At 66.6% G+C, this 57671-nt stretch carries 50 protein-coding genes (2 of these 50 only partly in view); 40 read left to right on the top strand and 10 right to left on the bottom strand.

The features are described 5' to 3' along the window. On the bottom strand, positions 1–46 hold the start of the coding sequence (locus AC1DRO_RS17825) for a gamma-glutamyl-gamma-aminobutyrate hydrolase family protein (protein WP_476951858.1). The gene continues 728 nt to the left of window position 1, outside the view; only the first 46 of its 774 coding nucleotides appear in the window; the start codon lies at positions 44–46; its stop codon lies off the left edge, out of view. 39 nt (positions 47–85) lie between these two features. Here AC1DRO_RS17825 and AC1DRO_RS17820 point away from each other — a divergent pair, with 39 nt between their 5' ends. From AC1DRO_RS17820 to AC1DRO_RS17800, 5 genes are all read left to right on the top strand, one after another. Further along, positions 86–580 (top strand): SRPBCC family protein, encoded by a 495-nt coding sequence (locus AC1DRO_RS17820; protein WP_028275618.1) that lies wholly within the window; start codon positions 86–88, stop codon positions 578–580. 14 nt (positions 581–594) lie between these two features. Next, positions 595–1302, top strand: a complete 708-nt coding sequence (locus AC1DRO_RS17815; RefSeq protein ID WP_079550394.1) for a FadR/GntR family transcriptional regulator — start codon at positions 595–597, stop codon at positions 1300–1302. Between the two features lie 193 nt (positions 1303–1495). Next, a complete protein-coding gene (locus AC1DRO_RS17810; protein WP_372702868.1) occupies positions 1496–2869 on the top strand; it encodes an MFS transporter in 1374 nt (457 codons plus the stop codon). 26 nt (positions 2870–2895) lie between these two features. Beyond that, positions 2896–3672: an SDR family NAD(P)-dependent oxidoreductase gene (locus AC1DRO_RS17805; RefSeq protein WP_018775918.1), complete on the top strand. Its 777-nt coding sequence runs from the start codon at positions 2896–2898 to the stop codon at positions 3670–3672. A gap of 108 nt (positions 3673–3780) precedes the next feature. After that, positions 3781–4914, top strand: coding sequence for an LOG family protein (locus tag AC1DRO_RS17800; protein ID WP_476951857.1), 1134 nt, complete (start codon positions 3781–3783; stop codon positions 4912–4914). 4 nt (positions 4915–4918) lie between these two features. Here the strand turns inward: AC1DRO_RS17800 and AC1DRO_RS17795 are convergent, their stop codons facing one another. Further along, a complete protein-coding gene (locus AC1DRO_RS17795; RefSeq protein WP_476951856.1) occupies positions 4919–5878 on the bottom strand; it encodes a matrixin family metalloprotease in 960 nt (319 codons plus the stop codon). Further along, positions 5878–7170: a VIT1/CCC1 transporter family protein gene (locus tag AC1DRO_RS17790; RefSeq protein ID WP_476951855.1), complete on the bottom strand. Its 1293-nt coding sequence runs from the start codon at positions 7168–7170 to the stop codon at positions 5878–5880. The genes AC1DRO_RS17795 and AC1DRO_RS17790 overlap by 1 nt, the downstream gene beginning before the upstream one ends. 234 nt (positions 7171–7404) lie before the next feature. On the opposite strand from AC1DRO_RS17790, the gene AC1DRO_RS17785 reads away from it, so the two are divergent. Beyond that, complete coding sequence (locus AC1DRO_RS17785; protein ID WP_476951854.1) at positions 7405–7641, top strand: hypothetical protein; 237 nt, start codon at positions 7405–7407, stop codon at positions 7639–7641. A 95-nt stretch (positions 7642–7736) separates the two neighbouring features. Here AC1DRO_RS17785 and AC1DRO_RS17780 read toward each other — a convergent pair whose 3' ends face one another. Further along, on the bottom strand, positions 7737–9260 hold the full coding sequence (locus AC1DRO_RS17780; protein WP_476951853.1) for a sodium:solute symporter family protein: 1524 nt from the start codon (positions 9258–9260) through the stop codon (positions 7737–7739). A gap of 278 nt (positions 9261–9538) precedes the next feature. Here AC1DRO_RS17780 and AC1DRO_RS17775 point away from each other — a divergent pair, with 278 nt between their 5' ends. The 13 genes from AC1DRO_RS17775 (at position 9539) to AC1DRO_RS17715 (ending at position 26581) form a co-directional block, all read left to right on the top strand. Continuing rightward, the gene (locus AC1DRO_RS17775) at positions 9539–10114 is read left to right on the top strand and encodes a helix-turn-helix domain-containing protein (RefSeq protein ID WP_028275626.1); all 576 of its coding nucleotides are present in this window, start codon (positions 9539–9541) and stop codon (positions 10112–10114) included. 384 nt (positions 10115–10498) lie between these two features. After that, positions 10499–11956, top strand: a complete 1458-nt coding sequence (locus AC1DRO_RS17770) for an ammonium transporter (RefSeq protein WP_476951852.1) — start codon at positions 10499–10501, stop codon at positions 11954–11956. Beyond that, positions 11953–12294 carry a P-II family nitrogen regulator gene (locus AC1DRO_RS17765; RefSeq protein ID WP_476951851.1) on the top strand — a complete coding sequence of 114 codons (342 nt, stop codon included), beginning with the start codon at positions 11953–11955 and terminating at the stop codon, positions 12292–12294. Before AC1DRO_RS17770 ends, AC1DRO_RS17765 begins: the two co-directional genes overlap by 4 nt. Positions 12295–12386: 92 nt before the next feature. Continuing rightward, complete coding sequence (gene speB, locus AC1DRO_RS17760; RefSeq protein ID WP_476943288.1) at positions 12387–13466, top strand: agmatinase; 1080 nt, start codon at positions 12387–12389, stop codon at positions 13464–13466. Beyond that, on the top strand, positions 13463–15139 hold the full coding sequence (locus AC1DRO_RS17755) for a thiamine pyrophosphate-binding protein (RefSeq protein ID WP_476951850.1): 1677 nt from the start codon (positions 13463–13465) through the stop codon (positions 15137–15139). Before speB ends, AC1DRO_RS17755 begins: the two co-directional genes overlap by 4 nt. 204 nt (positions 15140–15343) lie before the next feature. Next, positions 15344–15829, top strand: coding sequence for a MarR family winged helix-turn-helix transcriptional regulator (locus AC1DRO_RS17750; RefSeq protein WP_028275631.1), 486 nt, complete (start codon positions 15344–15346; stop codon positions 15827–15829). 103 nt (positions 15830–15932) lie between these two features. Next, positions 15933–17936: an MDR family MFS transporter gene (locus tag AC1DRO_RS17745; protein WP_476951865.1), complete on the top strand. Its 2004-nt coding sequence runs from the start codon at positions 15933–15935 to the stop codon at positions 17934–17936. Positions 17937–18229: 293 nt separating this feature from the next. Further along, a complete protein-coding gene (locus tag AC1DRO_RS17740) occupies positions 18230–19963 on the top strand; it encodes an ABC transporter ATP-binding protein (RefSeq protein ID WP_476951849.1) in 1734 nt (577 codons plus the stop codon). After that, positions 19960–22035 carry an ABC transporter ATP-binding protein gene (locus tag AC1DRO_RS17735; protein WP_476951848.1) on the top strand — a complete coding sequence of 692 codons (2076 nt, stop codon included), beginning with the start codon at positions 19960–19962 and terminating at the stop codon, positions 22033–22035. The genes AC1DRO_RS17740 and AC1DRO_RS17735 overlap by 4 nt, the downstream gene beginning before the upstream one ends. Positions 22036–22118: 83 nt before the next feature. Continuing rightward, entirely contained in the window at positions 22119–22550 is a 432-nt protein-coding gene (locus AC1DRO_RS17730) for an acyl-CoA thioesterase (protein ID WP_028275635.1), read from the top strand. A 59-nt stretch (positions 22551–22609) separates the two neighbouring features. Next, positions 22610–22906 (top strand): membrane protein, encoded by a 297-nt coding sequence (locus AC1DRO_RS17725; protein WP_028275636.1) that lies wholly within the window; start codon positions 22610–22612, stop codon positions 22904–22906. Between the two features lie 68 nt (positions 22907–22974). Then, a complete protein-coding gene (locus AC1DRO_RS17720; protein WP_026539091.1) occupies positions 22975–25206 on the top strand; it encodes an McrB family protein in 2232 nt (743 codons plus the stop codon). After that, positions 25199–26581 carry a 5-methylcytosine restriction system specificity protein McrC gene (locus tag AC1DRO_RS17715; RefSeq protein WP_476951847.1) on the top strand — a complete coding sequence of 461 codons (1383 nt, stop codon included), beginning with the start codon at positions 25199–25201 and terminating at the stop codon, positions 26579–26581. The genes AC1DRO_RS17720 and AC1DRO_RS17715 overlap by 8 nt, the downstream gene beginning before the upstream one ends. On the opposite strand, the gene AC1DRO_RS17710 is transcribed toward AC1DRO_RS17715, so the two are convergent. The 3 genes from AC1DRO_RS17710 to AC1DRO_RS17700 form a co-directional block, all read right to left on the bottom strand. Next, the gene (locus AC1DRO_RS17710; protein WP_476951846.1) at positions 26578–26919 is read right to left on the bottom strand and encodes a hypothetical protein; all 342 of its coding nucleotides are present in this window, start codon (positions 26917–26919) and stop codon (positions 26578–26580) included. The genes AC1DRO_RS17715 and AC1DRO_RS17710 overlap by 4 nt on opposite strands. A 170-nt stretch (positions 26920–27089) precedes the next feature. Next, entirely contained in the window at positions 27090–27554 is a 465-nt protein-coding gene (locus tag AC1DRO_RS17705) for a very short patch repair endonuclease (protein ID WP_476951845.1), read from the bottom strand. 131 nt (positions 27555–27685) lie between these two features. Continuing rightward, positions 27686–28120, bottom strand: a complete 435-nt coding sequence (locus tag AC1DRO_RS17700; RefSeq protein ID WP_476951844.1) for a pyridoxamine 5'-phosphate oxidase family protein — start codon at positions 28118–28120, stop codon at positions 27686–27688. A 201-nt stretch (positions 28121–28321) separates the two neighbouring features. On the opposite strand from AC1DRO_RS17700, the gene AC1DRO_RS17695 reads away from it, so the two are divergent. Beyond that, complete coding sequence (locus AC1DRO_RS17695; RefSeq protein WP_476951843.1) at positions 28322–28978, top strand: DUF6318 family protein; 657 nt, start codon at positions 28322–28324, stop codon at positions 28976–28978. Positions 28979–29014: 36 nt separating this feature from the next. Beyond that, a complete protein-coding gene (locus tag AC1DRO_RS17690) occupies positions 29015–29920 on the top strand; it encodes a hypothetical protein (protein WP_476951842.1) in 906 nt (301 codons plus the stop codon). Positions 29921–29927: 7 nt separating this feature from the next. Here AC1DRO_RS17690 and AC1DRO_RS17685 read toward each other — a convergent pair whose 3' ends face one another. Then, positions 29928–31265 (bottom strand): helix-turn-helix domain-containing protein, encoded by a 1338-nt coding sequence (locus tag AC1DRO_RS17685; protein ID WP_476951864.1) that lies wholly within the window; start codon positions 31263–31265, stop codon positions 29928–29930. 205 nt (positions 31266–31470) lie between these two features. Between AC1DRO_RS17685 and AC1DRO_RS17680 the strand changes: the two genes are divergently transcribed. The 14 genes from AC1DRO_RS17680 to AC1DRO_RS17615 all read left to right on the top strand — a co-directional run bounded on the left by AC1DRO_RS17680 (position 31471) and on the right by AC1DRO_RS17615 (position 47309). Then, complete coding sequence (locus AC1DRO_RS17680; protein WP_476951841.1) at positions 31471–33261, top strand: NAD(P)-binding domain-containing protein; 1791 nt, start codon at positions 31471–31473, stop codon at positions 33259–33261. 147 nt (positions 33262–33408) lie between these two features. After that, a complete protein-coding gene (locus tag AC1DRO_RS17675; protein WP_476951840.1) occupies positions 33409–34464 on the top strand; it encodes a 2,3-butanediol dehydrogenase in 1056 nt (351 codons plus the stop codon). An 82-nt stretch (positions 34465–34546) separates the two neighbouring features. After that, a complete protein-coding gene (locus AC1DRO_RS17670; protein ID WP_476951839.1) occupies positions 34547–35617 on the top strand; it encodes an alkene reductase in 1071 nt (356 codons plus the stop codon). Between the two features lie 582 nt (positions 35618–36199). Further along, complete coding sequence (locus AC1DRO_RS17665) at positions 36200–36910, top strand: GntR family transcriptional regulator (protein ID WP_243181557.1); 711 nt, start codon at positions 36200–36202, stop codon at positions 36908–36910. 170 nt (positions 36911–37080) lie between these two features. Beyond that, on the top strand, positions 37081–38421 hold the full coding sequence (locus AC1DRO_RS17660) for an MFS transporter (RefSeq protein ID WP_476951838.1): 1341 nt from the start codon (positions 37081–37083) through the stop codon (positions 38419–38421). After that, the gene (locus tag AC1DRO_RS17655) at positions 38418–39527 is read left to right on the top strand and encodes a 2-hydroxyacid dehydrogenase (RefSeq protein ID WP_476951837.1); all 1110 of its coding nucleotides are present in this window, start codon (positions 38418–38420) and stop codon (positions 39525–39527) included. Before AC1DRO_RS17660 ends, AC1DRO_RS17655 begins: the two co-directional genes overlap by 4 nt. 78 nt (positions 39528–39605) lie before the next feature. Next, positions 39606–40610, top strand: a complete 1005-nt coding sequence (locus AC1DRO_RS17650; RefSeq protein ID WP_476951836.1) for a sugar phosphate isomerase/epimerase family protein — start codon at positions 39606–39608, stop codon at positions 40608–40610. A 150-nt stretch (positions 40611–40760) separates the two neighbouring features. Then, positions 40761–42533, top strand: coding sequence for a dihydroxyacetone kinase subunit DhaL (dhaL, locus tag AC1DRO_RS17645; protein ID WP_476951835.1), 1773 nt, complete (start codon positions 40761–40763; stop codon positions 42531–42533). Further along, complete coding sequence (locus AC1DRO_RS17640) at positions 42530–43012, top strand: ribose-5-phosphate isomerase (RefSeq protein WP_018775886.1); 483 nt, start codon at positions 42530–42532, stop codon at positions 43010–43012. The genes dhaL and AC1DRO_RS17640 overlap by 4 nt, the downstream gene beginning before the upstream one ends. Positions 43013–43014: 2 nt before the next feature. Then, positions 43015–44001 carry a 3-hydroxyacyl-CoA dehydrogenase family protein gene (locus AC1DRO_RS17635; RefSeq protein WP_476951834.1) on the top strand — a complete coding sequence of 329 codons (987 nt, stop codon included), beginning with the start codon at positions 43015–43017 and terminating at the stop codon, positions 43999–44001. A 36-nt stretch (positions 44002–44037) separates the two neighbouring features. Then, complete coding sequence (locus tag AC1DRO_RS17630) at positions 44038–44805, top strand: SDR family NAD(P)-dependent oxidoreductase (RefSeq protein WP_476951833.1); 768 nt, start codon at positions 44038–44040, stop codon at positions 44803–44805. A gap of 12 nt (positions 44806–44817) precedes the next feature. Continuing rightward, entirely contained in the window at positions 44818–44943 is a 126-nt protein-coding gene (locus AC1DRO_RS17625; protein WP_476851398.1) for a hypothetical protein, read from the top strand. A gap of 112 nt (positions 44944–45055) precedes the next feature. Further along, on the top strand, positions 45056–46405 hold the full coding sequence (locus tag AC1DRO_RS17620) for an MFS transporter (protein WP_476951832.1): 1350 nt from the start codon (positions 45056–45058) through the stop codon (positions 46403–46405). Between the two features lie 70 nt (positions 46406–46475). After that, complete coding sequence (locus AC1DRO_RS17615) at positions 46476–47309, top strand: triose-phosphate isomerase family protein (protein WP_476951831.1); 834 nt, start codon at positions 46476–46478, stop codon at positions 47307–47309. A 295-nt stretch (positions 47310–47604) separates the two neighbouring features. Here the strand turns inward: AC1DRO_RS17615 and AC1DRO_RS17610 are convergent, their stop codons facing one another. Together AC1DRO_RS17610 and AC1DRO_RS17605 are read right to left on the bottom strand one after the other, a co-directional pair. Then, the gene (locus tag AC1DRO_RS17610; protein ID WP_476951830.1) at positions 47605–48045 is read right to left on the bottom strand and encodes a hypothetical protein; all 441 of its coding nucleotides are present in this window, start codon (positions 48043–48045) and stop codon (positions 47605–47607) included. Between the two features lie 306 nt (positions 48046–48351). Beyond that, positions 48352–51966, bottom strand: coding sequence for a TM0106 family RecB-like putative nuclease (locus AC1DRO_RS17605; protein WP_476951829.1), 3615 nt, complete (start codon positions 51964–51966; stop codon positions 48352–48354). A gap of 139 nt (positions 51967–52105) precedes the next feature. Between AC1DRO_RS17605 and AC1DRO_RS17600 the strand changes: the two genes are divergently transcribed. From AC1DRO_RS17600 to AC1DRO_RS17580, 5 genes are all read left to right on the top strand, one after another. Next, entirely contained in the window at positions 52106–52711 is a 606-nt protein-coding gene (locus tag AC1DRO_RS17600) for an SOUL family heme-binding protein (protein ID WP_476943270.1), read from the top strand. 107 nt (positions 52712–52818) lie between these two features. After that, positions 52819–55305 carry a Tex family protein gene (locus AC1DRO_RS17595; RefSeq protein ID WP_476951863.1) on the top strand — a complete coding sequence of 829 codons (2487 nt, stop codon included), beginning with the start codon at positions 52819–52821 and terminating at the stop codon, positions 55303–55305. 218 nt (positions 55306–55523) lie between these two features. After that, the gene (locus AC1DRO_RS17590; protein WP_476951828.1) at positions 55524–56918 is read left to right on the top strand and encodes an OFA family MFS transporter; all 1395 of its coding nucleotides are present in this window, start codon (positions 55524–55526) and stop codon (positions 56916–56918) included. A 1-nt stretch (position 56919) separates the two neighbouring features. Beyond that, positions 56920–57048: an MFS transporter small subunit gene (locus AC1DRO_RS17585; protein ID WP_275450873.1), complete on the top strand. Its 129-nt coding sequence runs from the start codon at positions 56920–56922 to the stop codon at positions 57046–57048. Positions 57049–57154: 106 nt separating this feature from the next. Next, positions 57155–57671: the 5' portion of a gamma-glutamyltransferase family protein gene (locus tag AC1DRO_RS17580; RefSeq protein WP_476951862.1), read on the top strand. 1238 nt of this gene lie beyond the right edge of the window; the window shows 517 of its 1755 coding nt (coding positions 1–517); it begins with the start codon at positions 57155–57157; its stop codon lies off the right edge, out of view.

Below are 57671 nucleotides of genomic sequence, written 5' to 3'. Positions count from 1 at the left end.
CGCCGATGCGCGGCCGGCCGCGAAGGGGGTTGCGGGAAGTCTGCATGCCTCATTCTGCAACACGATCGCGGACTAGGATTACTAGATGAATCCCCGCTATCTCGTGTCCCGCAGCCGGTACATCGCCGCCGCCCCCGAAGCCATCTTCGAGGTGCTCGCCACGCCTGCCCTGCACAGCGTGATCGACGGCTCGGATACGGTGAAGGGCACCCAGCCGCGCGGGCCACGGCGCCTGTACCTCCGCGCCAGGTTCGGCATGCAAATGAACATGCGGGTGAACTACAAGATCCTCAATACCGTCTGCGAATTCGAGGAAGGCCACCGGATTGCGTGGCGGCACTTTTACGGCCACGTGTGGCGCTACCTGCTGGAACCATCCACGGGCAAGGACGGCACCGCTGGCACCCTGGTCACCGAGCAATGGGACGCGCGGCAGGTCCGCGGCAAGAGCCTGCTCCGGATGGCCGGCTACCTGCGCCGCCATCCGGCCAACCTGGAGCAGACGCTGGCCAAGCTCGACGCCTACATGGCTGCGCACCCGGACATGGGTAATGTGGATGGCAGCACGAAACGAGACTGAAGGTGGGAACCGGGATGGGCCGCAGGACACTGGTCGACGATCTCGTCGACGGCCTGCTGACCGAAATCCTTGACGGAAAGCTCCTGCCCCACAACCCGATTCCGCCCGAGGCCGACATCGCCAAGGCCTACGGCGTCAGCCGGCTCACCGTGCGTGAGGCCCTCAAAGCCCTACGGGCGCAAAACATCCTCTATGTGAAGGCCGGCCGGGGAACCTTCGTCAATCCCACGGACAACTGGACCGGCCTGGACGCGATCTTCAAGGCAGCCTCCCATGGCAATGCGGCAGACCAGGTCTCGGTGGGATTGATTGAGATGCGACGGATGGTGGAGACCGGGGCCGCGGCGCTCGCCGCCAAACGCTATACCCCGGAGCAGGCCGAGCGCATGCGCGAGTGCATCGCGGATATGAAGCGCTTCCACGACTCCGGCGACCTGGACCGCTTCGTGGAGGCGGACATTGGTTTCCACGACGCCGTCCTGAAGGCGTCCGGCAACCCCTTTGTCCGGGCCCTGTTCGCCCAGTTGGGCCAGCTGCTGTACGTGACCCGGCGCGAAACGTCGGCCGTCGAGGTGATCCAGCAGCACGCCATCGATTACCACCAGCGGGTCCTGGACAGCATTCTGAGCGGCGACGCCGAGCGCTCGCGGCAGGCGATGGATGAGCACATGGACCAGACCAATGCGGACTACGAACGCTACGTCCGGGGCGCCAAGTCCTGACGTCCGCCGCCGGACTCTTGACGTAATCCGAATCACATCCTAAGATTTTGGCTAGTTCCTGAATCAGATGTCTGACATCTGACTCAACAAGAATCCTGCAGCACGCGCTTCCAGGCGGGCAGGATGACCACCCCAATCCACCGCTTTCCTCACCCGGCACAGCCGCAGGGCAGGAAAACACTTAAGAAGGTCGATGATGACTTCATTAGCCCCCAAGTCCTTCGGACTCGGCGAACTGGGCGACCGCACGCTCCGCAAGGTCCGCCGCCGCGTCATGCCCCTGATTGTCCTGCTCTACTTCGTTGCCTACCTGGACCGCAACAACGTCGGATTCGCCAAACTCACCATGAGCGAGGACATCGGCCTGAACTCCGCTGCCTACGGTCTGGGCGCCGGCATCTTCTTCCTTGGCTACGCCCTCCTGGAGGTTCCCAGCAACGCCGGCATGTACCGGTTCGGAGCCCGGAAATGGCTGGCCCGCATCCTGATCACGTGGGGTATCTTCGCCACCGCCATGTGCCTGGTGAACGGTGAAACCACGTATTACATCGTCCGGTTCCTGCTCGGTGCCGCCGAGGCCGGCTTCTTCCCGGCGATCCTGTTCTACCTGACGCTGTGGTTCCCCGCCGCGCAGCGCGTCACCGTGTTGGGCATCTTCATCCTTGCCCAGCCCGTATCCAATGCGCTCGGCGCCCCGGTATCCGGGCTCCTGCTGCAGATGGACGGCGTCATGGGCCTCCAGGGCTGGCAGTGGCTCTACATCATCGAAGGCATCCCGGCGATCGCCCTCGGCCTGCTGACGCCCATCCTCATGACTGACCGTCCGCGGGACGCCAAATGGCTCGAAGCCGACGAGCGCAACTGGCTCACCGCCACTATGGACGCCGAACTGGCTGCCAAGTCCCAGTCGGGCAAGCACAACTTCATGGCCGGGCTCAAGGACAAGCGCACCCTGGTCTACTCCGCCCTGTACTTCGGCCTGGTGTGCGGGATCTACGGCCTGGGCCTGTGGATGCCCACCATCGTCGCGGCCCTCGGCAAGTTCTCCACGGCAGAGGTCGGCTTCATCGTCTTCATCCCCTATGCCGTGGCCGCAGTATTCGTCTACTTCTGGAGCAAGCGCGCGGACCGGACCGGCAAGCGTGCCTGGCACGCCTCGGTCAGCATGGTGCTTGCGGGCGTCGGACTCGTGGCCGCCGGCTACCTGCTGCCGGTCAACCCGTTCCTCGCGATGGTCGGCCTGACGCTCTCCGCCATGGGGATCTACGGGGCGATCGCCCCCTTCCTCTCGATGCCCTCCGCGGCGCTGACCGGTGCGGCTGCCGCTTCCGGGCTGGCCCTGGTGAACTCCCTCGGAAACCTCGGCGGCTTCATCTCCCCGTACGCGGTCGGCCTCCTCAAGGACGCCACCGGAAGCAACCAGAGCGGGCTCCTGTTCCTGTCCCTGTGCCTGTGCATCACGGCCGTGGCCACCTACCTGTACGCCCGCCGGCGCCCCGAAGGCGACGCCGGCCTTGACCCCGCGGTCGCAGCGGCTGCCGCCGTCGACCCGGCCAAAGTATCCTGATCCGAACCCCCGAAGGAATCTTCGTCATGACATCAATTACCCCGTTCCCCACTGAACGCACCGTGGTCCTGACCGGAGCCGCGTCAGCCCGCGGCATCGGCCGTGCCGCCGCCGACCGCCTGGCCAGCGAGGGCTGGTCCATCGCAATCCTGGACATCAATGCCGAGGACGCCAGCGCCGCTGCCGCCGAAATCGGTTCCAACCGTGCGGTCAAGGCCATCGGCGTCGGTGCGGACGTCTCCGACGCCGCGTCGGTTGACCGTGCCATCACCGAGATCGAGGGCTCGCTGCCCCCGATCGTCGCGCTGGCCAACCTGGCCGGCATCAGTTCCCCGACGCCGTTCATGGACACCACTGTCGAGGAATGGGACAAGGTCTTCGCCATCAACATGCGCGGATCCTTCATCGTCTCCCAGCGCGTGCTCAAGGGCATGATCGAGCGCAAGCTCGGCCGGATCGTGAGCATCTCCTCGATTTCGGCACAGCGGGGCGGCGGCACCTACTCAAAGGTCGCCTACAGCGCCTCCAAGGCCGGGATCATCGGATTCACCCGCGCCCTGGCCCGCGAGGTGGGCGAGTTCGGGGTCACGGTCAACGCCATCGCCCCCGGCCCCATCGACACCGACATCATGGGCGGCACCCTGAGCGAGGAACGCAAGGCACAGATGTCGGAGGGCATCATGATGGGGCGGGTCGGCAGCCGCGAGGAAGTGGCGGCCCTGATCGCCTTCCTGCTCGGCCCGGACGCCGGTTACATCACCGCGGCAACCTATGACATCAACGGCGGCCTCCAGGTCTCCTGACCCGCACGCACCCCCGTTGCGCCATCACTTTTGGGCCTTAAGATCCCGGAATGGCCACCAGGAGTGATGGCGCAACGGGGGAGCTTGGCCACGGTCTAGGCTGGCTCCATGAGCGCCGCCCGCAGCCTTCACCCCAGCCCCCGCACGTTGGAGGTCGAGAGCCTTGCCGGTTTCGACCGGCTGGTCGCGGCGGGGGCGCGCAGCATGCACGGCTGGCATGTCCAGTCGCTGGACCTGCGGGGCCGCCGGGCCCAGCTGGAGGCGCTTGAGGCCCAGGGCGCGGTCTTCCTGGGCTGCAGGTTCGACGACGGTGTGGAGGATTTGCTGCGCGGCCGGGGCGCCCTCATCTTTCCCCGGCTCACGGCCGTGCCGTTCAACCCCTACCGCGGGCAGCTGTACACGCCGCAGGAACTCTATTCCGGGATCGCCACCTCACCCTACGAGGACACGCTCGACGCGCGGGTGTACCAGTGGTGCATCCGGCCGGGCCAGCGCCGCCGTCTGGATGCGACACTGGCCGCCGCCCTGCATGACCACTCGATCGGCGTGGCACTCGACGAACTGGCCGGCACCTATCTCCGCGCCGGCCGCACGATGGTGGGGGTCATGGGCGGGCACATTGCCCGCCGCGGCACCGCCGTCTTTGAGGGCGCCGCGCTGCTGGGCCGGCTGCTGGCCCGCAGCGGCCGGGTGGTGGCCACGGGCGGCGGCCCCGGGGCCATGGAGGCCGCGAATCTTGGCGCCTTCCTCAGCGAGGCTCCCGAACCGGACTTCCGGCGGGCCCTGGCCGACCTCTCGGCGGTGCCGTCCTTCCGCCCGTCGGTGGCCGCCTGGGCGCGGACGGCCGCGGCGGTCGCCCAACGCCACCCGGAGGGTGTGCCGTCGCTGGGGATTCCCACGTGGTTTTACGGTCATGAACCACCGAACTTCTTCGCCACGCATGTGGCCAAATACTTCGCGAATGCCATCCGGGAAGCCATCCTGCTTGAACTGTGCAACGGCGGGATCGTCTTTTTGCCGGGTTCGGGCGGCACGGTCCAGGAGATCTTCCAGGACGCCTGCGAGAACTACTACGCCGCTCCGGAAACTGTCACTCCCATGGTCCTGGTGGGGCACGAACACTGGCTGCGGCGATTCCCGGCCTGGCCCCTCTTGCAGAGCCTGGCGTCCGGGCGCCGGATGGAGGGAAGGATCTTCCTGGTCGATACGGTCGAAGAAGCCCTTGAGGCGCTGGAGCGCTAGGGGGTCAGAGATCCTTGCGGCATTGGGCGTGGCCGAGCTCGTAGAGTCCGTTCAGGTCGCCGGCGGCAAGCCCGTCCGGGGCTCCGATCTCTGGGTACATCAGCTGGGCCGGGTCATCGACATGCTCCAGGCCCATCACATGGCCGAGCTCGTGCAGGATCACGGCCGTGGCATAGGCCGCTCCCTCGGAGCGGTCCAGGTCTTCCGCGATTTGCGGGGCATCCAGCTCCAGGCTGCCGGTGACAAAGCTCTTGGGGCCGTCGCCGAAACTGAAGTGTGTGCTTCCGCCCGTGCCGATCACCGGGCCTTTGAGCTGCGGTGCCTGCTCCGGGGTGGTCCAGGCGATCAGCAGCGGCGCCCACCGGTCCCCGTAGAGATCCCTTTGGTAGGGCGCACGTGTGGGCGAGGGGGCCTCGGACGTGGGGCCGTCATTGATGAAGGTGATCCCGGTGGCCTCGGAGATAGTCCGGATCGAGTCGTCCACGAGCCGCTCGGCACCCGGCGGGGCCAGGGCGGCATTGATGACGTAGTGCAGCGGGCGGCACGGCGAGTAACCCACCGGAGTGCCGTCGTCATTCGTTGCGAGGAACTTGTACGAGGTGCTGGCGGCCTCCGGTTTCCGGGCCGCGCCGAGGGGGTGGTCCTGCTCCTCGAGCCCGGGCGGGGGAGTGTCCGTCCGGTCTTCGCCGGCCGGCACGGCAGGCTGGCCGGATTTCTGGCCAACCTGCGGCTGTGCCTGCAGGTCACTGCCTGCCTTGTTTTCTGCACTGTGCCCTGCGTTGTTCCCCGTTCCTCGGGTGACCTCGAAGAGGCCCGTGAACCTCGGATCGCCGTAGACGAGTCCGGCGGTGAGGAAGGCGCCGGCGGCGATCACCGCGGCGGCGGCGAGGTTCCTGATGATCCGCAGCGCGGTGGCTCGCCGGCTGTGCCGAGGTCCGCGGTCCCGAAATTCAGGGCCGTCCACTAGCCAACCACGGCGCCGAAGGCCATGCCCAGCAGGTACGTCACGCCCGCGGCACCCATGCCGATGGCCAGCTGGCGCAGGCCACGGGTGGCGGGAGAGGTACCGGAGAGCAGGCCCACCACGCCGCCGGTAAGCAGCAGCGCCAAGCCGACGAGGGAGGCCGAAACCACCAGTGCGGCGAGTCCTGTCATGCCCAGCAGGAAGGGAATGATGGGCACGATCGCGCCAGAGGCGAAGAAGCAGAAGCTCGACGCCGCCGCGCCCCAGGCGGTGCCGACCGCCTCGTGCTGGTCCTCGCTTTCGGGCAGTTCCGGACGCAGGGACAGGCTGGGATCGCAGTCGCAGTCCAGCAGGCCCATCCGCTCCGCGACGCGGTGCTCGGCGGCCTCCCGGGACATGCCGCGGGCCAGGTAGACGAGCAGGAGTTCGTTGTGCTCGATATCGAGCAGCGGCGCCGCCGCCAACGTGATCTGGGTGGGTCGGGTCGCGGCGAGGAGCTCCCGCTGCGACCGCACGGAAATAAACTCGCCGGCCCCCATGGACAGTGCACCGGCCAGCAGCCCGGCGACGCCGCTGAGGAGTACCACCTGGCTGCCCACGCCCGAGGCCGCCATGCCCATGACGAGGGACAGGTTGCTGACCAGCCCGTCGTTGGCGCCGAAGACGGCGGCGCGGAACGTTCCGGCCAGCCGGTTGCGGCCCCGGGTGGCCAGCCCGCGGACCACTTCTTCGTGGATCTGCTCGTCGGCGACCATGGCCGGGGTGGCGAACGATTCGGTGGCGTACGGGGAGCGGCTCTCCGCCCGCTGGGCCAGGGCCAGGACGAAGACCGAGCCGAAGTGCCGGGCCAGGAAGCCCAGGAACCGGCTCCGGAGTGAGGCATGCCGGTCCTTGCCGGCGTGATCGCCCAGCAACTGGAGCCAGTGCGCTTCATGGCGTCCCTCGGCCTCGGCCAGCGCCAGCAGGATGGCGCGCTCCTCCCCGGCGCGGTTCTGCGCCAGGTCCCGGTAGACGGCCGCCTCGGCACGTTCATCGGCGAGATACTGTCGCCAGCGCTTGATGTCCGCTGCGCTGGGCGCTGCGCTCGCGTCTGTTGCGGGCGAGGGGCTCGGTGCGCTGACGGGAGCGGCAGTGGAGGGAGCCGCCCCGGGGGCAGCAGAGGCGTGCGGCGAGGCGGGGCGCGGGTCCGTATCGCGGACCGAAGGGGGCTGTGTCGGGTGGTGCTGCGAAGAATCGTTGCGGTCCGATTCGGTGTGCTGAGACACGAAAAACTCCTGGGTTTGGTCGGGCATGGTCCGGCCCCATTGCGACTCCAGACTACCCCGTATTTCCGCGCTTTTCCGGCTGGCAATCCTCAGTGGAAAGTTTAGGGTGGCCGTAACTGCCCTGCCCGGGTGGGCCCGCCCGCAGCTGCTGTCCGGCAGCAATTCTGTGCCCTTGACCGCCCGTGTCCACGGTGTTCGAATGAAACCCAGGGCGGGCTCCCCGGGGTCCTGCCGCCACCGAAGCCGCACGGAGGTTGCACCATGGATAGCGCCGCATCACATCCCATCCAGCCGGCCCGGGAGTCACTCGAGTCCGATCCCGCCTACGACTACGCCGAGGACGCGCCCGTCAGCGACGTCGCGGAGACCGAGGACGAGGAGCTTCTCCAAGAGGCGGATCGGCTCGTTCCCCTGGACGCGGAGGACTTCCTGGGCGACGAGAAACCGGTGGTGCCCCTGGAGGGGGAAGAATTCCTTGAGCCTGAGGAAAATGAGTGATTCGCCAAAGGCCTTAAAATCCGACGGCGGTGCCTCCCCCGCGAAGGGGAGACACCGCCGTCGAACCTAACTCGCGGAAACTAAAGCAGCAGGACCTAGTGCGCCGGAACGGAAATGTGTTCGCCCTCGGATGCCTCGCCGGCAACCCGCCGCTGCCAGTTCTTCATGACGGCGGGATCTGTCGGCTTCGTCAGCAGCGACACGGCGATGTAGACGACCGCGGAGGCCGCGAGGCCGTAGTAGATCGGCTCGTTGGCGTAAATGCCGTCCAGCGGTACCTCGGCATTGATTTCCAGGATGATCATGGTGCCGAGCGTGATGACCGTGCCGACCGCCATGGAAGCCGCGGCGGCCACACCGGTGCCGCGCTTCCACACCAGGCCGCCGAGGATGGCCACGAGCAGGCCGCCGACAAGGATGTCGTAGGCAATGGTCAGGGCGGCGACGACGTCCTTGGTGATGATGGCGATGACGATCGCGACGAGGCCAAGGCCCAGGACCCACATGCGGTTGGCCTTGACGTCGTGCTCGGGATTGTCAGTGTCATCGGTGTTGATGGTCTTGCCGAACCAGCTGGCCACGAACGGGACCACATCGGCGCGGGCCACGGTGGCGGCGGCGATCAGAGCACCGGAAGCGGTGGACATCATGGCGGCGACGGCGGCGGCGAGCACGAGGCCGCCGATGCCGATGGGCAGCAGATGGGTGGCGACCTCGGCGTAGACAACGTCCTTGCCCAGGGCCTTGACGTCGATGTTGGGCAGCGCGACGCGGGCGCCGAGGCCGATCAGGGCGCCGGCAGCGCCGTAGAGGATGCAGTAGATACCGGCCGTGGAGCCGCCCCAGCGGGCAACTGTCGGGGTCTTGGCGGTGAAGACGCGCTGCCAGATGTCCTGGCCGATCAGCAGGCCCAGGGTATAGACCACGAAGTAGGTGATGATGGTCTGGACCCCGATGCCGTCAATCTGGAAGAAGCTGGCGTCCACACGGGCGCGGATCCCGTCGAGGCCGCCGGCAGCGTTGAGGGTGAACGGCAGCATCAGCACGAAGATGCCAACGGTCTTGATGACGAACTGGACCTGGTCCGCCAGGGTGATGGACCACATACCGCCGATGGTCGAGTAGACCAGCACGATCGAGCCGCCGATGGCGATGGCGAGGGCGCGGTCCCAGCCGAAGAGCACCACGAAGATGGTGGCGTAGGCGCTGGTGGAGGTGGCGCACAACATCAGCGTGTAGGCAAGCATGACGATGCCGGAGGTCTGCGTGGACTTGCTGCCGTAGCGCAGGGTCAGCATCTGCGAGACCGTGTAGATCTTCAGTTTCTGAATAGTGGGGGCGAAGAGCAGGCTCAGCAGCAGCACGCCGGCGCCGATCGCGACCACGAGCCACATGCCGGAGATGCCGAACTTGTAGCCCAGGCCCACACCGCCGACGGTCGAGGCACCGCCGAGGACAACGGCGGCCATGGTGCCGGTGTAGAGGAACGGGCCGAGGCGGCGCCCGGCGACGAGGAAGTCGCTATTGTTCTTGGTGCGGGACTTGCCCCACCAACCGAACGCCAGCATGGCGGCCAGATACACCACCACGATTGCGATGTTGACGAAAGTTGCGTCCATTAAGGGCTCCTTGGAGCTGGTTGGCAGCGGATGCGGGCCTGCCGGGCCTCATCAGTGTGTTCGGCAAGGCTGCAGCTGCGTGAAGTGGTTGGAGGAGGATGTCCGTCGGAACCTCCGGTATTGCCTAATAGGCAACACATGTTGCCAAAAAGCGTACGTTGTGAGCCCGGTAACAGTCAAGGCGCAGTGCGTGCCGCCGCCTCCGCGTCACGAAGGCCCGCTCCCGCTAGGATTGCTCCAATGATGGGGCCAAGCGGCCGGCCGTGAAAGGTTCCTAAATGAAGGCTCTACCAGTTGAACCGAGCAATGTTCCCGTTGCCATCGGTTCGCGAATCCGCGCGGCCAGACAGTCCCAGCGGCTCACGATTGAACAGGTCGCAGACGCCACCGGGCTCACCAAGGGATTCCTGAGCCGGGTCGAGCGGGATCTCACCTCGCCCTCGGTCGCCTCCCTGGTGACGCTGTGCCAGGTTCTGTCCATCTCCATTGGCGACCTCTTCGCCGCACCCGAAACGCACCTCACGAAGCAGAATGAGGGCCCCCGAATCTCCCTCGGCGGCGAGGGGATCGTCGAGCGGCTGCTGACCGCGCGCTCCGAGCGCCGCGTCCAGATCATCCAGGCCGTGATCGAGCCGCGCGGTCGCGGCGAGTCCGAGCTCTATGCCGTGGACTGCGACGTCGACGTCCTGCATGTGGTCAAGGGCAGCATCCGCCTGATCCTCACCAATGAGGAATTCGAGCTCAGCGCCGGGGACACCGTGACGTTTCCCGGCCGGGAACCGCACACCTGGGTCAATCCCACGGACGACGCCGTCGAGGTGCTGTGGGTGCTCGTACCCGCCGCCAGCCGCTGAAGGAGCTTCGACAACGGCGGGGCGGAAGCCAAGGTGCTCTTCGGCAGCCCGGCGTTTGCCTCCGTCGACGCCGCCAAAGCCTGGATGACCACGGAGCAGTACAGCCAGCTCAAGCGCCTGCTGCTCACCCTCAAGTACAGCTGACCTCCCTTTTCTTGGTGAGATCGGCCGCCGTGAGATGTACGTCACATCCCGGCAATCTGCCGGAAACGGCAATTTAATGCCCGGAGCCGGCACGTAACGTGCCCGCAAGAATGGGAAAGCCTTCCCGAAACACGCCGTGAGTAGCGTCAACGGCGGGGGGACGCTCGTCAGTCCCAAACGTCACATGGTCTCGCCGCATCGGCGCCCTCGGAGCGCCGGCACTCGAGGAAGGCTCCCGCTATGAAGTTCTCTGTGCTTGCAGTAGGAATGACAACGGATCCGCAGGTCCTTGACCCCGGATCGACCGCGTGGATGCTCACGGCATCCGCTCTGGTCCTCCTGATGACCCCCGGTCTTGCGTTCTTCTACGGCGGGCTCGTCAGAATGAAGTCCGTCCTCAACATCATGATGATGAGCTTCGGCGCCATGGGCGTTGTGGGCGTCGTCTGGGCCCTGTGGGGCTATGGCCTGGCATTCGGCCCGGATGCGCTGGGAGGATTCGTCGGGGATCCCTTCACCAACTTCGGCCTGAGCGGGCTGACCACCAGCATCGGCTCCAAGGCGGCAGGCCTGCCGGACATGATCTTCGTCGGCTTCCAGGCCACGTTCGCCATCATCACCGTCGCACTGATCAGCGGCGCGGTGGCCGAGCGCGTCCGGTTCGGCCCCTGGCTCCTCTTTGCGGCCCTTTGGGTCACGCTCGTTTACGCGCCGATCGCGCACTGGGTCTGGGGCGGCGGCATCTTCGGACCTACCGGCATCATCGGCAGCAAGATCTCGGCCCTCGACTTCGCCGGCGGCACGGTGGTCCACATGAACGCAGGCATTGCCGGACTCATGCTTGCCGTGGTTCTGGGCAAGCGGCTCGGCTTCATGAAAGACCCCAACATCCGCCCGCACAACCTGCCGTTCGTGATGCTCGGCGCAGGGCTGCTCTGGTTCGGCTGGTTCGGCTTCAACGCCGGCTCGGAACTCGCCGCCGACGCCACGGCCGCCCTGGCCTGGACCAACACGCTGCTCGCCACCAGCGCCGCCCTGCTGGGCTGGCTGCTCGTGGAGCGGCTTCGCGACGGGCATGCCACCTCGCTCGGCGCCGCCTCGGGAGCCGTCGCGGGACTCGTGGCGGTCACCCCGGCCTGCGGATTCATCGACCCCATCGGCGCCATCCTGATCGGCGTGATCGCCGGTGCCGTCTGCGCGCTCGCCGTCGGGCTGAAGTTCAAGATCGGGCTCGACGACTCCCTGGACGTCGTGGCCGTGCACTTCGTCGGCGGCCTGTGGGGGACCCTGGCCCTCGGATTCTTCGCGCTTCCGTCCGCCAAGACGGCCGGCGGCCTGTTCTACGGCGGCGGCCTGGCGCAGTTCTGGCCACAGATTCTCACCGCCCTGATCGTCACGGTATGGAGCGCCGCCATGACCACGCTGATTGGCTTCGCGATCCACAAGAGCATCGGCATGCGCGTTTCCGAGGCCGACGAGCTCTCCGGAATTGACGTGACGGAGCACGCCGAAACGGCGTATGAACTCCTCATGGTCGGCGGCAGCTTCCACCCCGGTGACCCGCATGCCCGGACTGATGCGGCCGAGGCCCACGCGACGGCCCATGCCGGGACCCCGGCCGGGACCCAGGCCGCAGTCCCAGCCGGGACCAAAGCCGAGGCCGAGGGTGAGGCCGTGCGCGGCAGGGTGTCGTCATGAAGCTCGTCACGGCGATTGTGCGGCCGGAGCGGGTCGCGACCGTTAGCGCGGCCCTGGAGCGGGCCGGGGTCAACGGCCTGACCGTGAGCCAGGCCAGCGGCTACGGCCGGCAGCGGGGTCATACCGAGGTGTACCGGGGCGCCGAATACAGCTCGGACCTGCTGCCCAAGGTGCGGCTCGAAGTCCTGGTCGATGAGGGCGCCCTCGGCGCCGTCATGGCGGCCATTGAAGAGGGCGGGCGCACGGGCCGCTTCGGCGATGGCAAGATCTGGATTATCGAGGTGCGCGACGCCGTCCGCGTCCGCACGGGGGAGCGGGGCGCGTCGGCCATCGCCTGAAGTGGTTGGTAAACAAATGATGCGCAATACGAAACTTCGAGTGTATGATGGCTGTCACAACCGTCGGTCAATCCTCGAAGGAGAGGCTTCTTTTGGAAGAGCTGCGCATCGAGGCCAATGGCAACCTTGGCCCCATCGATTCATCCCGCGTCCCACGCTACGCCGGGGCTGCCACATATGCCCGCCTGCCGCGCCTGGACCAGGTGGCCAAGGCGGACGTCACGGTGGTCGGCGTGCCGTTCGACACCGGCGTCTCCTACCGCCCCGGCGCCCGCTTCGGGGCCAACCACATCCGCGAGGCCAGCCGCCTGCTCCGGCCGTACAACCCGGCATGGGACGTCAGCCCCTTCGAGAACATCCAGGTTGCCGACGCCGGCGACATGGCGGTCAACCCCTTCAACATCAACGACGCCATCGAAACCATCCAACAGAACGCACTGGACCTGACGGCGTCGGGCAGCAAGCTCGTCACCCTCGGCGGCGACCACACCATCGCCCTGCCGCTGTTGCGCGCCGCCGCCGAGCGCGCCGGCGGCCCCATTGCCATGCTGCACTTCGACGCGCACCTTGACACCTGGGACACCTACTTCGGCGCCGAGTACACCCACGGCACACCCTTCCGCCGCGCCGTCGAGGAAGGCATCCTGGACACCGAGGCCATCAGTCACATCGGCACCCGCGGTCCGCTCTACGGCAAGAAGGACCTCGACGACGACCACCGCTTCGGCTTCGGCATCGTCACCTCCGCCGACGTCTACTACCAGGGCGTCCTGGAGACGGTCGCCAAGGTCCGGGACCGGATCGGCAACCGCCCGCTCTATATCTCCGTGGACATCGACGTCCTTGACCCCGCGCACGCCCCGGGCACCGGCACGCCGGAAGCCGGCGGCATCACGAGCCGCGAGCTGCTGGAAATCATCCGCGGGTTCCGCGGCATGAACCTCGTCGGGGCCGACGTCGTCGAGGTCGCCCCGGCCTACGACCACGCCGAGATCACCGGTGTGGCGGCAAGCCACGTCGCCTACGAACTCGTGACACTGATGGCGGACCGCGCCGTCGAAGGGGATCGCTTCGGCAGCCCGAACGGCTACGCTGCCCAGGCCCTCGGCCAGGAATCCCACCGCCCCGCCGGCTTCGGCTCCCCTGTGGCATCGCCGGTGGCTTCGCGATGACCGGCGTGCGCAACGGCGGGGACCTCGTCGTCGAGACCCTTGAGGCGCTCGGCGCCAAGACGGTCTTCGGCATCCCGGGCCAGCACGCCCTGGGCCTGTTCGACGCGATGGGCCGCGGGAACCTGCACTTCGTCTCCTCCCGGGTCGAGAACAACTCGGCCTTCGCCGCCGACGGCTACTCCCGCGCCACCGGCGAAGTCGGCGTGCTGTTCCTGTCCACCGGCCCGGGCGCGCTGACGTCCCTGGCCGGGCTGCAGGAGGCTTACGCCACCGGAGTTCCCATGGTGGTCGTGGCCAGCCAGATCCCGCTCGAGGGCCTTGGCGCCCGGCGCAAGGGCATGCTGCACCAGCTCGATGACCAGAAGGCCTCGGCCGCGAACGTCACCAAGTCCCAGCGGCTGATCCAGCACGCCTCCGGCATCCCCTCGGCCATCCAGGATGCCTGGACCGAGGCGATCTCCTCGCCGCAGGGCCCCGTGTGGCTCGAAATCCCGCAGAACGTCCTGCTGGACCCCATCATGGTGCCTCCCGTGGAGGACGCCCTCGCCGAAGCGGCCGACAACCCGCCCCGCGTGGAGCTGGTCCGCGAAGCCGTGAAATGGCTCTCGACGGCGGAACGTCCCGCCATCATCGCCGGCGGCGGCACCCGCCGCGGCCATGCCGAAAAGTCGCTGCTCTCGATTGCGGAGAAGCTGCGGGCGCCGGTCATCTGCACCCCGGGCGGCAACGGCGCGTTCCCGTGGAGCCATGAGCTCTCCCTGCAGTCCTGGATCGAAGACCAGTACATGACGGAGGTGCTCGAGGACGCCGACGTGCTGATCGTCATCGGCTCCTCCCTGGGCGAGGTCACCTCCAACTACTTCACCTTTGAACCTCGCGGCCGGATCATCCAGATCGACGCCGAGCCCCGCGTCCTGGAGTCCAACCGCCCGGGACTGGGCATCCGGGCGGACGCCGGCCAGGCATTGGCCGCCCTCGACGCAGCCCTGACCGAACCGCACGGCGAACGCGCCGACTGGCACGGCACGGCTCCCGAGGTGCTCGTCAAGGACACCCTGGCCAAGGTCAAGGCCCGGCTCGAGTCCCAGGACCTCGGCAAGGAACTGAAGTTCATGGCCGACATCCGCGCGGCCGTTCCCGCGGCCATGCAGACGTTCTGGGACATGACCATCTCGGCATACTGGGGCTGGAGCTGCTGGGATGCCCGCGACGGCCAGTTCCACTCCGCGCAGGGCGCCGGCGGGCTGGGCTTCGGCTTCCCCGCGGCGATCGGCGGCGCCGTCGGGCTTGAAACCACCGGCACTTCCGCCGGCGCATCTGCCGGACACGCCAGAGTGCTAGCCGTCTCCGGCGACGGCTCGGCGATGTACTCCATCTCCGAGCTCGCCACCGCGAAGCAACACAACGTCCCGGTCACCTGGCTCATTGTGGACGACGGCGGCTACGGCATCCTGCGCGAATACATGGTCGGCGCCTTCGGCAAGGCCACGGCCACGGAGCTCGCCCGCCCCGACTTCGTCAAGCTGGCAGAGTCCTTCGGCGTCCCGGCTGTCCGGGTTTCTCCGGAGGACGTCGGGGACGCCCTGAAGGCGGGCTTCGCCGCGGACGGCCCCAACGTCGTCGTCGTCGAAACGCTGCTCCAGATGTTCGGCCCCACCCACCTGGCCACGTAGCCGGACCAACACCACAGCAGCACTGCTGCACAGCGCGGACCGGCCGGGTCTGCCCCTCACCGCGAGGGGCAGGCCCGGCCGGTCCGCGTTTGCTATTTAAGGGGCTTTCGGGGCCGCGCGGCACCTCCCACGAGAGAGTTAGTTTCCCGAAGTAACCATTTTCGCATATAGTTGCCTAGGGCAAACAAAAGAGGGGTGTCCATCATGTCAGTTGAATCCAACGCTGCAGCCAGACTCGTCTACCAGATCTTCGATCTCCAGCGCGCGGTCCGTTGCGTTGCCGCCGCCAGTCTGCGCGGGCAGGACACCGGAGTGGCGCTTCAGGGCGTTCTGCGCTTTGTGGGGGAGGGCGAATCCCGGGCCACGCATCTTGCGGAGCGGCTCGGCGTCAGCGCCCCGGTCCTCAGCCGGCACATCGCCGACCTCGAAGAGCACGGCTATGTGGTCCGCCGGCCGGACCCGGAAGACGGCCGCGCGCAGCTGATCGCGCTGTCCGCCGCCGGCACGGAGAAACTGCGTGTCATCGAGGACCAGCGGACGGCCACCATCCAGGACCTGCTGCAGGACTGGAGCCAGGATGACGTCGAACTGACGGCGCGCACCCTCGAAAAACTTGCTGAGTCCCTCAGGACTTCAGCCCGGGCAACGACGGCCGGATCCACGAATACGACCGAAATTGTTGAGGAGTAGATATATGGCTAGCCACGCCGCCGCCACAGGGCCGTCCCCGGCCCCGTCGGACGTTCCGCAGGGAGCATCCCGCGCATCCCAGACCGCCGCAGAACCTGTGGCGATGACCCACCGCCAGATCATGGAGGCCCTCACCGGCCTGCTGGCGGCGTTCTTCACCGCCATCCTGAGCAGCACGATCGTCGCCAACGCGCTGCCCACCATCATGTCCGAACTCAAGGGCACCCAGACGGACTTCGCCTGGGTGATCACCGCCGCGCTCCTGGCCAACGCGGCAACCACCCCGATCTGGGGCAAGCTCGCGGACCTCTTCAACAAGAAGGTCCTCGTCCAGCTGAGCATCGTGATCTTCGTGGCGGGCTCCGTTATGGCCGGCCTGTCCGAGACCATCCCGCTGCTGCTGACCGCCCGTGTCATCCAGGGCATCGCCATGGGCGGCCTCACCGCCCTGGCCCAGGCCATCATCGGCTCCATGATCCCGCCGCGCGACCGCGGAAAGTACTCCGGCTATATGGGCGGCGTCATGGCCGTGGGCACGGCAGGCGGCCCGCTGCTGGGCGGCTTCATTGTCGACAGCCCGCTGGGGTGGCGCTGGACCTTCTTCGTCTGCGTCCCGCTCGCGGTGGTCGCACTCATCCTGCTGCAGGTCACCCTCAAGATCCAGCACGTCAAGCGCCCCGCCAAGATCGACTGGCTCGGCTCCATCCTGTTGACCTCCGGCGTCAGCCTGCTGCTCATCTGGGTCTCCTTCGCCGGCAATCCCGACTACTACGACTGGTGGTCGTGGCAGACGGTCGCCATGGTGGGCGGCGGCATCGTGCTCCTTGGCCTGCTCGTGCTGGTGGAATCCAAGGTCGCCCAGCCGATCATCCCGCTCAAGATCATCTCCGAGCGGACCACCGCCCTCGCAATCCTCGCCTCGGTGGCCGTCGGAGTGGGCATGTTCGGCTCCTCGACCTTCCTTGGCCAGTACTTCCAGGTGGCACGCGGCGCCACCCCCACCGAGGCCGGCCTGCTCACGCTGCCCATGATCGCCGGCAACCTCATCGGGTCGGTCGCCTCCGGCATGCTGATCAGCCGCACCGGCAAGTGGAAGCGGTACCTCGTGGCCGGCGCCATCTTGCTGATCGGCGGCCTGGGCCTGGCCGGCAGCATGGACCACACCACTGACCTGTGGATGACCGGTATCTACACCGCCATCCTCGGCGTCGGCCTGGGCCTGCTGATGCAGAACCTCGTCCTCGCCGTCCAGAACACGGTCCAGGCCAAGGACATCGGCACGGCCAGCGCCTCTGTGGCCTTCTTCCGGTCCGTCGGCGGTGCGATCGGCGTCTCGGTCCTCGGCGCCGTGCTGGGCAACCGCGTCAAGGAGCTCGTCGTGGAGGGGCTGGCATCGGCCGGCATCCAGGTTCCCGCCGGATCCGCGGGGGCCAGCATGGACCTCAAGGACATGCCGGCACCGATCCGCGACATCATGCGTGCCGCCTATGGCGACGCGATCGCCGAGGTCTTCCTGATCTCCGCAGTTGTCGGACTCGTGGCGCTGGTGGCCATCCTGTTCATCAAGGAACGCCCGCTGCGCCGCACGGTCGACGTCCGGCCGGAACCCGCCGAACTCGCAGGGGACGCCCCGGATGCCGGGATGGCCGCGATGGCCGGTGCCACGGCCCCGGCTCTGGGGAACACGGGTTACACCAGGAGCACAGGGAACGACGCCGTCGGGGCAGCGCCGTCCGCCGGAACCGGCATCGTTGACCTGGACCGGGAATTCATCGAGGTGCTCAGCCGGGACCGCGCCGAATCCCGCTTCCCCGATGCCGCCCGCCAGCGGACCCGGACCTTGGTGGCCGAGGACCGGCCCGAGGCCGCCGACGTCGTACCTGTGATGCTCCAGACCCAGCAGCTCCTCGCGGAGCAGCAGCTGCTGCTGGCGGACGCCCTGCGCGCCGTGCACGAGCAGGCCGCCGAGCAGCGTGCGATCGCCACGGAACAGGCCCGGGTTGCCGGGGAGCTCACGGCCCTGCGCCGGCAGCTCGCCAAGCAGCGCAAGATGCAGCGCGCGGCTGCCGACTACATCGCTACCCACGGCCGGCACCGGACCGAGTAGCGCCGGCTCACAGTACCGGACCGCTGAGGCTCCGCGGCCGCCCGAGGGGGCGGCTGCGGGGCCTTCGTGCGGCAAGACGGTTGCGGGGGAGACCACAGCCGTCGCCTAAGTACGCCGTTTGGATGATATTCAGTTCCCGATGTTCCTCCCGGGCGAGGGATTTCGTAGAGTTGGGTGGCTAAGGCTGTCGGTCCCATGGGCTAGTTTCCAATCAGCCTTCCAATAAACTTCACTATTTAGCTCTCCCCAAATTTGGTCTCCCTATAATTCAGTCTTCGTAAGGACTCGTGGGCATGCTCGTTACCCTCATGCGGCGCTATTCCAAGCCGTATCTGCCATACATCGCGGCTGTGGTCATCTTCCAGCTGGCCTCGACCATCGCGGCTCTGTACCTCCCCAGCCTCAATGCCCAGATCATCGACGAGGGCGTCTCCCGCGGCGACACGGACTACATCTGGCGCACCGGCGGCGTCATGCTCGGCGTCGCGCTGATCCAGGTGGCCACCGCGATCGCCGGCGTCTACTTCGGCTCGAAGGCGGCGATGGCGTTCGGCCGGGACCTGCGCCGCGGCGTGTTCCGCAAGGTGAGCAGCTTCTCGGCGCGGGACGTCAACCTCTTCGGCGCCCCCACCCTGATCACCCGGGGCACCAACGATGTGCAGCAGGTCCAGATGCTCATGCTCATGGCGCTGAACTTCATGGTGGCCACACCCATCATGTGCATCGGCGGGATCTTCATGGCCCTGCGCGAGGACCTCAACCTGTCCTGGCTCGTCTGGGTGTCCGTGCCCCTGCTCGTGGTCGTGGTGGGCTACCTCGTGGTCCGCCTGATGCCGCTCTTCCGTTCCATGCAGGAGAAGATCGACCGGCTCAACGGTGTCCTCCGCGAGCAGATCATCGGCATCCGCGTGGTCCGGGCCTTCGTGCGCGAACCCCACGAGGCCGAGCGCTTTGGCGCGGCCAACCAGGACCTCACCGACGTCTCGCTGAAGATCGGTTCCCTGTTTGTGCTGATGTTCCCCGCCATCGGCATGATCCTGCACATCTCCACGGCGGCTGTGCTCTGGTTCGGTGGCCAGCGCGTCGATGCCGGCGAGATGCAGGTCGGCTCGCTGACGGCCTTCCTCCAGTACCTCCTGCAGATCCTCATGGCCGTCATGATGGGCACCTTCATGGCCATGATGATTCCCCGCGCCGCGGTCTGCGCCGACCGGATCGGTGAAGTGCTCGACGTCGAACCCTCCATCCACGAATCGCTCACCCCGGTGGCGCCTGCGGCAAAGGCCGGCCGCGTCGAATTCCGCAACGTGACCTTCGCCTACCCTGGCGCCGAGGCTCCCGTGCTCAGCAACATCAGCTTTACGGCCGAGCCCGGACAGACCGTGGCGATCATCGGCTCCACCGGCGCCGGCAAGTCCAGCCTGCTGGCCCTGCTCCCGCGGCTGTACGACGCCGAGTCGGGCGAGGTCCTGCTCGACGGCGTCCCCGTCACCCAGCTGGACCGCGCCGAGATCACGCAGCGCGTGGCCATGGTGCCGCAGCGGCCCTACCTGTTCTCCGGAACCATTGAGCACAACCTGCGCTTCGGCAAGCCCGAGGCCACGGACTCGGACCTGTGGGAGGCACTGACGGTCGCCCAGGCCGCGGAGTTCGTGCGCGAAAAGAAGGGCGGCCTCGCAGCGCGGATCGCCCAGGGTGGCACCAACGTCTCCGGCGGCCAGCGGCAGCGGCTGTGCATCGCCCGCGCGCTCGTCACCGAACCCAAGGTCTTCCTGTTCGACGACTCGTTCTCGGCCCTTGACGTCGCCACCGACGCCAGGCTCCGCCGGGCGCTCAAGGCCAAGACGGCCGATGCCACAGTGATCATCGTCGGCCAGCGGGTGTCCACCATCGCCGATGCGGACCAGATCCTCGTGCTGGACAACGGCCGGATCGTGGACCGCGGAACACATGAGGAACTGTTGGAAAGCTCCAGCACCTACCAGGAAATCGTCGAATCCCAGCTGAGCGCGGAGGCAGTGGCATGAGCACCAACGAGAAAGTCTCCAGCACGCCGGCCTCCGCAGCCGGCCAGGCCGCTGCCGATACGGACGCCACCGACCTGATCGAAGATGACTTCATCGAGGAGGAGTACACGCCCGGCGAGGCCGACGGCGGCATGTTCGGTGCCGTGCCGGCCAAGAAGGCCCAGCACTTCTGGCCCTCCGCCAAACGGCTCATGGGGCTGCTGAAGCCCGAGCGCGCCGGTATCACCGCCGTGCTCGCCATGGTGACGGTCGCCGTCGTCCTCAACGTCATTGCCCCGAGGATCCTGGGCCAGGCGATGGACGTGATCTTCGCCGGAGTGGTCGGCAAGCAGCTCCCGGCCGGGGCCACCAAAGAACAGTTCATCGAAGGACTGCGCTCCCAGGGCCAGGACAACTTTGCCGACATGCTCGCCAAGATGGACGTCGTGCCGGGCGCCGGCATCGATTTCCAGAAGCTCGCGTTCCTCATCAGCGTGGTGCTGGTGATGTACTTCGTCGCCAACATCTTCCTCTGGCTCCAGGGCTATGTCCTCAACGTGCTGGTCATGCGCGTGGTCCGCACGCTGCGCGATGACACCGAGAAGAAGCTCAACAAGCTGCCGCTGAACTACTTCGATACCCGCCAGCGCGGCGACATCCTTTCCCGCGTCACGAACGACGTCGACAACATCCAGCAGGCGCTCCAGCAGGCCTTCGCCCAGCTGGTGAACTCGGCCCTGACGGTCATCGGGATCGTGATCATGATGTTCATCGTGTCCTGGCAGCTGGCCCTGATCGCGCTCGTCGCCCTGCCGCTCTCCGGCGTGGCAGCCGGCATCATCGGCGCCCGCAGCCAGAAACTCTTCGCCGCCCAGTGGAAGAACACCGGCGAGCTCAACGGCCAGATCGAGGAATCGTTCTCCGGCCACGACCTCGTCCGCGTGTTCGGCCGCGACGCCGACATGCTGGCCCGCTTCGACGAACGCAACGAGGAACTCTACAAGGCCAGCTTCGGAGCCCAGTTCGTCTCCGGCATGATCATGCCTGTCATGCAGTTTGTCTCCTACCTCAGCTATGTCGGGATCGCCGTCGTCGGCGGGCTGCGCGTGGCCTCGGGCAGCATGAGCCTGGGCGACGCCACGGCGTTCATCCAGTACTCACGCGAATTCACCCAGCCGCTGGGCCAGATGGCCGGCATGGCCAACATGCTGCAGTCCGGTGTCGCCTCCGCCGAGCGGGTCTTTGAATTCCTCGACGCCGACGAACAGGACGCCGAGACCGCCACCGAGCACCTCCCGGTGAAGACGGACGGGCACGTCGAGTTCAAGCACGTCACCTTCAGCTACACGCCGGACAGGCCGCTGATCGAGGACCTGTCCTTCACGGCCGAACCCGGACACACGGTGGCGATCGTGGGACCGACCGGGGCGGGCAAGACCACCCTCGTCAACCTCGTGATGCGCTTCTACGAGCTCAACTCCGGCAGCATCACCCTGGACGGGGTGGACATCACCCGGCTGAGCCGTTCGGAGCTGCGCGCCAAGGTGGGCATGGTGCTGCAGGACGCCTGGCTGTTCGGCGGAACCATCTACGAGAACATCCGCTACGGCAAGCTGGACGCCACCGAAGAACAGATCATGGCGGCGGCCAAGGCCACGTTCGTGGACCGCTTCGTCCGGGCGCTGCCGGACGGCTACAACACGGTGATCGACGAAGAAGGCAACAACGTCAGTGCCGGCGAAAAGCAGCTGATCACCATCGCCCGGGCCTTTGTGGCGAACCCGTCGCTGCTGATCCTTGACGAGGCCACGAGTTCCGTGGATACCCGCACCGAAGCCTTGGTCCAGAAGGCCATGGCGGCGCTGCGGACGGAACGCACCAGCTTCGTCATCGCCCACCGCCTCTCCACCATCCGGGACGCGGACACCATCCTTGTCATGGAGGACGGGCAGATCGTCGAGCAGGGCCGGCACGCCCAACTGCTGGCCCTGCAGGGAGCGTACTACCGGCTGTACATGTCCCAGTTCGCCGGCGAGGACGCAGACTCTGCCGTGGCGGATTCCGCGGAGGACGCGACGGCGGTGCACAGCTGAGCGCCGCGGGCCCCGCCGGGAAGGGTGCAGCCGCTGGGGAGAACATATCCACGGAGCCCTGGCGCCTTGAGGTGGGCGTGCCGATGCGCTGGAGCGACATGGATGCCTACGGGCACATCAACAACGTCCAGATTGTCCGGATCCTCGAAGAAGCACGGATCGCGGCGTTCGGCCCGCCCCGGGGTCCCGGGCTGCCGGGAACCGAACCGCTGGTGCCGCTCTTCAATGAAATTCCGGAAGGGACGCTGGCGCTCGTGGTCGAGCACAAGATCAGGTACGTCAGGACCCTTGAGTACCGGAACGTGCCCGCCGTCGTCCAGTTGTGGATCGGCGCGGTCAAGGGCGCCAGCTTTGACATCCACTACCTGGTGCAGGATCCCGTCACGCGCGAGGACTGCGTCCGGGCCACGAGCCATCTCGCCTTCGTGGACGAGGCAACCGGCCGGGTTCTGCGGCTGACGCCGGAACAGAAGGACCGGCTGGCCCCCTACACCCGTGCCCACCCGGTCCAATAGCCTCTACCACGGTGCCGGTGGGGCTCCTAGAATGAACAACTCCGACGCTAAAAGGAGGCGTGGTCGTTGTGAACATGGGCCAGAACATGCACAAGAAGCACACCCGCAAGAAGAAGTGGAACGAACTCTCGCCGATTGCACGGTTCGGAACCATCGCCGCTGCCATCGTCCAACTCTCGCTGCTGGTCGCGGCCCAGACGGACATCAGCCGACGCCCGTCTGCGCAGATCCGCGGCAGCAAGGCCATGTGGCGGCTTGCCACGCTGGTGAATTTCATCGGTCCGGCCACGTATTTCACCTTCGGCGTGAAGCGCCGGCCCGGCGCGAAACCGAGTCTGCTGCCCGCCCGTCCGTAATCTACTGGCCGGTAGTTTAGGGTCGGCGTTAAATGGGCGCGTTCAGTTTAAGCCTGTAAATTGAACGTATGACCCCAACCAAGAAGCCTGCCCTGCACCGCGCCCTCGGTATCTCCAAGGAGATTGAAGACGCGGCGTGGTTTGTGCTGGGCCCGGGGTTGCTCGGCAAGGCGTCCCCCCTGGACGGCCGCACCAAAACGTGGTCCGTCCAGGCTGCCGCGGAGTTGCTGGAACGCCTCGAACGGGGCGTTCCAGATCCCAAGGCGCCGATGATGACCAACCTGCGCCAGAACCTGGAAGACGCCACCCGCGGGGCGAAGCAACTGGCCGTGGAGCTACTCTTCCTCCAGTCCCTGCCGCTGGCCCACGAGGTCAAGTCGCTGAAGGTCAAGCGGGCCCGCGTCGCCGAGGCGGCATCCTGGCTGGAGCCTGCGCTGGAGCTCCCCGACGAGCTCTACGCGGGCATGACGGACCACGGCGTGATCCGGGACCGCACCGCGGAATTCAACTGGACCATCTGGGACCACCTGAAATGGCTCTGCCGCTTCGTGCAGCACGTCGCACAGCGGCCGGCCCACGTCGTCCAGGCCGCGGTCAAGGATCCGCTGGCCTTCCACCGGTTGGTCGCCGGCACCCCGGATGACCAGCCGGCCATCCGCCGTAGCATTGAGTTCCTGGTCTGGCCCAGCTATTTCGAACCCGTGGTGGCCGATGTCGAACGGCAGGAGATCCGCGACGCTTTCGCTTCCCTCGTGGGCGGGGCCAAGGGGGACAGTGACGAGGACATTTCGGCGGACATCCACCGGATCCGCCTGCACCTGGACCAGCAGGCCGGGCAGCGGATCGACTGGTACTCACGCCAGCTGGTGAGCCAGTGGCGGAAGGTCGGCGACCCCGGCCGCCGCGCCTGGCTCCTGCGCACCCACCACGACAACGCCGAGCTGCTGGGGGAGTGGCGGGACGAGGAAGCGGTGACGCTCGACGTCGAACACCTCCGCCTGCTGGACCCCGGCGTCACCGCGGGGCTGGTCCAGAACGCCGTTGACGAGGACTACAAGCACCTCGGCTACGTGGAGCGTGAGGACACCAAGACCGCAGTCTTCGCCTTCCTGACCGTCATGAAGCCGGGTGACCTTGCGCTCTACCAGAGCTCGGGCAAGGTACGGATCGGCGTGGTCCTCGGCGAACCGGAGCATGCCAAAGACAACCGCCAGCTCCGCCGCAAGGTCCGCTGGTTCGATGAGGAACACGACGCCACCGGCCTGCCCCGCCACGTGCAGCGCCAGCTGACCACCTCCGGCAACATCGTGGACATCACCCGCGTGATCCAGGCGCTCGAGGCGCTGCTGCCGGCTGAAGCGGAAGCCGAGGACGGCGACGGCGCCGCGCCGGATGCCGCCGTCGAACCGGCCTGTGACGGGTTCCGGCCGCTGACGCCGGAGTTCGCCGCGTCCCTGCACATGGACCTGGAGCCGCTGCAGGAAATCGCCGAACTCCTCGAGGAGAACCGGCAGCTGGTGCTCTACGGTCCGCCGGGAACCGGCAAGACGTACCTCGCCAAACACCTCGCCGCCGAGCTCGCCGGCGACACCACGGACGAGCGGGTCAAGCTGGTCCAGTTCCACCCGTCGTACGCCTATGAGGATTTCTTCGAGGGCTTCCGCCCGGACAAGACGGACGAGGGACAGGTCTCCTTCAAGCTCGTGGCGGGACCGCTGCGCCGGCTCGCCGAGGAAGCGGCGAAGCCCGGGAACGAGAGCAAACCGTACTTCCTGATCATCGACGAGATGAACCGCGCCAACCTCGCCAAGGTGTTCGGCGAGCTGTACTTCCTGCTCGAATACCGCGACGACCGCATCTACCTGCAATACAGCCCCAACGAGCCCTTCACCCTGCCGGACAACCTTTACATCATCGGCACCATGAACACCGCGGACCGCTCCATCGCGATGATGGACGCGGCCATCCGGCGGCGCTTCTCCTTCATCGAGCTGCACCCGAAGACGGAACCCGTGAGGGGCTCGCTGCTGCGCTTCCTCCAGGCCCGCGACCTGGACACGACGCCGGCCCTGCTGCTTGACGCTTTGAACGACGCGATCGACGAATGGGACCGCGACCTCATGATCGGGCCCTCCTACTTCATGAAGAAGTCCGCGCAGACGCCCAAGGGCCTGCGCAGGATCTGGAAATACGAGCTCATGCCGCTGCTGGAAGAGCACTATCACGGGCAGCTCAACCGCGCCCAGCTCGAGGAACGGTTCGGACTGGAACAACTCCTGGGCCGCCTGGCGCATGCCTAGGCTGGCCGGGGACGCCGTAGCGCTGGACCGCAGTTCGTCGGACCGCAATGCCTCTGACCACTGGGTTTCATCAGAAGGCGGTCCGGCCGGGCGCGGTTCATCAGGTCGTGGTTCATCCGGACGTGGTTCATCCGGACGCGGTGCGGCGGAGGCCTGCCGGCACATTGTCCTCGACGAACTCTCCGTCGGCGTCGTGGAGCGGCTTGATCCGGCCACTGCCGCCTACGTCAACGCCAGCGGCCTGGCGAAGGCCTCGCCGATGGGCATGGGCCTGTACCGGGTCGAACCGGTGGGGACCGTCGGCTCGGTGCGCACTCCCGCCGTGCAGCTGGAGGTGCGACCGAAAGGTCGGCTCGGTCTGAGCCGTTTGCTGTTCCTCCTCGGCTACGCGGGGGACCAAGGGTTCCGGGACGATTCTGTCGCCGCGGTGGAGCACACCGACCTTTGGAGCGCCCTGGCCGAATCCTTGGCGCAGCTCGCTGACCGGGCGCTGAGCCGCGGCGTGCTGCAGGGGTATCTCATGGTGGAAGAATCCCTCCGGACCGTCAAGGGCCGGATCCGGATGTCGGACCAGATTTCCCGCCGGCCCGGCATGCTGGTTCCGCTGGAAGTCTCCTACGACGAGTTCACCGAGGACATCGCGGAGAACCGGATTCTGCGCGCCGCACTGGAACGGATGTCCCAGGTGCCGCGGGTTCGGCCGGAAGTCCTGAGCCGCCTGCGCCAGCTCAAGGGAAAGCTCGACGCCGTGACGCGCCTTCAGTCCGGCGCGCCGCTGCCGCAGTGGCGGCCCAGCCGGATGAACACCCGTTACCACGCCGCTCTTCGGCTCGCCGAACTGATCCTGCGGAACGCGTCGGCGGAGGCCGGCGACGGCAAGCAGCAGTCGGCGTCGTTCGTGGTGGACATGGCAAAGGTGTTCGAGGACTTCGTGGGAACAGCCCTGCGCGAAGCCATGGCCGCCTACCCCGGAGAAATGCGGTTGCGCTACAACGCCCTGCTGAACGAGGCCGTCCGCGACTCGGACCGCATTGTGGTGCAGCCCGGTGCCGTCCACTTCCTCGGCGGCCGGCCCGTGATGGTGTACGACGCCAAGTACAAGGCCGCGGCCGACGTCGGCGCGTCCCTTTCGGGCGACCACTACCGGATGCTGGCCTACTGCACATCCTTGCGGGTGCCGACGGCGTGGATCGTTTACCCGGGAGCCGGGGAAATCAAGCTGCGCCGAATTCTCAATACCGACATCGACATTGTCGAGTTCCCGCTGGATCTGTCGCTACCGCCGTCGGAAATCCTGGCCGCCGTGGCAGATCTTGCCCAGCAGTCGTGGGGCGAAGTGCTCCGGCAGGCCAGTATCGACAGGTCCGCCGGCTAGGCGGATTCCTGCTGGTCGGCCACTGTCCGCAAATGTTCCAGGAGCGCCTTTTCCGGCTGGCCCGGGTTGTTGGCGACGTGCCACTGGAGTTTCTCCCGCACGTCAGCTTCTTCCGGGTTGGTGCCAGCCAGAACCTCATCAATGATCGAGGCCGCCTGCCGGCGCAGCGGCTCCAGATCCGGGTTCGCTCCGCGGAGCGGGCGGGGCCGGAAGCCGTGGAGCCTCGTGTGGCCGAGGCGACGGAACGGCAGAACTGTGGGGTCTGAATCTGTGGCGCTGGAATCTGTGGGACTGGAATCTGTTGGCGCAGCAGCCGTTTCGGGCTGGTCGTTGGACATCAGCAAGTGCGGCATCGTGCGCTCTCCCGTGTTTGCAGTACGCGTTGGTACTGACCGAATAATGCCTATCGCCCCCGGAGTCGAATATTAGCTGAGGTCGTTCAGCCTGCACCGGAGGTGGGCCGCGCGACACGCGGGGCGTTGCTGCTCAGCGAAGGTCCTCAGGAGGGTTAGTCCCGGGCCGGGTTGTGCAGGAAAGGACTGTGGAGGGGAGGGCCCTGGAGGAAGGCATCGAGGCGGAGCTCCAACGCCGATCGGTCCTTCAGTTCGCACTCCCACACGGTGAGGACTTCCCAGCCATCGAGTTCGAGCTGAAGCCGCTGGGCGGCGTCGCGGTTCCGGGTGCGGGTGCGCTTGGTTTCCCAGAACTCGGCGTTGCCCTGGGGTGCGTGCTGGCCCACACGGCAGTCGTGGAAATGCCAGAAGCAGCCGTTGACGAAGATGACTTTGCGGCGGCCGGCGAAGACGAGATCGGGGGTGCCCGGGAGTTTGCCGCCGCTCGCGGTGCCGTGCAGGCGATAGCGGTATCCCTTCGCGTGCAGCAGCCTGCGGACCAGCATTTCCGGCTTGGTGTTCTTGCCCCGGATCCTGGACATGTTCCAGCTGCGCCGCTCCGGAGTCAGCTTGTCCGCCATTGTTTAAGTCTAGACGGGTGCCAAGTCCTGGCGCCGGGCAGCAGCCGCCGGGCAACAGCCTCGGGGCGCGGGTCTGAAGCGGACGGGGGGCGGCGGGCCGGGGAACTGCGGGCGGTAGTCGCCGTCGGGCGTTAGATTTCCCGCTCCGGGTGTTCGCCGAACTGGAAGTGGCGTCCGCTGAGCGACGTCGGCGTGATTTCGACGTAGAAGTCCTTCAACGTCGGAACCCACGGTTTCAGTCCGAGGGCCTCGGCGTCGGCGATGTCCGCCGATTGGTCGAGCACGCGCGCAGTGCCCCGCAGGACTACTGACCATGCTTCCTCGGACAGGATCCCGTCGGTTTCGAAGAGCACCTTCGAGTTGATGGTGAGCTCGGCCAGTTTGTTTCCCGGGGCGGTGCGGAGGAACAGTTTCCGGCCGTTGGCCGCGTAGTTCACGGGGAAAATGTCGGGTTCTCCGGCCACGGTGACCACGAGCCTGCCGTGCTTTGTAGCCTCAATCAATGTCCAGGCTTGGTCGTCGTCCAGTGTGAGGATCGGATTGCCGTCTTCGTGTTCGAACATCATGGGTTCATTGTTCTGAATTGGGCGGTCGCTGGCTAGGGGCTAAAGGACTGCCGGGGTGTTCTGCCGGGGTGTTCTGCTGGTCCGACAGGCGGGCACATGCTGCCTGTGGATAATTTTGACCGGCAAAATGTGATCTCAGTTACCCTTAAGCCACAAATTGGCTTCAATCGTCTTGATTTTCTATCGGGGGAGTAGCTGACCATGACATCTCGCACTTCGCTTTCCGGTCCCTGGCGAGCCGGTGCGGTCGCTTGGGTGTCGATCTCCCTGATGTCGGCCACAGCGTGCAGCGGGGGTGGAACGCCGCCTCCCGGATCTCCACCTGCTGCTTCGCAGAGTCCCTCAGGGCCGGCCACCCCGAGCGCAACTCCCACACCTACTGCCAGCTACAAGCCCGCCGACGCGACCGGCAAGGCGCAGAACGTGCCAGTACCCGAGTTGCCGGAAGCTGCGAAGGCGGAGACGAAGGAAGGCGCGATGGCCTTCGCCAGCTATTGGTTCGGCCTTCTCAGTTACGGGTATGAATCAGGCGAGTTGAAGACTCTAGAGACTGTGACCTCATCGGCATGTGAAGCATGCGAAAAGGCCAAAAGTGTTATTCAAGCATGGCATTCGGAAGGGCGCTGGCTCGTGGGAGGAAAAATATCAACTCCTTCCATAAGTACAGAGTTCACCAAGAGCGCTGAGGCCACGTACCAAGTTGTGGTTCAGGCCCATCAGACGCCACTAACGTATGTGCGGGCCGACGGCACTATCGCTCGCCGTGATCCGCAACCTGATGACACCGGAAATTTGCTGTTTGTAGCCTTCAAGAACGGCGCCTGGAGCCTTGTCGATGTCGGCAGAATCGTGGCGTGAGGAATGCGACTGTCCAGGATGTCGCGAATCGCGCAAATGCTGTTGGTCGTGTCGGCTTTGGTCGCAGCAATGGGGGTCAACGCGGCGCGTGCGGATGATCCAGACATCTTCGGAGATTGGCATCCAGACAGTGTCAAGGTCAACGGATGGGCGTGGGACAGTTCTTTGAAAACGTTTGTTCGCAATAAACCCGGATCTGTATCTGCCGACCCCTTCCAGTACAAATACGAACTCCAATGCCATTTGGGCGGAGGCGACTTTGACGCCGACTGTCTCGCCGCAGCGGTGGACTGTTCGAACGGTCCAGACGGAAAGGCCGGCATTCCCGTTATCTGGCTGAAAGCGCCGGCCGGCGTACCAAACCCGACATGGTCATTTCACTCCGGCCCGACGTGCCTCTTCGATCCCCGGCCGGCGGACTTGCTGCCCCGAATTGCCGCAATGATCCAGAGGGAGTTCCAGCGGCTTCCGATAACTGCGGGACTGTCTACGGCCCAACCCAGCCCCAACACGCTCCGGGGCGCCGAGACCAATTTCTTCGCCAGCGCCGCAGATCAGCAGTTCGACATCACAATCCTGGCCCAGGCCGTCCACGTCACCGCTAAGCCGGTCCAGTACTCCTGGAGCTATGGCGACGGCACCTCGCTCGGCCCGCAAGCGGTGGCCGGCGGACCGCTTCCGCAGGATCGCTGGGGCGAGAAGACCCTGACGAGTCACGTGTACACCCAGACCGGCGACTTCCCGGTGGTTTTGACGACGCATTTCCAGGGAACCTACTCCGTCAATGGCGGACCGCCGCTGCCCATCCCCGGCCAAGGGCAATTCAGCTCGCCACCGCAGACCGTCAGTGTCTGGCGGACGATCACCAGGAACTACGCAGACACGTGCCTGCAGAATCCCCAAGGCCAAGGCTGCCCCGGGGTCGCCCCGCCGCCTCCCTAGTCCGTGACTAGGCTCGCAATTCCCGGTCCATCCGTTCCATCCGGGCATTCACGAGCTGGCAACGCGGGTCGTCCGGCCCCAATAGCGCAGCCACGGCAGCCGCAGTCGCCGTATCGAAGGACCCCATGTCGCTGGTGCACCACTGCAGCATCAGCCGGGCATCACCGCTTGACCGGACGGAAGCTCCCACGGCTGTGTTGAGCTCGTCGCGCATGAACCCGATCGCCAGATTGACCGAACGGGTGAGCAGTTTTGACGGGTACGCCGCGAACGCCTCGGCAACCCGACCGTCCCGCAGATGACCGGCCACAACGGAAGCGTCGGTCACGACGTTGAGGGTTGAAGAGAATCGGTAGGGGTTCGCTTCCAGGACATCGCCCAGAACGGCGCGGATCCGGTGGATCTCGGTCCGGATCGCCGCACCGGTGCCCGCATCGCCATGGATCTCGTACGCCAATTCTTCGGCACTCCAGCCCTGATCACGCGAGGCCATCAGGGCCAGGATCTCGGCGCGGCGCACAGTCAGCGGACGGCTGATACCGCCGTCGACTGCCGCGGATGGCGCGTCCCCCAAGAGCCGCACCACGAGCTGGGGCCGAGCGCCGCCGTCGCGCACTGCCCGCTCACCACCCGGGGACCGCTGCCCCGAACGCCCGACGCCGCCGTCGGGAAAAGGTGCCGATTTCAGCAGCTCCTCCGCGAGCCGCACACCACAGCGCACCAGCCGCAGGCTGTCCGGCGTGACCGATTCGAACGGGCCAGAGACGTCCAGGACGCCGACGATGTCGCCGGTCAAAGGGTCGCGAATGGGGGATGCGGTGCAAGCCCAGTCATGGTGGGTCCGCACGAGGTGCTCGGCCGAGAAAAGTTGCGCCGGCGCACCCGTCACCAAGGCCTCGCTGATGGCGTTGGTGCCCACCCCTGATTCGGACCAGTCGGCGCCCTCCACGAACTCCAGCGAGTCCGCGAGCCGCAGGGCCTGCTTGCTGCCGACGCGCCACAGCACTTCGCCCTCGTGGTCGGTGACGATCAGCAGATGGCGTCCGGTCACGGTCTCATCGGCCAGAAGCTGTGACAACGCAGGCATCACCGCAGCCAGCCGATGGCCGGCGCTGAGGGATCGCGCCTCGGAAACTTCATGCCGGTGCAGGGGCCGGTGCTGGTCCGGATTGATGCCCAGCGCCAGGGAACGTTGCCAGGACTTAATAAGCGACGGCGAGAGGTGCGGATCCGGAGTGCCCGAAATCGTGGTCTCGTGCGCCGCCCGGAGTATTCGGGCGTATTCCGCCGGTGCAGAAAACCTGAGGTCCGAGGGATGCGTGATGGGGCCGTTGCCCTGCCGCATGCTCATTCTCTCAACTCGCCCTCGAATCGTCGCACCCGGCTGGGTCCCTGCCGCCGTCGGCCAACCTGCGCGCCCGCCGACAGCTTGAGAGCTCCGTGTAACCCGATTGTAACCCCCTGCGGCTTCTACTTGTGATGCGGGTCACTGCATGGTCTACACGCCACGCAACGGGAGCGGCCCCCTGTCAGCAATGGAAAGAGGAATCATGCCTGAGACACCAAACGGCGTCGTCGGGGCGTGGCTGGCGCAGTTCGATGAGGCACTGCGCAGCCACAACACTGACGCCGCACTGGAACTTTTCGACGACGACTCGTACTGGCGTGACTTCGTCTCCTTCACCTGGAACCTCAAGACGTTTGAGGGCAAAGAGGACATCCGGCGCATGCTCGAGGCGACCCTGGACGACGTGCGGCCCAGCAACTGGACCCTCGCCGAGGACGCCACCGGGGACGCCGCCAATGCCGAGGCCTGGGTGAACTTCGAGACCGCCCAGGCCCGGGGCTACGCCCATCTGCGCCTCCGGAATGGCAAATGCTGGACCATGCTCACCACCATGCAGGAACTGAAGGGCTTTGAGGAAAAGAAGGGCCCCAACCGGGACAAGGGGGTCGCCCACGAGATCACCAAAGGCCGCAAATCCTGGCTGGAACTGAAGGAGGAACAGGAGGCGAGGCTCGGCTACGAAGACCAGCCCTACACCGTCATCATCGGCGGCGGCCAGGGCGGGATCGGGCTGGGCGCGCGGCTGCGGAGGCTCGGAGTGCCCACCATCATCATCGAAAAGAATGAGCGCGCGGGTGACTCCTGGCGTAACCGCTACAAGTCCCTCCACCTGCACGATCCGGTCTGGTACGACCACCTGCCCTACATGAAGTTCCCCGACGACTGGCCGGTTTTCGCGGCCAAGGACAAGATCGGCGACTGGCTGGAAAACTACACACGGATCATGGAACTGAACTACTGGTCCAAAACCGAGTGCACCAATGCCCGCTTCGACGAAACGTCCCAGGAGTGGGTGGTGGAGGTGATGCGCGACGGCGAACCGGTCACCCTGCGCCCGAAGCAGCTCGTCTTCGCCCTGGGTGTATCGGGGTACCCGAGCGTCCCCACGTTCGACGGCGCCGAGTCCTTCCTGGGGGAGCAGTACCACTCGTCCAAGCACCCGGGCGGTGGCGACTGGACCGGCAAGAAAGCCGTGGTCATCGGCTCCAACAATTCGGCCCACGATATCTGCGCCGACCTTTGGGAACACGGCGCGGACGTCACCATGGTCCAGCGGTCCTCGACGCATATTGCCCGCAGCGAATCCCTCATGGACCTGGCTCTCGGCGGGCTGTACTCCGAAGAGGCGCTGGCCAACGGCGTCACCACGGAGAAAGCCGACCTGCTGTTTGCCTCCTTGCCGTACCGGATTCTGCCCGAAGCCCAGATCCCGGTTTATGCGGAGATGGCCCGCCGGGACGCGGAGTTCTACTCCCAGCTCGAGGCTGCCGGCTTTGACCTGGACTTCGGCGTTGACGGCTCCGGCTTGTTCCTGAAGTACCTGAGGCGCGGCTCCGGCTACTACATCGACGTCGGCGCCTCGCAGCTGATCATCGACGGCCGGGTCAAGCTGGCCAATGGCCAGGTCAGCAAGATCACCGGCAACTCCGTCGTCATGGCCAACGGAACGGAGCTGGATGCCGACGTCATTATTTACGCCACCGGGTATGGATCGATGAACGGCTGGCTGGCTGATCTGGTCTCGCCCGAGGTGGCGGACGCCGTCGGCAAGTGCTGGGGGTTCGGATCGGATACGCCGAAGGATCCGGGGCCGTGGGAGGGGGAACTGCGCAACATGTGGAAGCCCACCAACGTGGAGAACCTGTGGATCCACGGCGGCAATCTGCACCAGAGCCGGCACTATTCGAACTATCTTGCCCTGCAGCTCAAGGCCAGGATGGAAGGACTGCCGACGCCGGTCTTCGAGCTGCAGCCCACGCATCACGCGCGCTAACCGCACGCGCTGACTCACGGGGTCGTGACAATCTCAGGCACGGCCACCAGACTGGGGCTACGGCCCCGCTGTGAAAATCCAACTTTTATTCCGTGGATGCGCCTGACCGGGCGCATCCACGGTCCTGGACTGCGAAGGTGAAACACCATGAAAGCAGCACGATTCCACGCCCGCGAGGATCTCCGGATCGAAGACATTCAAGAACCGGAGCTGCGTCCGGGAACGGTGAAGATCGCCGTGGCCTGGTGCGGTATCTGCGGCACCGACCTCCATGAATTCCTCGAAGGACCCATTTTCACCCCGCCGCCCGGCCACCCCCACGTACTTACCCACGAGGCCGCCCCGGTCACCCTGGGGCACGAGTTCTCCGGCACCGTCGAGGAGCTGGGGGAAGGCGTCAGCGGTCTGGCCGTCGGAGACAACGTCGTCGTGGAGCCGTACTACGTCTGCAATGAATGCGGTCCCTGCCTCAGCGGCCACTACAACCTGTGCACCAAGTTGGGCTTCATCGGCCTGGCGGGCGGCGGTGGCGGCTTGAGCGAGAAGATCGTCGTCGACACCCGGTGGGTGCACCCTGTCGGCGACATCCCCCTGGACGAGGCCGCACTGATCGAACCCCTTGCGGTGGCGTATCACGCCGTCGGCCGGAGCGGCGTCAAAGCCGGGGACGTCGCCGTCGTCGGGGGTGCCGGACCCATCGGCCTGCTGACCGCCGCGGTCCTCAAAGGCATCGGCGTCACCACGATCGTTACCGAGCTGTCTGCCGCCCGTAAAGACAAGGCGACTTCGTCCGGGGTCGCGGATCACGTGCTCGATCCGAGTGCCGAGGACGTCAAGGCGCGCGTGCTGGAACTGACCGACGGTGCGGGGGCCGATGCGGCGTTTGAATGTGCCGGTGTGAATGCGGTGCTGGACACGATGCTCGACGTCGTGAGGCCCGCCGGCGTCGTCGTCAACGTCTCGATCTGGGGGCACCCGGCCACGGTCGACATGCAGAAAGTAGTGCTGAAGGAAATTGACCTGCGCGGCACCATCGCCTACTGCGGCGACCACGAAGCCGCGATCAAGCTCGTCCAGGAAGGCAAAGTCGACCTGAAACCCTTCATCACGGGGCGGATCGCCTTGGACGACTTGGTGGACAAGGGGTTCGACACGCTGATCAACCACAACGACACCGCGGTGAAGATCATCGTCCACCCGTAGTGATCCGAGTCTCACCAGGGAATAGTTGCAGACGCCTCGCAGTTGCCGCCAGTGAACCCATTCACTGCGAAAGGAATTGCGCATGCTGTTTTCCCCGATGACCCTCGGCGAGCTGGAACTGCCCAACCGGCTCGTCATGGCGCCGCTGACCCGGCTCCGTTCCGGCCAGGAAGGTATCCCGGGGCCCCTGGTTGCCGAGCACTACCGCCAGCGCGCCTCACTGGGCCTGATCGTCAGCGAGGGCACCTATCCGAGCCCGGCCGGGCGCTCGTACCCGGGCCAGCCCGGCATCGTCACCCCGGACCAGATTGCCGGCTGGAAGAAGGTCACGGACGCCGTTCACGCCGAAGGCGGCCGGATCTTCGCGCAGATCATGCACGGTGGCCGGGTTTCGCACGAGGACATCACCGGCGGCCACCAGGTGGTTGCGCCGAGCGCCATCGCCGTCGAGGCGGAGACCCGCACGCCCAAGGGCAAGCAGGCGCACCCCGTGCCGCACGCCCTGACCACCGACGAACTGCCCGGCGTCCTGCAGGAAATTGTCCAGGGCTCACGGAACGCGATCGAGGCAGGGTTCGACGGCGTGGAGCTGCACTCTGCCAACGGTTACCTGCTGCACGAATTCCTGGCGCCGTCGTCGAACCAGCGTGACGATATCTACGGCGGCACGCCCGAGAACCGGGCGCGCTTCGTGATCGAAGTTGTGCAGGCCGTGGTGGAGGCCGTGGGCGCCGAACGCGTCGGCATCAGGATCTCGCCGGAGCACAACGTCCAAGGTGTCACCGAACTGGACGCCGCAGATGTTCGCGAGACGTACCGCCTGCTGGTGGATGCTATTGCGCCGCTGAACCTGGCCTACCTGAGCATCCTGCACAAGGATCCCACCGGCGAACTGGTCCAGGACCTGCGTTCACGCTTCAACGGCGCCTTCCTCGTCAATACCGGATTCGGCGTCATCACCACCCGGGATGAGGCCATCTCGCTGGTTGCCGACGGGCACGCTGACGCCGTCGTCGTCGGACGCCCGGCCATCGCAAACCCGGACCTCGCCCGCCGCTGGCGCGAAGGCCTGCCGGTCAACGAGCCAAACGCATCCACGTTCTACGCCGACGGCGCCGAGGGCTACACCGACTACCCGGCCTACCAGAACTAGGGCCAACGGCGGTGCGGTAACCGACGCGGAGCCGTGCAGCGCACGCTCGGTTGGACATGCTCAGCCGCAGCCACGATCAGTGGGCAGAATGCCATTCTGCCCACTGATCGCATTTAACAATGAGCATGTCCCCCGCCGGGCAGGTCCGAGATTGAACATGCTCCGTGGTGACATGTGTGGCTGGACATGCCCCATTCCGCGTTCCCAGACCACCGGACGTGTCCCATTCCGCGTTCCCAGACCACCGGACATGCCCGGTCGCCGCCACGGCCAGTGGGCAGAAAGCCATTCTGCCCACTGGTCGCGCTTAACAATGAGCATGTCCCTCGTTGGTTGGGCCCAAGGCTGGACATGTCCCTCGCTGGCGTGTGCGGGTGGGCATGTCCCGTCCTGCACATCGGGGCACCGGGACATGTTCCCCCGACGAATTGGCCACTGGACATGTCCCGTGGCTGGCGCCGGGACTGGGCATGTCCCCCGTGGGCTTAGGACGCGGAGCGAGGGGCATGTCCAGCGGTGGGGGCGGCAAATGGGCATGTCCCGGAGGGGGCCTCGCCGTGCCTGGTCCTATAGGATCTGAAGATGCAATTAGCTTCCACCGGCAGCCATTCTGAGGGGCGCCCCGCCGGCCGCCCCGTCAGCCGGCAGGTCCTGGCGGACCACGTCTATGAGGAACTTCTGGCGTCGCTGATGGATGGCCGGCTGGAACCCGGAACCGCGGTCAGCATCGACGGGACCGCCCGGGAACTCGACGTCTCGCCCACCCCCGTGCGGGAGGCGCTCGCCAGGCTGGAACACACCGGGATGGTGCGCCGCGTGGCCCTCAAGGGCTACCGGGTTGCTCCGGTGTTCACCCGGGAAGACTTCGCCGAGCTTATGGAAGCCCGGCTCGCGATCGAACCTGTGAACGCCCGCCTGGCGTGTGCCCGGCTGACCACCGGCCACCTGGCCGAATTGGAACGGGCAGTCGCCGATCTCAAGGACGCTCCGCGCGGGCCCTCCTTTGCCGAGTTCCGCGGCTACCTCGAGGCCGACGAGCGGTTCCACCGGCTGATCGCGGAGCAGACGGGCAACCAGTTCATGGTGGCCGCCTACGCCGCCCTCGGCGGGCAGATTCAGCGCTTCCGCCTGTTCGGGGGAGTGGGGATCACCGACGCCGACCACGCGATCGCCGAACATCAGGCCGTCCTGGATGCCTTGGCGACGGGCGACCCGGAGAAGGCCGCAGCCGCAATGGCCGAGCACGTGCAAAAGGTGCGCGGCCGCGCCATCGCGGACGCTCCCGCGGAATAAGCCTCGCTTCCCAGGCTGACGCACGCGGGTCCAACACCGCGTAACAGTGCGCCGCACACGGCTTCTGCGCCCTCTTTTTGTGACACCCTTCACAGCTGATCGAAGACCCTATAGGATCTTCGATTGTGACGGCTACGGTGCCGGCATGGGGAGTCACAAGGGAGTGAAGAGTGCAAACAGAAACTTTGGCCGCAGGGCCCAAGGAGTCCGCAACACGCCGCACCATCAAGAATCTGCGGTGGTGGATTCTCGGCTGGGCGCTGGCCGCCGGCATCATCAACTACATGGACCGCAGCGCGATCTCCATCGCCGCGCCGCAACTGATCAAAGACTTCGGCATGACCCGGACGGACATTGGCCTCCTGGGCACCGTGTTCTCCTGGACCTACGCTTTTGCCCAGCTGCCCGCTGGCTGGCTCGTGGACAAGCTGGGCGCCCGACGGATGTACTTCCTCGCAATCGCGGGCTGGAGCATCGCGACTGCGCTGATGGCCGTCGGCACCAAGATGTGGCAGTTCGTCACCTTCCGCTTCCTGCTCGGCATCACCGAGGCCCCCAACGGGCCGGCGTCGGCAAAGCTCACCGCCGACTGGTTCCCCCGGGCTGAGCGCGGACAGGCCACCGCCATCTGGGACAGCGGTTCCAAGTGGGGACCCGCCATCGCGCCGCCCGTCCTGACCGCCATCATGCTCGCGTTCGGCTGGCAGGCCATCTTCCTCTTCCTCGGCGTCGCAGGCGTCGTGCTGGCATTGGCCTTCTTCCTTTACTACCGCGCTCCCGAAGAGCACAAGCGCATCAGCGCGAAGGAACTGGATTACATCGAAAGCCAGCGCACCACCCAGCTCCTGACTGCCAAGAAGGTTTCGTGGCTCGGACTCTTTAAGCACCGCCAGATCTGGGGCATGATGGCCGGATTCTTCTGCGTCATTTGGATCTGGAACATCTTCATCGTCTTCCTGCCGCTCTACCTGCAGGAAGAACGCGGTGCCAGCATCGCCAGCTCCGGCTGGCTTGCGGCTGTCCCGTACCTCGGCGCAGCCATCCTCGGCATCACCGGCGGCTGGGTCATGACGCGCTACTCGAAGAAGGCCGGCCGCGATCCGCTGCTGGCAAAGCGCCACGTGATGTCCGTTGCGGCGGTTGCCGCCGGCATCCTGATCTGCCTCATTCCGTTCGTGGATTCCCTCCCGCTCGCCATCGCTGTCATGACCGTGGCGCTGGGCTTCGTTGCCACCATGCAGGCGGCCGCGTGGGCCATGCCCGGCGACATCGTGGACAACTCACAGGTGGCCTCCGTCGGTGCCATCCAGAACTTCGGCGGCTACTTCGGCGGCGCCTTTGCCCCGCTGCTGACCGGTGTGATCGCCGATGCCACCGGCTCCTACGCGCCGTCGTTCGTGATCGGCGGCGTCATCGCCGCCCTGGCCGCCGTGGCGTACACCGTGCTGGTCCGCGAACCCATCAAGGACAAGACCGCAGCAGCGCAGACAGAAAGCCGAACCGACGCATGAGCACAGCAACAAATGCATTGACGACGACGGCGGTCGCCACCACGGCGGCCGCCCCGGCGGCGGGAACCACCACCGCGGGCACCGCCCGCTCGCCGTTCACCGTGGCCGTCACGGCCGACGCCGCGCGGCCGGACGGAAGCTCCATTCACGGGGATCTGGGGCTGCAGCGGCTCAGCGAGCATGGCATCAGCTGGAGCGTCCTGCCCAGTTACACAGACCCGGTTCCGCTGGCCGACCTCGCCGGGGTCCAGGCCGTGTTGTCTCTGGGGCACATCGCCTTCGATTCCCGCACCGTGGACCAGGCCCCGGACCTGAGGCTGATTGCCCGGTTCGGGGCCGGCTACGAAACCATCGACTTGGACGCCTGCACCCGCGCCGGCATCGTTGTCACCAACACCCCGGATGCCATCCGGCGGCCGTTGGCGGTGGCGGGACTGACGCTGCTCCTGGCGCTCTCGCACAAGCTCCTGGCCAAGGACAGGCTGACCCGGACCTCTGACTGGGCGCAGCGCGAGCACTACCGCGGCGCGCCGCTGGTGGGCCAGACGGTCGGCATCGTGGGCTTCGGCAGTGTGGGCGCTGAGCTCGCCCGCCTCCTGGCCCCGCTCGGGGTGAAAGTCGTGGGCAACAACCGCAGCGGCCGCCACGCGGAGTCCGCCGGACTCGGCGTCGAACTGCTGGGCCTGAATGAGCTCCTGGAGCGCTCGGATTACGTTGTGCTCTGCGCTGCGCTGACACCGGCGACCGAAAAACTGATCGGCGCGGCCGCGTTGGCGCGGATGAAGCCAAGCGCCTACCTGATCAATATCGGCCGCGGAAAGCTCGTGGACACGGATGCCCTCCGGGACGCCCTGCGGGAGGCCCGGATCGCCGGCGCCGGCCTGGACGTCTTTGAGCCGGAACCCCTGCTTCCCGACGACGAGCTCCTGACCTTGGACAACGTGGTGCTTTCCCCGCATTCCCTGTGCTGGACCGAGGACTTCACGCGGGACGTCGCGGCGAGCGCCATTGGGTCGATCCTGGCGGTCGCGGCAGGGGAGCGCCCTGCCAACGTCCTGAATCCGGAGGTCTTCGCGACAGCGGCCTTCGCCGCGAAGCGCTCGTAACCCGGGGGTGTGACCTTGACAACATCCCCTTAGATAGTAAATCCTATAGGAAACAGGATTCCACGAAGGAGTGAACCCATGGCCTATACAGCCGAAAACTGGCCCATCACCGCAGCGCTCCTGCAGTTCCCGGGGACCGACGCGCAGGGCAACCACATCAACGACGCCGACGCCTCCGCCTGGGCCGAGGTCCTCACCGAGGTCAAGGACGCCGGCTTTGCCAATGCCGACCTCACGGACAGCTGGGTCCGCCCCGGTGACCTGAGCTCGGCGCGGCTCGCCGAGTTCAAGCAGACCGCGGACAACGTCGGCATCGGCATCCCCGTCATCTCGGCCATCCGCCGCAGCGTGATCGAGGAAGGCAACTGGGAAGCGAACCTGGCGTACAGCCACCGCACCATCGACGCCGCCGCCGAGCTGGGCTGCGAGGTCGTCTCGTTCGGACTGCACCAGGCCATCACCGCCGAGCAGCAGAAGCAGCTCTGGTTCTGGACCGTCGAAGGGTACAAGGATCCGGCAGGGGACAAGGAAACGTGGGGCAAAGCTGTGAGCCGCCTGCGCGACCTCGGCCAGCACGCGGCCGAGGTCGGCGTCCTGCTCTCGCTTGAAATGTACGAGGACACGTACCTCGGCACCGCGGATTCTTCCGTTCAGCTGGTTCAGGACATCGGCCTGGCCAACGTCGGCATCAACCCGGACATCGGCAACCTCATCCGGCTGCACCGCCCGATCGAGGACTGGCGCGAGATGGTCGCCAAGACCCTCCCGTACTCCAACTACTGGCACATGAAGAACTACATCCGCGACGAGGACGTCGCCCGGGACACCTACGTGGCGATGCCGGCCCCGATGGAAAGCGGTCTCATCAACTACCGCGAGGCGTTCAAGACCGCGCTCTCCGTCGGCTTCCAGGGCATCCTGTGCACCGAGCACTACGGCGGCGACGGCCTCAGCGTCACGGCCAGCAACCAGGACTACCTCCGCCGCCAGGTCCTGCCGAAGACCGACGGCTACGCCCTCGGCGCGAGCCAGGTGGCCCAGGGCCGGCAGCTGCCGGCAGCCACGGCACTCGCCAGCGCCTGAAGCCAGCTTCTGAACTCAGCGCCTGACCCGGCGCTGACCGGGCGCCGACACCGGCGTGTAGTGCGGCCGTCAAGCCACTTGGGGGGCGGCCGCACCACCCACCTCTCTACCCACAGCATTAGTTCTCCAACACGGATTCAATGAGGAACCATGACCCAGATCTTCGACAATCCCGCTGATTTCGCGGATGAGGCACTGGACGGCTTCGTTGCGGCCAACCGCGGCTACGTGGCCCGAGTCGACGGCGGCGTCGTCCGCTCCACCGAAGTCCCCTCCGGGCAGGTGGCCCTGGTGGTCGGCGGCGGCTCCGGGCACTACCCGGCCTTCGCCGGCCTCGTCGGGCCCGGCCTGGCCACCGCCTCGGCCTGCGGCAACATGTTCGCCTCGCCCGCGGCCGGCCAGGTCTACCGCGTGGCCAAGGCCGCCAACGCCGGCGGCGGCGTGCTGCTGAGCTACGGCAACTATGCCGGCGACGTCCTGCACTTCGGTCAGGCCCAGCTGCGCCTCAACGCCGAAGGCATCGAAACCCGCACCGTCCTGGTCACCGACGACATCGCCAGCGCCCCGCTGGAGCAGATCGAGAAGCGCCGCGGCATCGCCGGGGACCTGACGGTCTTCAAGATCGCCGGCGCCGCCGCAGAGGCGGGACTGGGCCTGGACGACGTCGAACGGCTGGCCATCCGGACCAACTACCGCACCCGTTCCCTCGGCGTGGCCTTCGACGGCTGCACGCTGCCCGGCGCGGAGGCCCCGCTGTTCTCTGTCCCCGCGGGGCACATGTCCCTGGGCCTGGGCATCCACGGCGAACCGGGCATCTCCGACCACCCCATGCCCACCGCCTCCGAACTGGCCGAACTCCTGGTCAGCCGGCTCCTGGCCGACAAACCGGACGACGCCGGCACCCGCGTGGTCGCAATCGTCAACGGCCTCGGCACGGTCAAGTACGACGAACTCTTCCTGCTGTTCGGCAAGATCGAGAAGCTCCTCACCGCCGCCGGGCTCACCGTCGTCGAACCCGAATGCGGCGAGCTCGTCACGAGCCTGGACATGTCCGGGCTGTCCCTGACCCTGCTGTGGCTGGACGAGGAACTCGAGCAGTACTGGGCCGCCCCGGCCGACACCCCGGCGTTCCGCAAGGGAAACCTGGCACCCCGTGCCCGCCGCGAACTCGCGGGTCCGGACGCCGAAGAGACCGCCGACGTCGAACGGCCCACCGCTGCGGCGGCAGCCCTCGGCCGGCTGGCCGCCGACTTCCTCGGTCAGGCGCGGGACGTGGTGGTCGAGCATGAAGAAGAACTGGGCCGCCTGGACGCCGTCGCCGGCGACGGTGACCACGGGATCGGCATGCGCCGCGGCGTGGACGCGGCAGTCGCCGCGGCCGAACAGGCTGCCGCGAACGACGGCGGCGCCTCGCCGTCGCGGGTCCTGACCGCCGCGGGGGAGGCCTGGAGCGAACGCGCTGGCGGGACCTCGGGTGCGCTCTGGGGCTCGGCGATCATCGCGGCCGGACAGGCCCTGGGCAACCAGGACAGCTACAGCGGCGAGGACGCGGCCGCCGCGGTCACGGCCTTCGTGGATGCCATCACCGCGCTCGGCAAGGCCGAGCCGGGGGACAAGACCATGGTGGACGCCCTCTTGCCGTTCCAGGACGCGTTCCTCACCGCGTTCGACGCCAGCACACCAGTGGCCGGTTCCCTAGCCGCGGCGGCGGCCGCCGCCACAGCCGCCGCAGAACGGACCGCCGGGCTGCGTCCGCTCAAAGGCCGGGCCCGCCCGCTCGCCGAGAAGAGCCTCGGCCACCCCGACCCCGGAGCGGTGTCCTTCGCCCTCATCGCGACCCGGATATCCACCCACACCGACACCGCAGACACAGGATCCCGGCCCGGCACCCCCGAGCCGGCGGAACAAGGAGCACAAGCATGAGCACAGCAACAGGCTGGCGCGTGGTCATCGGCAACGATGAGGCCGGCGTCGAATACAAGAACGCGCTGAAGGCGCTCCTCGAAGCCGACCCCCGCGTGGCGTCCGTGCAGGACGTGGGAGTCGGCGCCAACGACTCCACCGCCTATCCGCACGTCGCCGTCGACGCCGCCCGCAAGATCGCCGACGGCGACGCCGACCGGGCGCTGCTGATCTGCGGCACCGGCCTGGGCGTGGCGATCGCGGCCAACAAGGTCCCTGGCATCCGCGCCGTCACGGCCCACGACAGCTACTCGGTGGAGCGGTCCGTCCTGAGCAACAACGCCCAGGTGCTCACGCTGGGGCAGCGCGTCATCGGGCTGGAACTGGCCAAGAAGCTCGTGGGCGAATGGCTGAGCCACCGCTTCGACGAAAACTCCTCCTCCGCCGCGAAGGTGGACGCCATCTGCTCGTACGAACCCGAATACACGAAGGCAGTCTGAACATGACCGAATCAACAGCAACCGCAGCCGCCATCAACGCCGCCCGCAAGATCGCCGTCGTCGGCTCCGGCTACATGGGTGGCGGGATCGCGCAGGTCCTGGCACTCGGTGGCGCCCGGGTGGCGCTCGCGGATGTGTCCGCGGAAGTGGCCCAGAAGAATTACGAGCGGCTCCTGGCCGAATCCGACGAATTCGTTGCCGCCGGGCTCTTCCCGGAAGGTGCCACCGCAATTCTGAAGGAAAACCTCTGGCCCGCCAAGGACATCGAGGAGGCCGTGGCGGACGCCGACTTCATCGAAGAAGCCGTCCCCGAGGTCATCGAGATCAAGCACCAGACCCTCGCCCGCATCAGCGCGGCCGCCCGCCCGGACGCCATCATCGGGTCCAACACGTCCACGATCTCCATCGCGGACCTGTCCGAGCCGGTCACCAACCCGGAACGCTTCCTGGGCGTGCACTTCTCCAACCCGTCCCCGTTCATCCCGGGCGTGGAGATCATCCCCCATGCCGGCACCTCGGCCGCCACGGTCGGCGCCGTCCGCGACCTCGTGCACGCGGCCAACAAGCAGACCGCCGTCGTCAAGGACGTCACCGGCTTCGTGCTCAACCGGCTCCAGTACGCGCTGTTCCACGAGGCCGCCCAGCTGGTGGAGCAGGAGATCGCGACCGCGGAGGACGTCGACACCCTGGTCCGCACCACCTTCGGCTTCCGGCTGCCGTTCTTCGGGCCCTTCGCCATAGCCGACATGGCCGGGCTGGACGTCTACAACTTCTGCTACAAGTCCCTCCAGACCGATTTCCCGGAACGGTTCGCGACGCCGAAGATCCTCACCGACCTGGTGGAGGCCGGAAAGCTGGGCACCAAGACCGGAGCCGGCTTCCTCAACGTCCCGGCGGAGCGCACGCCGGAACTGATCGCCTACCGGAACATGGCGTACGTGGCCATGCAGAAGCTCATCGACGAGCTCGGCCCCGCCCCCATCAGCTGATTCCGCACCTTCCCCTTTCACTTCAGGAGCCTTCCCATGAGCACTTTCCCCACAGAACGCACCGCCATCATCACCGGCGCGGTGTCCGAGCGCGGCATCGGCCGCGCCACCGCCAGCTACCTGGCCGCACAGGGCTGGAACATCGGCATCATCGACCTCGATGATGCCCTCTGCAAGGCGGCGGCCAAAGAACTGGCAGCCGAGCACGGCGTCAAGGCCCTCGGCGCCGGCGCCAACGTTTCCGACGAAGGCTCGGTCCGCGCTGCAATCGACGCCATCGAGGCGGAACTGCCGCAGATCGTTGCGCTCGCCAACGTGGCCGGCGTCAGCTCTCCGGTGCCCTACCTGGAACTCGACGCCGCCGAATGGGACCGGGTGCTGAACATCAACCTCAACGGCGTCCACTACGCCACCCGCCGCGTCGCGGAATCCATGGTGAAGAACAGGATCGGGCGCATCGTGAACATCTCCTCGGTCTCCGCGCAGCGTGGCGGCGGCACCTTCTCCAAGACGCCGTACTCCGTGGCGAAAGCCGGCGTGATCGGCCTGACCCGGGCCACGGCCCGTGAACTGGGCGAATACGACATCACGGTCAACGCCATCTCACCCGGGCCCATCGACACCGACATCATGGGCGGCACCCTCAGCGAGGAACGCAAGGACGAACTCACCAAAGACCTCGTGGTCAACCGGGTCGGTTCCACCCGGGACATCGCAGCAGCCATCGCCTTCCTCATCAGCGAGGACGCCGGCTACATCTCCGGCCAGACGCTGAATGTGGATGGCGGACTCTACATGCACTAAGGAAGAAGCCTCGTGGCCCAACACAGCCAAACCCCCGCGTCCGGATTCGCAGCCTGGAGCAAGGGACGGAAGATCTACCTCGCCGTCGGGATCCTGGCCTGCGCGGCCGGCGTCCTGATGATGGTTTTTTCGCGCTAGTTTTCTCCGGCCGGATCCGGCCTGGCCTGCCTTGGCCGGCCTGATCCGGCCACTTTCATGCAACTGATCACCCCCCTGAGTTACACCACTGATTGCTCGACGAGGAGTTTTTATGTCCGTAACAACAACGTCCACCCGGGACCTCCTGGAGACGCCGGTCCTCAAATCGGCCATCTCCAAGGCCTCCCGCCGGCTCATGCCCATGCTGGTGATCCTGTATGTGGTGGCCTTCCTGGACCGCACCAACGTCGGCTTCTCCGAAGCTGCCCTGGGCGTGGACAAGGGCATTAGCGCCGGCGCCTTCGCCCTGGGCGCCGGGATCTTCTTCATCGGCTACGCCCTGTTCGAAATCCCCAGCAACCTGCTCCTGACCAAGTTCGGTGCCAAGGTATGGCTGGCCCGCATCGCCATCACGTGGGGCATCGTCTCGGCCTGCTTCGCGTTCGTGCAGGGTGAGACGTCCTTCATCATCCTGCGGTTCCTGCTGGGCGTCACCGAGGCCGGGCTGTTCCCCGGCGTCATCATGTTCCTGGCCGCGTGGTTTCCGAACAAGGTCCGCGTCAAGATGTTCGCCATCTTCTACCTGGCCCAGCCGTTCTCCCAGATGCTGGGCGCCCCGCTGTCCGGCTGGCTGATCAACATCGGCGATCAGGTCCCCGGCGTCCAGGGCTGGCAGGTCATGTTCTTCGTCGAAGGCATGCTGGCCGTCGTCGCCGGCATCGCCGCCTACTTCTTCCTGATCAACAGCCCGCAGGACGCCAAGTTCCTGGACAAGGACGAGAAGAACGCGCTCCTGGAGGTCATGGCGCTGGAGGACACCGTCAAGGAAGAGTCCGGGCCGCACGGCGTCCTGGCCGCCATGAAGAACGGCAAGGTCTGGTACTTCACCGTCATCTACTTCTGCCTGCAGATCGCCGTCTACGGCGTCACCTTCTACCTGCCGCAGCAGGTCGCCCAGCTGACCGGCCAGAAGGTGGGCATCGCCGTCGGCCTGATGGCAGCCATCCCGTGGTTCTTCGGCATCTTCGCCTGCTACTTCATCGGCAAGGCCGCGAACACCGTGATCCGCCGCCGGGTCTGGGGCACCGGGCTGTTCATCTCCACCGGACTCTGCATCTTCGGCTCCGCGTGGGCCGGCGCCAACCACATTCCGGCGCTCGGCATCATCTTCATCACCCTCGCCGTGTGCTCGTTCCTCTCCATCGGCCCCATCGCGTGGTCCTACCCGACGGCGTTCCTCACCGGAACCGCCGCGGCCGCGGGCATCGGCCTGATCAACTCGCTCGGAAACCTCGGCGGTTTCGTGGCGCCGATCCTGCGGACCTCGGTCAACCAGATCACCGCCTCGGACACCGGGACCATGGGCGTCTACGCCCTCGGCGTGCTCCCGTTCCTGGCAGCGGCCATGATGTTCGCGACCCGCCGCTTCAAGAACAAGGCCGACGAGCTGCTGGAGCAGTAAAGGCCCCCGGCCTCATTTCCAGCGCGACGTCCAGCACCCCTCCACTGGATCCAGCAGAAAGCATCAACACATGCAGCAGAGCCCCGGCAGCCAGACCTCCAACACCCGCATCCTGGTGGGGGTCAGCACCAAGATGTACCTCGGCTACCGGGACAGCCTGGACTGGCTCGAGCGGCTGCAGCACGAAGTGGACACCCGCCCGGCCCTCGCGGCCGGGCGGGTTGTCCCGTTTGTCATCCCGTCCTTCCCCGTCCTGCCCGCGGCGGCCCGGCTCCTGGCGGGTTCGCCGCTGCTCCTTGGTGCGCAGAACTGCGGCTGGGCGGATGGGCCGTGGACCGGGGAAGTGGCCCCGTCCATGCTCGCGGAACTCGGCGTCCGGCTCGTGGAGATCGGCCATGCCGAACGCCGGCGGCACTTCAACGAGGACGACGCCATGGTGGCCCGCAAGGTCCGGGCCGCGGACGACGCCGGGCTCGCCGCGCTGCTGTGCGTGGGGGAGCGCGACGGCGGGCAGCCGGCGGCTGCCGCGGACTTTGTGTTCCGCCAGATCGAGTCGGCCGTCGACGGCGACTGGGACCTCGCCGGCCGCCTGGTGGTGGCGTACGAACCGGTCTGGGCCATCGGCGCGGCCGAGCCCGCCGCCGCCGCGTACGTGTCCGACGTCGTCAGCCGGCTCAGGGACCAGCTCACCGCCGCCGGCGTGCCAGGGTTGCCGGTCATTTACGGCGGATCGGCCAAACCGGGACTGCTGCCAGACCTCGAGGGCGTTTCCGGCCTGTTCCTGGGCCGGTTCGCACACGACCCGGTGAATTTCGGCACTGTGCTCGATGAGGCGCTCGTGCTGGCCGAAGGGCTCCCCGCGACTGACCCCGCCACCGCGGGACATGTCCAGCCTTGGTCATGAATAGTGGGCAGGATGCCGTTGTGCCCACTGCAGGCTTCTAAGAATGGGCATGTCCAAAGGATTGCCATGAATAACCGCGGGCAGGTCGTGAATCACCGAGGGACATGTCCAGCCTTGGCCCTGAGGATTGGGCAGGACACCCTTGTGCCCACTGTTGGCGTTAAAGGTTGGGCTGGCGGACTAAATTCTCAAAAGCGACAGATGTAATGTTTTCACCAAGGTTGCCAAACGCCATGAGGGCATCCGCAAGCTTTATATAGGTTACTTAACCGCACTCTCGGCTTCTACAGCTTTATTATTTGCCCAACGTGTATCCAAAATGCTCAAGAGTGTAGATGCGATTATTCAATTCAACACGCGTGAACCCCTTATAGGGTGCTTCTAAGCCATTGAAAGCAGTTCCAAAGACTAGCAGCGCCTCCACGGCAATTTTCATCCAATATTGCTTTTCGTTGTCGTCGTCGAATGTGCGATTGACTAGATGCTTAGCCCTACTTTGAGCTCTCGGGGCACTGCCAAAGGTGATAAATTTGAACAGTGTGAACTTAAGTCCAGTTTCAGGGTCAACGACGTGTTCTCGCGACGTGGTAAAAGGGATTCCGCCGCTTGCATTTAGCAGCTCGAAAACTTCGGTGGTGTAGGGGCTTCCTGTTACTAACCATTCGAGATAGACACCGGCGTCGGCATCTGCGACTCGAGGCACCAGATTGTCTTCGGTTTTTTCGACTCTAAACATGCAAATCTCCCCCCAGACTAGCGAAGTGCCAGCCCCATTGAACTCCAGCCAGTGGGCCGAGCCACGACTATCATCACAGCAAGGAGTGCTTCCTGTCGTTACTCCAAACGATGATTTTTCATGATTGCTATCTGCCGAAGTTTCCCGACCTGGTCGGATCCGGGGAACCGGGAGTTACCGTGTTTGCAGCAACAAGGGCAGCACTCCTTTTTCCATCCCGGGCTCCCGGAATTCGGGCTGATCTTTGCGTCGTATTTGGTCTGAACCCCGGTGGGAGTGAGCCCGTCCTTGATAGCACTCCGAAACTCAGGATGCCACGGACCGTTGGCACAGGCCGATGAAGCCGCCCAGTTGCTCCAGACCCTCGGGGTGGGCGGGGAGGTAGTTGGTCAGTTCGGGCGCGCGGACGATCACGGCACGCCATTGGCCGCGGGACACCGCCACATTGATCCGGTTCCGCGAGAGCAGGAATTCCATGCCCCGCGGAGCCTCGGCCACCGCAGAACATGCCATGGACACAATCACGACCGCGGCCTCCTGGCCCTGGAACTTATCCACGGTCCCCACCCGCACGCCGGCGAGATTCGCGGCGTCCAAGGCATCGCGGATGACATTGACCTGGGCGTTGTAGGCGGCCACCACCAGAATGTCGGACGCTTCCAATGGCCGGGCTCCGTCTGCGGTGTGCCAGGAAAGGCCCAGATGGCGGCGCACCTGCCCGACGACCTCGGCAGCCTCCTCGGCCGACGACGTCGTGTTCCCGCTGTGTGGCACCATCACCGTCTCAATCCCCGCGGGCACACCCTCCAGACGGCGCAGATCCGCGGATGGGGCGGAACGCAACCGGCCCTCGTAGGACAACTCCGAGACGGCCAGGCACAGCTCGGAGGTCATCCGCCACGAGTCGGCCAGGAAGTAGCCAAGCTCGGGCGGCAGCGTGGCGTGGCCTGCGGAAGTCCAGCCCAGGGCCGACTCGTCGACCGGCTCGGGGTGCCTGCCCTGGCTGACCTGCGGCAGCTGCTGCGGGTCGCCGAGCAAGAGCAGCCGGCTGCTCGCCTGCGCCACGGCAAGGGTGTTGGCCAGCGAGAACTGGCCGGCCTCGTCAATCACCAGGAGGTCCAAGGAGCCGGCCGGGACGGTGGCGCCGGTCATGGTCCACGCCGTGCCTCCGACGAGGGCGCCTCCAGGCGCACCCAGCAGCTCAGCAACGTCCTTGCCGGTGCGCCGGGCCCACGGCAGGGCGTCGTTGTGCTTCACGTCTTTGGCCACGCGCGCCGGGTCGACCCCAGCCTTCGTGACAGCGGTCTTCAGCAGGTTCTCCACCACCGCGTGCGACTGGCCGACGACGCCGACTTTCCAGCCGCGGGCCACGAGCCGGGCGATGACGTGGGACCCCACATGGGTCTTGCCCGTTCCGGGCGGACCCTGCACTGCCAGGTAGGAGTGGTCAAGGGCCAGCACGGCCGCCGTGATGGCTTCAATGAAGCGGTCCGGTCCGGGGCCAGGCTGCGGCAGTGAAGCTCCGGCGGCCAGCCTCGGCGGCTGACGCCGGACGAGGTCAAGCGCAGGATGGCGGGGGAGGGAACCGGACCCCAGGCCGGCGACCACCATGTCAGCGAGGGCTGCCAGTGCTTGCTCGAGGCTCTTGGTGGCGAGGGGTTGGTCTTCCGTCAGCGCAATGGGGAGGTCATTGTAGGGCGGTATCTTCCGGTGCAGCCGGTCCCGGATGATGACCGTGTCCTTGCCGTCCTCATGCCCCAGCTCCAGGACCTCCGTGCCGAACCATCCGCTCCGTCCGGTTCCGTTCTTGCCGGTACCTTCCAGCCCGGCGGGAAGAGGCAGTTCGTACATGCGGAACCACTTGCTGCCCTCGCGGAGGTCCGACCCTGGACTCACGGAGCCGGACAGCTTGACCCGCCGTTCCGGAAGTTTGGTCCCCGTCTGTTGCCAGTCGTCGAGGATTTCCGCGGATTCGACGAGGAAAACGTTCCGGTCCCGTTCGTGCGTGTCCGGACCGTGCTCACACCGATCGAAGTGCGCCCACCAGAACGACTTGCGCTCCCGGCGGTGATAGCTCACGGCCGCGGCCAGCATGGCCACGGCCTTACGGTCGTCCTCGGACAAGCCGCTGCCCGGCTCAGCAAATTCCATCAGTGCCAGCTCAGCCGGGGCAAGCGCCGCATCGGCCCGTGCCGAGCCGTCGTCGGGGCCGTCTGCCGCGCGGGACGCCGCGCCCGGCTCCGCGCCCGGCTCCGCGCCGCGCGGCTCCAGCCGGCCTTCCTTGGCCAGCCCGAGTAGCCAGTTCCGGAGCTCCAGCGTGGAGAGGCAGTCGTATTCGTTGTAGTCGGAGATCCCGGCGAGGATTGTGGCCGCTTCGTCGGGCCGCTCATTGTCCCTCGCGTCGCAGAACCGTGCGTAGGCAATCACGGAGGCGCCGGCGTCCTTCACTTCGCCAGTTCGAAGGTTCGCCCCCATGTAGAGCGGCTCGAGCTTCTTGATGCTGTAAGAGTTTTCGGAGATCCTGATGCTGTTCCGGACCGTTTGGTACAGGTCCACCAGCAGGCCTTCGCGGAGCCACTCGTCCACGATGTCCTCCCCGGCAACGTGCATCACCGAGAGTTTTCGAAGCGCCGTTTTTTCATACGGTGCGTAGTGGTAGACGTGCATGTCCGGATAATCCCGCCGGCGTTTCTCGACATAGTCAAGGAAATCCAGGAACGCCTGCTTCTCCGCCTCCCGGCTGTGGGCCCAGAACGGCCGGAAGATCCCCGGACTGCCGGGCTCGGTGGGCGCCTCGATCACGCCGAACAGGTACTCGAGCCCCCACACTCCCGTGGCGCGGTCCTGCCACAGCGGATCGCCCTCGAAGTCGAAGAAAATATCGCCCCGGCTCGGTGGGGGCAGCTCGGCCAAGGTGTTACCGGGCAGGACGCCGTAGCGGATGGTGTGCTCTTCCCCGTCCTTGCGGTAGCAGACTTCTCCGTCGGCAGGGCCAACGCCGCTCTGCATCCGCGCCTGTTCCTGCAGGCGCAGGAGCGCAGGGGTGGGCTTGTCGAGGGTCACTTGCGCCAGGTCAGCGACTGAACGAATCCCACGTTCGTGGAGTTTCTTGCGCTGCACGGAGTTCATCCGGGCCACGAGGAGGAGATCGTCGGTGGCTTTGACTTGCTCCTGGCAGTAATCGCAGCGGCCGCAGGCGGTGAGCCCGGGCGCGCCCCAGCCCACTGTTCCCGGCTGTGCGAGGTGCGCGGCAGTCAGCGCGAGGAAACGCTCGCGGCGCTCACGGAAAACCGGAAGGATGTCGGAGAGTTTGTGGTGGCTTCGCACGTAGTCGAATCCGCCGCCGGGCAGCTGCACCGTCGAGCCAAGGACGAGTGTCACCGCCGGGTCCACCGGGACCCCGGCCTTCAGCAGCTGGTCGCCGTAGGCGGCGAGCTGGAGCAGGGCCGTCACCTTTGCGTGGCGGGCGAGCTTAGTGTCAAACACGGCGTAGCTGCCGTCGGACTGCCGCACGAGGAAGTCGGAGCGGCCGTGGAACTGCCCGTCGAAGAAGGCGGCCTGGAAGACGACGTCGGCTCCCGCGCGCAGCGCCTCAATGGACTCGGCGTGCTTGGCCGCCAGCGTGGCCCGGTCCATGGCCTCGGCCGGGACGACGTCGTACACGCCGTGCCCGGTGGCCGGATCCCAGTGGCCGAACTCCGCAACGAAACCGCCGAGGACCTTGCGCTCGTGGAGGTCACCCAACACCGCTGCATGCTTGAGCATCTCGTCGTCTTCGAATGTGGCTCTGGGGGACCGGCCCAGCTTCTCGTCGAGTTTCCGCAGCAGCTGATACTCGCAACTCGCGGCCACCACGAGGTCGCTCGCGGAGTAGACCAGGTCCGGTGATGAGCCAGGTACCTCAGGTTCAAGAAAAAACACTGTGCCCCCGTTGTTGGTGCGCCGTTGTTGGTGCCCTCCGCTATCAAGCTATCAAAGCCCTCTGACAGTTAAACACGGGACAGGAACCAGGCAAGGGCCTCTGGTTCCTGTCGTAGGACCGGCGTAGGGTCTGAGGATTATGACGGAACAACAACCGTATGAGCTGGTCCAGCGCTACGCGCACTTCGAGTTGCGCCGCTATCCGGCGTACGCTGTGGCGGAAATAGAGGTCAATGCGACCTTCGACCGCGCCGGGAATGCCGCCTTCAGGCACCTGTTCAACTACATCAGCGGCAGCAACACAGCGCAACGGAAGCTGGCGATGACGGCCCCGGTGATCCAGGAACCTGGGTCGTCGCAAAAGCTGGCGATGACCGCTCCGGTACTGCAAAGCGGACCGCTCCCGGGAAGCGCAGAGCCCGCTGATTTCATCGTCGCCTTCGTGCTCCCCGCCGGGGTGACGGCGGAGACGGCGCCGGTCCCGGCCAACCCCGACGTCAGAGTCCGGACCCTGCCGGGTTCTTTGGCAGCCGCTCTTCGGTTCTCGGGCAGCGGGTCGGAGGCGGCCTTTCTACGGCGAAACGAAGGCCTCCAAGAGGCACTCAGGCTGGCCGGGCTGAAGGGTGTTGGGCCGCCACGATTCGCCCGTTTTGATCCGCCGTTCAAGCCGTGGTTCCTGCGCCGCAACGAGGTTGTTCAGGACGTGCAGGAGCCCCTTCCGTCTTCAGGCGAGCCCGGCCGCTGACCGGGGTAGGGCAAAATGGTTTGGTGACCCAACACCCGCAGCGACCCGTCAACCCCGCCTCGCCCGCCTCCGGCCCGTCCGCGAAGGTCGGCTCAGCACAGACCGGCATGCCGCATTCCCAGGAGTCCGGCATCGCCGCCCAGATCGCCGGCGAGCTCGGCGTCCTGCCGTGGCAGGTCAAGGCCGCCGTGGATCTGCTCGATGCCGGGTCCACCGTGCCCTTCATCGCCCGCTACCGGAAGGAAGCTACCGGCACCCTGGACGATACCCAGCTCCGCGAGCTGGAGGAGCGGCTGCGCTACCTGCGCGAGCTCGAGGACCGGCGCCGGAGTGTCCTCGAGGCGATTGCCGCCCAGGGTGCGCTGACACCCGAACTGCAGGCCGCCGTCGTCGGCGCGGACACGAAGTCGCGGCTGGAGGACATCTACCTCCCGTTCAAAACCAAGCGGCGCACCAAGGCGCAGATCGCCCGCGAAGCCGGACTGGAGCCGCTCGCCGACGCCCTGCTCAAGCGCCCCGAACTGGACCCGGAGCGCGAGGCGGCCAAGTACCTCAACGCCGAACACTCGATCGGGGACCCCGCCGCGGCGCTCGCCGGTGCCCGCTCCATCCTGGTGGAACGCGTTGCGCAGGACGCCGACCTGGCCGCCACGCTCCGGGAACGGCTGTGGACCCAGGGCCGGATGGTGTCCCGGGTGAAGAAAGGCAAGGAAGCCGAGGGCCAGAAGTTCAAGGACTACTTCGAGTTCTCCCAGCAGCCGGCCGGGATGCCCTCGCACCGTGTGCTGGCGCTGCTGCGCGGAGAAAAGGACGGCGCGCTGGAGCTGGATCTCGCCGAGGCGGATCCGAACGACGACGCCGCCCTGACCGCCGCGCGCGGCCGGTACGAAGCGGCCGTGGCCAGGTTCCTCGGGGTCGCCGACCGCGGCCGGGCCGCCGATGCCTGGCTGCTGCAGACCGCGCAGCTGGCCTGGCGCTCGCGCGTCCTGGCGCGGCTAACGGCAGACCTGCGCAGCCGGATGTTCGCCGCCGCCGAGGACGAGGCCGTGCGTGTGTTCGCCGCGAACCTGCGCGATGTGCTGCTCGCCGCGCCGGCCGGGAACCGTGCCACCCTGGGCCTGGACCCGGGACTGCGCACCGGCGTCAAGGTCGCCGTGGTGGATGGAACCGGCAAGGTGGTCGCAACGGACACCGTCTACCCGCACGCCCCGGCCCGGAAATGGGACGAGGCGCTGCGGACCCTCGTGGGCCTCGCCACGAAGCACGGGGTCGAACTCGTCGCGATCGGCAACGGCACGGCGTCGAGGGAGACGGACAAGCTCGCCGCTGAACTGCTCAAGCAGCTCTCCTCCGGGTCAGAAAACAAGCCGCAGAAAATTGTGGTGTCCGAGGCCGGGGCGTCGGTGTATTCGGCGTCGGCGCTCGCCGCGGCGGAGCTGCCCGGCATGGACGTGTCCCTGCGCGGCGCCGTCTCGATCGCCCGGCGGCTGCAGGACCCGCTCGCGGAGCTGGTGAAGATTGAGCCGAAGTCGATCGGCGTCGGGCAGTACCAGCACGACGTCACGGCCGCGAAGCTGGACCGCAGCCTGGACGCGGTGGTCGAGGACTGCGTGAACGCGGTGGGCGTGGACGTCAACACCGCCTCGCCCGCACTGTTGAGCCGGGTGGCAGGGGTCGGGCCGCTGCTGAGCGAGAACATTGTGGCGTACCGGAACGAGCACGGGCCCTTCAACAAGCGCAGCGAGCTGAAGAAGGTCCCGCGGCTGGGCGCCAAGGCGTTTGAGCAGTGCGCCGGCTTCCTGCGGATCACCGGGGGAGCGGAGCCGCTGGACGCTTCCAGCGTGCACCCGGAGGCCTACCCCGTGGCCCGGAAAATCAAGGCGGCCGCCGGTAAAGCGCCCGCTGCGGGAAACTTTGCGGCGCTGAACCCGCAGGACTTCGTGGACGGCTCCTTCGGCCTGCCCACCGTGCAGGACATCATCGCCGAGCTCGAGAAGCCCGGCCGTGACCCGCGTCCGGCCTTCGCGGCGGCAGCGTTTTCTGAAGGCATCGAAAAGATCTCGGACCTCAGGCCCGGCATGGTACTGGAGGGAACGGTGACCAACGTGGCCGCGTTCGGCGCGTTCGTCGACGTCGGGGTGCACCAGGACGGGCTCGTGCACGTGTCGGCCCTGGCCAACCGCTTTGTCTCCGATCCCCGTGAGGTGGTGAAGTCCGGGCAGGTGGTCCGGGTCAAGGTGCTGGAGGCGGATCCGGAGCGGAAGCGCATCTCGCTCACCCTCAGGCTCGACGACGAACCGGCCTCCGGCGGCCGTGCGGCGGGCGGCCGCACTGCCGGAGACCGCCCGGCTGGCGGTCGTGCGGACTCGCGGCCGGAACGTCCGCGGCAGGCGACGTCGCAGCCGGCGTCGCAAGCGCCGTCGACCCAGCCGTCGACCCAGCCGTCGAATCAACCGTCCGGAAGGCAGCCGTCCGGGAAACCGGCAACCGACCGGCGGACGCCGGGCAGGCAACCGCAGAAGCCGGCCCCCACGCCGTCGCCGGTCAACACCGCGATGGCCGAGGCGCTCCGGAAGGCCGGCCTGGGCAAGTAGCGCCCCCTCGGGGGGCGGCTGCGTCAGCCGCCCCCCACACCTACCGTTCGTCGCGGATTCCCTACCGCTTGGCGCATAACTAGTACGTTTGCTGACGATCTGCACCATGATTGCCGGAGGCAACGGCCCTCTACCGGAAGCTCGTCAGAGGCCCTGGCAGAGGGCCGTTTCCGCAATGAGCTGGACACCGATGTCGTTGACGAGCAGGGGGAGTACTTATGGGTTGGCTGGACCGCGAACGAACCATCGCCCCGCCGGGATTTAACCGGTGGCTCGTCCCCCCGGCAGCCCTCGCGGTGCACCTGTGCATCGGCCAGGCCTACGCGACGAGCGTTTACAAGACCGCGCTGGTGAAGCACTTCGGCGCGAGCCTGACCGAGATCGGCGTGATCTTCTCCGTTGCGATCGTGATGCTGGGCCTCTCGGCCGCCATCATGGGCACCTGGGTGGACAGGAACGGGCCCCGCAAGGCGATGTTCACCTCCGCCGCGTTCTGGGCGAGCGGCTTCCTGATCGGCTCCCTGGGCATCTTCAGCCACCAGCTCTGGCTCGTCTACCTCGGCTACGGCGTCGTCGGCGGCATCGGACTGGGGATCGGTTACATCTCCCCGGTCTCCACCCTGATCAAATGGTTCCCGGACCGGCCCGGACTGGCCACAGGCATGGCGATCATGGGGTTCGGCGGCGGCGCCCTGATCGCCAGCCCGGTCTCCACGGCCCTGCTGAAAATGTACGATCCCAACTCCGGGGCCAAAGGCTGGGTGGCCAGTGGTGAGTCGGTGGGCAAGCTCTTCCTGACCCTCGCCGTCGTCTATCTGGCCTACATGATGTTCGGCGCGTTCACCATCAAGGTCCCGGCCGAGGGATGGAAACCGGCAGGCTTCGACCCCGCAAAGGTCAAGGCCGCCTCGCTGGTCACCACGGACAACGTCTCCGCCCGGAACGCGGTCAAGACGAGGCAGTTCTGGCTCGTCTGGATCGCACTGTTCTGCAATGTCACGGCAGGGATCGGCATCCTTGAGCAGGCCGCCCCGATGATCCAGGACTTCTTCCGCCAGCCCGACGGCACCTCCCTGGCCAGCGCGGCTGTGGCCGCCGGCTTCGTGGGGCTGCTCTCGATCGGCAACATGTCCGGCCGCTTTGCCTGGTCCGCCACCTCCGATGTCACGGGCCGCAAGCGCATCTACATGGTCTACCTCGGCGTCGGCGCCGTGCTCTACACCGTGCTGGCGCTGGCCGGCTCTACGTCCACCGTCCTCTACGTGGCCCTCGCGTTCGTCATCATCTCCTTCTACGGCGGTGGGTTCGCGACGGCCCCCGCCTACCTGCGCGACCTCTTCGGCACGTTCCAGGTCGGAGCCATCCACGGCCGGCTCCTGACGGCCTGGTCCGCGGCGGGTATCGCCGGGCCGCTGATCGTCAACGCTTTCCTGGACGCGCAGGGCAAGCCCGGCGCGCTCAACGCCGCGTCCTACCAGCCCGCCTTGCTGACCATGGTGGGGCTGCTGGTGATCGGTTTCGTGGCGAACCTCTTGGTCACGCCGGTGGACGCACGATTCCACGAACCACGTCCTGGCCGCGTCCGGTCCGAAGAACCTGCCTTGGAGGGCTGAAATGAGCAGTGCACAGAGTTCCGTTACACCGTCCACCGGGAGGTTGGTCATCGCCTGGGCGCTTGTCGGCGTGCCGCTCGCGTATGGCGTCTACGAGACCCTCACCCGCGTGGCGGCCCTGTTTGGCTGACACCGTGGTGACAGAAGTCCTCGGTGATAGTCCGTGCGCGGTCAGTGTGCCGTTCACACGCCCGGAGGCGTTCACCACACGCCCCACGCTGCAGGGCACGTTTGGGATGAGCGCGTCCACGCATTGGCTTGCGACGGCGGCGGCCCAGTCCGTGTTGGAGCGCGGCGGGAACGCCTTCGACGCCGCGGTGGCGGGAGCGTTCGTGCTCCATGTGGTGGAGCCGCACCTCAACGGGCCCGGCGGAGACATGACCGGGATCTTCGTCACCGCGGACCGGCCGGAGCAGCCCATAGTCCTGATGGGGCAGGGCCCGGCGCCGGCCGGGGCCACCGTGCAGCACTACGTGGCTGAAGGCCTGGACCTCGTTCCGGGATCGGGTGCCCTGGCCGCCGCGGTGCCTGCCGCCGTCGACGCCTGGCTCCTGCTGCTGCGTGACCACGGGACGTGGGAGCTGGACGCGGTGCTGGACTTCGCGATCGGCTACGCCCGGGACGGGCACCCGATGCTCGGCCGGGTCGGATCCACCATCGCGGCCGTGTCCGCGCTGTTCGAAGCGCATTGGCCTACGTCGGCTGAGCTGTGGATGCCGGGCGGCCGAATCCCGGTTGACGGTGAGCTGGTGT

The sequence above is a fragment of the Arthrobacter sp. P4_F11 genome, from assembly GCF_056401395.1.
Note: the sequence above shows the minus strand (reverse complement) of the source record. Positions and strands in the feature narration are given on the sequence as shown.

What these genes read in the sequence shown, in the direction of transcription:
- AC1DRO_RS17820 (WP_028275618.1), top strand. Translation starts at nt 86, where the DNA reads ATGAATCCCCGCTATCTCGTGTCCCGCAGCCGGTACATCGCCGCCGCC.
- AC1DRO_RS17815 (WP_079550394.1), top strand. Translation starts at nt 595, where the DNA reads ATGGGCCGCAGGACACTGGTCGACGATCTCGTCGACGGCCTGCTGACC.
- AC1DRO_RS17810 (WP_372702868.1), top strand. Translation starts at nt 1,496, where the DNA reads ATGATGACTTCATTAGCCCCCAAGTCCTTCGGACTCGGCGAACTGGGC.
- AC1DRO_RS17805 (WP_018775918.1), top strand. Translation starts at nt 2,896, where the DNA reads ATGACATCAATTACCCCGTTCCCCACTGAACGCACCGTGGTCCTGACC.
- AC1DRO_RS17800 (WP_476951857.1), top strand. Translation starts at nt 3,781, where the DNA reads ATGAGCGCCGCCCGCAGCCTTCACCCCAGCCCCCGCACGTTGGAGGTC.
- AC1DRO_RS17790 (WP_476951855.1), bottom strand. Translation starts at nt 7,170, where the DNA reads ATGCCCGACCAAACCCAGGAGTTTTTCGTGTCTCAGCACACCGAATCG.
- AC1DRO_RS17785 (WP_476951854.1), top strand. Translation starts at nt 7,405, where the DNA reads ATGGATAGCGCCGCATCACATCCCATCCAGCCGGCCCGGGAGTCACTC.
- AC1DRO_RS17780 (WP_476951853.1), bottom strand. Translation starts at nt 9,260, where the DNA reads ATGGACGCAACTTTCGTCAACATCGCAATCGTGGTGGTGTATCTGGCC.
- AC1DRO_RS17775 (WP_028275626.1), top strand. Translation starts at nt 9,539, where the DNA reads ATGAAGGCTCTACCAGTTGAACCGAGCAATGTTCCCGTTGCCATCGGT.
- AC1DRO_RS17770 (WP_476951852.1), top strand. Translation starts at nt 10,499, where the DNA reads ATGAAGTTCTCTGTGCTTGCAGTAGGAATGACAACGGATCCGCAGGTC.
- AC1DRO_RS17765 (WP_476951851.1), top strand. Translation starts at nt 11,953, where the DNA reads ATGAAGCTCGTCACGGCGATTGTGCGGCCGGAGCGGGTCGCGACCGTT.
- AC1DRO_RS17755 (WP_476951850.1), top strand. Translation starts at nt 13,463, where the DNA reads ATGACCGGCGTGCGCAACGGCGGGGACCTCGTCGTCGAGACCCTTGAG.
- AC1DRO_RS17750 (WP_028275631.1), top strand. Translation starts at nt 15,344, where the DNA reads ATGTCAGTTGAATCCAACGCTGCAGCCAGACTCGTCTACCAGATCTTC.
- AC1DRO_RS17745 (WP_476951865.1), top strand. Translation starts at nt 15,933, where the DNA reads ATGACCCACCGCCAGATCATGGAGGCCCTCACCGGCCTGCTGGCGGCG.
- AC1DRO_RS17740 (WP_476951849.1), top strand. Translation starts at nt 18,230, where the DNA reads ATGCTCGTTACCCTCATGCGGCGCTATTCCAAGCCGTATCTGCCATAC.
- AC1DRO_RS17735 (WP_476951848.1), top strand. Translation starts at nt 19,960, where the DNA reads ATGAGCACCAACGAGAAAGTCTCCAGCACGCCGGCCTCCGCAGCCGGC.
- AC1DRO_RS17730 (WP_028275635.1), top strand. Translation starts at nt 22,119, where the DNA reads ATGCGCTGGAGCGACATGGATGCCTACGGGCACATCAACAACGTCCAG.
- AC1DRO_RS17720 (WP_026539091.1), top strand. Translation starts at nt 22,975, where the DNA reads ATGACCCCAACCAAGAAGCCTGCCCTGCACCGCGCCCTCGGTATCTCC.
- AC1DRO_RS17715 (WP_476951847.1), top strand. Translation starts at nt 25,199, where the DNA reads ATGCCTAGGCTGGCCGGGGACGCCGTAGCGCTGGACCGCAGTTCGTCG.
- AC1DRO_RS17710 (WP_476951846.1), bottom strand. Translation starts at nt 26,919, where the DNA reads ATGTCCAACGACCAGCCCGAAACGGCTGCTGCGCCAACAGATTCCAGT.
- AC1DRO_RS17705 (WP_476951845.1), bottom strand. Translation starts at nt 27,554, where the DNA reads ATGGCGGACAAGCTGACTCCGGAGCGGCGCAGCTGGAACATGTCCAGG.
- AC1DRO_RS17700 (WP_476951844.1), bottom strand. Translation starts at nt 28,120, where the DNA reads ATGATGTTCGAACACGAAGACGGCAATCCGATCCTCACACTGGACGAC.
- AC1DRO_RS17695 (WP_476951843.1), top strand. Translation starts at nt 28,322, where the DNA reads ATGACATCTCGCACTTCGCTTTCCGGTCCCTGGCGAGCCGGTGCGGTC.
- AC1DRO_RS17690 (WP_476951842.1), top strand. Translation starts at nt 29,015, where the DNA reads ATGCTGTTGGTCGTGTCGGCTTTGGTCGCAGCAATGGGGGTCAACGCG.
- AC1DRO_RS17685 (WP_476951864.1), bottom strand. Translation starts at nt 31,265, where the DNA reads ATGCGGCAGGGCAACGGCCCCATCACGCATCCCTCGGACCTCAGGTTT.
- AC1DRO_RS17680 (WP_476951841.1), top strand. Translation starts at nt 31,471, where the DNA reads ATGCCTGAGACACCAAACGGCGTCGTCGGGGCGTGGCTGGCGCAGTTC.
- AC1DRO_RS17675 (WP_476951840.1), top strand. Translation starts at nt 33,409, where the DNA reads ATGAAAGCAGCACGATTCCACGCCCGCGAGGATCTCCGGATCGAAGAC.
- AC1DRO_RS17670 (WP_476951839.1), top strand. Translation starts at nt 34,547, where the DNA reads ATGCTGTTTTCCCCGATGACCCTCGGCGAGCTGGAACTGCCCAACCGG.
- AC1DRO_RS17665 (WP_243181557.1), top strand. Translation starts at nt 36,200, where the DNA reads ATGCAATTAGCTTCCACCGGCAGCCATTCTGAGGGGCGCCCCGCCGGC.
- AC1DRO_RS17655 (WP_476951837.1), top strand. Translation starts at nt 38,418, where the DNA reads ATGAGCACAGCAACAAATGCATTGACGACGACGGCGGTCGCCACCACG.
- AC1DRO_RS17650 (WP_476951836.1), top strand. Translation starts at nt 39,606, where the DNA reads ATGGCCTATACAGCCGAAAACTGGCCCATCACCGCAGCGCTCCTGCAG.
- dhaL (WP_476951835.1), top strand. Translation starts at nt 40,761, where the DNA reads ATGACCCAGATCTTCGACAATCCCGCTGATTTCGCGGATGAGGCACTG.
- AC1DRO_RS17640 (WP_018775886.1), top strand. Translation starts at nt 42,530, where the DNA reads ATGAGCACAGCAACAGGCTGGCGCGTGGTCATCGGCAACGATGAGGCC.
- AC1DRO_RS17635 (WP_476951834.1), top strand. Translation starts at nt 43,015, where the DNA reads ATGACCGAATCAACAGCAACCGCAGCCGCCATCAACGCCGCCCGCAAG.
- AC1DRO_RS17630 (WP_476951833.1), top strand. Translation starts at nt 44,038, where the DNA reads ATGAGCACTTTCCCCACAGAACGCACCGCCATCATCACCGGCGCGGTG.
- AC1DRO_RS17620 (WP_476951832.1), top strand. Translation starts at nt 45,056, where the DNA reads ATGTCCGTAACAACAACGTCCACCCGGGACCTCCTGGAGACGCCGGTC.
- AC1DRO_RS17615 (WP_476951831.1), top strand. Translation starts at nt 46,476, where the DNA reads ATGCAGCAGAGCCCCGGCAGCCAGACCTCCAACACCCGCATCCTGGTG.
- AC1DRO_RS17610 (WP_476951830.1), bottom strand. Translation starts at nt 48,045, where the DNA reads ATGTTTAGAGTCGAAAAAACCGAAGACAATCTGGTGCCTCGAGTCGCA.
- AC1DRO_RS17600 (WP_476943270.1), top strand. Translation starts at nt 52,106, where the DNA reads ATGACGGAACAACAACCGTATGAGCTGGTCCAGCGCTACGCGCACTTC.
- AC1DRO_RS17595 (WP_476951863.1), top strand. Translation starts at nt 52,819, where the DNA reads ATGCCGCATTCCCAGGAGTCCGGCATCGCCGCCCAGATCGCCGGCGAG.
- AC1DRO_RS17590 (WP_476951828.1), top strand. Translation starts at nt 55,524, where the DNA reads ATGGGTTGGCTGGACCGCGAACGAACCATCGCCCCGCCGGGATTTAAC.
- AC1DRO_RS17585 (WP_275450873.1), top strand. Translation starts at nt 56,920, where the DNA reads ATGAGCAGTGCACAGAGTTCCGTTACACCGTCCACCGGGAGGTTGGTC.